Origin of the sequence: Amycolatopsis albispora, from assembly GCF_003312875.1 — a bacterium.
Lineage (GTDB): Bacteria > Actinomycetota > Actinomycetes > Mycobacteriales > Pseudonocardiaceae > Amycolatopsis > Amycolatopsis albispora.
In genome coordinates this window covers 3,846,110-3,901,947 of record NZ_CP015163.1, presented here as the reverse complement: position 1 = coordinate 3,901,947, position 55,838 = coordinate 3,846,110, and the positions used below count along the sequence as shown (strand labels likewise).

Below are 55,838 nucleotides of genomic sequence, written 5' to 3'. Positions count from 1 at the left end.
TTCAGCACCAGCACGATGGCCAGCGCGACCAGCGCCAGCACCCACTGCGGGATCGGCGTGAAGAAGCTCCAGAAGTGGGCGTACAGCGCGATCGCGGTGATGTCCGCGATGCCGGTGGTGGCCCAGTTGAGGAAGTACATCCACCCGGCGACGTAGGCGCCCTTCTCGCCCATGAACTCACGCGCGTAGGAGACGAACGCGCCGGAGGACGGGCGGTGCAGGATCAGCTCGCCGAGCGCGCGCACCACGAAGAAGGCGAAGAGGCCGCAGATGGCGTAGGCGACCGCGAGCGCGGGCCCCGCCGAGGCGAGCCTGCCGCCGGCGCCGAGGAACAGGCCGGTGCCGATGGCGCCGCCGATGGCGATCATGCTGATGTGCCGCGGCTTGAGCGCCTTGCTGTAGCCGGCGTCCCCGGCGTCGACCGGTTCGGCCGTCGCCTTGGCCGGCTGCAGGATCTGGTCCGTCACGGGTGCTCCGAGGGTCGGTGCGCGTCTTTGCGCACGATGGTTTCGAGGGTTCGCTCGACGTTGTCGAGGTGCCGGGTCATCGCTTCGACGGCGGCCGCTTCGGCCCCGTCGGCGATGGCGCGCACGATTTCGGCGTGCTCGGCGTTGGACTCGGCCTGGCGGTCGCCGAGCTGGTTGAGGAAGCTCGACTGGCGGGAGAGCGCGTCGCGGATCTCCTCGATGACCTTGCCGAAGGCCGGGTTGCCCGAGGCCTGGGCGATGGTGATGTGGAACAGGCTGTCCAGCGCCACCCAGCCGGTGTTGTCGGTTTCGGCGCCCATCTTGTCGAGCAGGTGCTCGAGCAGGTCGAGGTCGTCCTGGCCGCGGCGCAGGGCCGCGTACCCGGCGACCGGGATCTCCACGTGCCTGCGGACCTCGAACAGGTCGCGGGCCGAGTAGTCGCCGAAGACCGGGTTCTCCACCGGGCCCGCGGCCGCGACGAAGGTGCCCTTGCCCGGGCGGGATACGGTCAGCCCGAGTGCCTGCAGCGCGCGCAGCGCCTCGCGCACCACCGAGCGGCTGACCTCGAACTCCGCCGACAGCGCGGCCTCCGACGGCAGCTTGCCGCCGACGGCGTAGTCTCCGCGCTCGATGGCGCCGCGGAGCCCGGCGAGCACCGCCTCCATCGCGGTCATCCGCCGGGCGGTATGTCCGACTGTCTGGCTGTCTGACAGGTTCACGAGGGGTGATGGTGCGGTCGCGCGCTCGGCGTTGTCAAGCGGACCGGACGGCGGGTGCATACCGGCGGGTTTGGCTTGCGGGGCCGGGAATTCCGCGTTGAGCTGCGGGGTGGGCGGCGCGGGGTGGATCTTGGTGTGCCGCGCGGGTGAGCTGGGTCACTAGGGAGTTCCAGCGGTCGGCTGCGCCGAGCTGAAGGGGGCTTGAGCCGAGGGGTGCGGCTTACCTGAGGGGTTCGGCTGAGCGGCGTGCCGCTGATGCTGACGATCTTGGGTTGGCATAGGGTGGATCCCCCGGGTGACGGGCGCGGCCGGTTGGTGTTCAGGGGAGGTTTTTGCTGGTGTCCAAGGACTCTTTTGTCCACCTGCATGTGCACACCGAGTACTCGATGCTGGACGGTGCGGCGAAGATCGCGCCGTTGTTCGCGGAGGCGTCGCGGTTGGGGATGCCGGCGGTGGGGATGACCGACCACGGCAACATGTACGGGGCGGACGAGTTCTACCAGCAGGCCCGCAAGGCCGGGATCACGCCGATCATCGGGATCGAGGCGTATGTGGCGCCGGAGTCGCGGTTCCACAAGAAGCCGGTGTTCTGGGGGCAGTCCAACCAGCGTGGCGCGGATGAGTTCGGTGAGGGTGGGGACGTCTCGGGTGGGGGCGCCTACACGCACATGACGATGCTGGCGGAGAACGCGGCGGGGTTGCGGAACCTGTTCCGGTTGTCGTCGCTGGCGAGCCTGGAGGGGTATTACCGGAAGCCGCGGATGGATCGGGAGCTGATCTCGGAGCATCACGAGGGGATCATCGCCACGACGGGGTGCCCGTCGGGTGAGGTGCAGACGCGGTTGCGGCTGGGGCAGAAGGCCGAGGCGATCCAGGCGGCGTCGGACTACAAGGACATTTTCGGGCCGGACAACTTCTTCCTGGAGTTGATGGATCACGGGTTGCCGATCGAGCGGTCGGTGCGGGAGGGGCTGCTGGAGATCGGCAGGCAGCTGGGGATCCGGCCGCTGGCGACGAACGATTCGCATTATGTGACGCGGGATCAGGCGGATACGCACAGTGCGTTGCTGTGTGTGCAGGCGGGTAAGACGCTGAATGACCCGAACCGGTTCAAGTTCGATGGTGATGGTTACTACCTGAAGTCCGCGGCGGAGATGCGGGAGTACTGGGACACCGAGGTCCCGGGCGCGGCGGACTCGACGTTGATGATCGCCGAACGCGTCCAGTCCTACGAAGAGGTCTACGCGCACAAGGACCGCCTCCCGTTCTTCGAGGTGCCCGAGGGCTACGACCAGGGCGCCTGGCTGCGCGAGGAGGTCCAGCGCGGCCTCAAGTGGCGTTTCCCCAACGGCGCGCCCGAGGGCTACCAGGAGCGCCTCGAGGTCGAGCTGGACGTCATCATCGGCAAGGGCTTCCCCGCCTACTTCCTGATCGTCGCCGACCTGATCAACTACGCCCGCCGCGTCGGCATCCGCGTCGGCCCGGGCCGTGGTTCGGCCGCCGGTTCGCTGGTCGCCTACGTGCTCGGTATCACCAACCTGGACCCGATCCCGCAGAAGCTGCTGTTCGAGCGGTTCCTCAACCCCGAGCGCGTCTCGATGCCCGACATCGACATCGACTTCGACGACCGCCGCCGCGGTGAGATGATCCGCTACGCCACCGACAAGTACGGCGTGGACAAGGTTGCCCAGGTGATCACCTTCGGCACCATTAAGACCAAGGCGGCGATCAAGGACGCCGCACGAGTCCACTACGGACAGCCCGGCTACGCGATCGCGGACAAGATCTCCAAGGCCCTGCCGCCGCCGATCATGGCCAAGGACATCCCGCTCTCGGGCATCGTCGACCCCAAGCACGAGCGCTACGGCGAAGCCGCCGAGGTGCGCTCGCTGATCGAGACCGACTCCGAGGTCGCCACCATCTTCGAGACCGCGCGCGGCCTCGAAGGGCTGATCCGCAACGCCGGTGTGCACGCCTGCGCGGTGATCATGTCGAGCGAGCCGCTGACCAACGCGATCCCGTTGTGGCAGCGCGACGACGGCTCCATCATCACCGGCTGGGACTACCCGTCGTGCGAGGCCATCGGCCTGCTGAAGATGGACTTCCTCGGCCTGCGCAACCTGACCGTCATCGGCGACGCGATCGACAACATCAAGGCCAACCGCGGGGTCGACATCGATCTCGACACCCTGGGCGTCGACGATCCGGAGACCTACAAGCTGCTCGCCCGCGGTGACACGCTCGGCGTGTTCCAGCTGGACGGCGGGCCGATGCGTGACCTGCTGCGCCGCATGCAGCCCACGCGGTTCGACGACATCGTCGCGGTCGGCGCGCTGTACCGCCCCGGCCCGATGGGCATGAACGCGCACAACGACTACGCCGACCGCAAGAACGGGCGGCAGAACGTCAAGCCGATCCACCCCGAGCTGGACGAGCCCCTGAAGGAGATCCTGGCCGACACCTACGGCCTGATCGTCTACCAGGAGCAGATCATGCACATCGGCCAGAAGGTGGCCGGTTACTCGATGGGCCGCGCGGACGTGCTCCGCCGCGCGATGGGCAAGAAGAAGCAGGAAGTCCTCGAGAAGGAGTTCGAGGGCTTCGAAGCCGGGATGAAGGCCAGCGACCTGGTGCCCGGCGGCTTCTCCGACGAGGCGATCAAGGCGCTCTGGGACACGATCCTCCCGTTCGCCGGCTACGCGTTCAACAAGAGCCACGCGGCCGCCTACGGCCTGATCTCGTACTGGACCGCGTACCTCAAGGCCAACTACACCGCGGAGTACATGGCCGCGCTGCTGACCTCGGTCGGCGACAACAAGGACAAGTCGGCCATCTACCTGTCCGAGTGCCGCCGCCTCGGGATCAAGGTGCTGCCGCCGGACGTCAACGAGTCGGCCCAGCGGTTCGCGGCCGTCGGGGACGACATCCGCTTCGGCATGGGCGCGGTCCGCAACGTCGGCGCGAACGTGGTCGAGTCGATCATCAAGACCCGCGAGGAGAAGGGCAAGTACACCTCGTTCACCGACTTCCTGGACAAGTCGGAGCTGGTGGCCTGCAACAAGCGGGTGATCGAGTCGCTGATCAAGGCCGGGGCCTTCGACTCCATGGGCAACACGCGGCTGTCCATGGTCCAGGCACACGAGGAGGCCGTGGAAGCGGTCGTGCCGCTCAAGCGCCAGCAGGCGATGGGCCAGTTCGACCTGTTCGGGCCGATGGGTGACGAACCCGATGACGCCGCCGCCGCGGCTGCTTCGTCCCCGCTGGCGCACCTGAAGTTCAGCGACGAGGAGTACCCGCGCAAGCAGCTGCTCTCCTACGAGCGCGAGATGCTGGGCCTCTACGTTTCGGCGCACCCGCTGGATGGGGCCGAGCGGATCCTGCGCAAGCACGCGAAGAAGCCGATCGCGGCGATCCTGGCCGATCCGCCGAAGGAAGGCGAGATCGTGGTGTCCGGGCTGATCACGTCGCTGGAGCGGCGGGTCAACAAGAAGGGCGAGCCCTGGGCGATCTGCACGGTGGAGGACATGGACGCCTCGCTGGAGGTGCTGTTCTTCCCGAAGTCCTACGCGATCTTCGCGGCGGACCTGGTCGAGGACAACGCGGTGCTGGTCAAGGGCCGGGTCAACTGGCGCGAGGAGAAGATGTCGGTGTTCGGCGGCGGGCTGGTGCCGCTGGACCTGTCCGACGCCGCGATCGGGGACGAGGAACCGCCGCTGGTGCTGCTGGTCGCCGCGGAGAAGCTCGACCAGTCGGTGGTCAGCGAGCTGAAGTCGACCCTGCTGGCGCACAAGGGTGACACCCCGGCGCACCTGAAGCTGATGGGCAAGCAGGGGCAGCGGATGTACGCGCTGGACGACTACCCGGTGCGGGTCAGTTCGATGCTGATGGGCGAGTTGAAGAGCATTCAAGGCATCACGGCGAACACGTGATCTCGGTGGCCCCGGTGAGCCGGGGCTGCCGATCCGCGCGACGATGGTCGGGTGAGCACAGCCGAGGCCGGTCAACGCGTCGAACCCGATCCCCGTCGCTGGAAGGCGCTCGCGGTGACCTTGACCGCGGGCTTCATGGTGCTGCTCGACGTCAGCATCGTGAACGTGGCCCTGCCGTCGATGCAGCGCGACCTCGGGGCGTCGGCCGGCGGCATGCAGTGGGTGGTTTCCGGTTACGCGCTGACCTTCGGCCTGGTGCTGGTGGCGGGCGGCAGGCTCGGCGACGCGCTGGGCAGGCGGCGGATGTTCCTGTTCGCGCTCACCGGTTTTGTGCTGACCAGCGCGCTCGCCGGGGCCGCGCCGACCGAGCTGCTGCTGATCCTGGCCCGGCTGCTGCAGGGCGTCGCGGGCGGGCTGCTCACCCCGCAGAACACCGGCCTGATCCAGGAGTTGTTCTCCGGCCCGGAACGCGGGCGCGCGTTCGGCATGTTCGGGGCCACGGTCGGGCTGTCCACCGCGGTCGGCCCGGTGCTGGGCGGGGTGATCCTGGCCGCGTTCGGTGATCCGGACGGCTGGCGGTGGGTGTTCTTCGTGAACATCCCGATCGGTGCGCTGGCGCTGGTGCTCGCGGCCAGGCTGCTGCCGAAGTCACCGCGGCGGCTGCGCGGGCTGGGGTCCGAACTGGACTTCGTCGGCGCGTTGCTGCTCGGGCTGGCGGTGGCCGGGGTGCTGTTCCCGGTGATGGAGGCCGAGCAGGGCGGGCTCACCGGCCTGTGGTGGATGTTCCCGCTCGCCGTGCTGCTGGGTGCGGTTTTTGTCTGGTGGGAACGGCGGCTGGTCCGGCTGGAGCGGGCGCCGCTGCTGGACGTCCGGTTGTTCACCAGCGTGCGCGGGTTCACCAGCGGCGCCACGCTCGGCTCGGTCTACTTCTGCGCGTTCACCGGGATCTGGCTGGTTTTTGCGATGTTCTTCCAGCAGGGCCTGGGATACACGCCGCTGGAGTCGGGGCTGGCGGTGACGCCGTTCGCGGTCGGCTCGGCGGTTTCGTCGGTGGTGGCGGGCAGGCTGGTCGAGCGCTGGGGTCGCCGGCTGACGGTGACCGGGCTGACCATGGTGGTGGTCGGCATGGTCGGCTCGGGCGTGGCGGTGCTGCTGTTCCCGCAGCACGCCGGATTCGCGGTGGCGTTGCCGTTGCTGATCGGCGGGCTCGGCGGCGGCATGGTGATCTCGCCGAACACCACGCTGACCCTGGAGTGCGTGCCGACCGCGATGGCCGGGGTGGCCGGGGGCGCGCTGCAGACCGGGCAGCGCATCGGCACGGCGATCGGCACGGCCTTGCTCGCCTCGGTTTTCCACGCCGTGGTCACCGGATCGGGTGAGGATTACCCGGTGGCGCTGGCGGTGTCGATGGGCTGCGCGGCGGCGCTCACCGCGGTCGCGCTCGGGCTCGGCGTTTTTGAGCTCCGGCGGCGGCGCGTCGCAGTCGGGGAAGCGCCCAGCGTATTCGTTGATAGTCCATCCGGGTGACACGTCGGTCAGCTAATGGCGCTACGCAGAGCAACTGTGACAGGCTTTTGGCACCTTCGTGAGGGGGGAAACCGTTACCCGCTGTGGTAATTCCGGTCAGCTGCTTGTGCCGGATCGGCTCCCGGACGCGCATCCGGGAGGAGCTCTCGGCCCGCCCGTCGCCGACGGCCGCGGGGGATCGCACGGTGACCGCTGAGAGCGTCACCCGAGGACGGGCAGCACGCGCGAAGGACCACTGGGGTGGGCTCGGGAACGGGGAGAACCCGGGCCCACTCCAGTACGATCCCGGGCCGTGACCACCGAGGAACGGCAGCGCCACCACGTCCGCGTCTGGTACCGGCCGATGCGCGCCAGGGACGCCCGCGAACCACACCGCGCCGCGACCCCGCTGGAACTGCTCTTCGACCTCTGCTTCGTGGTGGCTGTCGCGCAGGCCGCCGCCGGGCTGCACCACGCCGTCGCGGAGAACCACACCGGGGAGGGGCTGGTCGGCTTCCTGATGGTGTTCTTCGCCATCTGGTGGGCGTGGATGAACTTCACCTGGTTCGCCTCGGCCTTCGACACCGACGACGGGCCGTATCGGCTGACCACCCTGGTGCAGATCGCGGGCAGCCTGGTGGTCGCGGCGGGCATCGAGCGCGCCTTCGACGGCGACTTCCGCGTGATCATCATCGGGTACGTGGTGATGCGGCTGGCCATGGTCACCCAGTGGCTGCGCGCGGCGCGGTCCGATGTGGACTGCCGTCCGACGTCGCTGCGGTACGCCGCGGGCATCGTGCTCGCGCAGCTCTGCTGGGTGGGCTGGCTGTTCCTGCCCGCGGCGTGGCAGCTTCCGGCGTTCCTGGTGTTCGTGCTGCTCGAGCTGGCCACACCGGTGATCGCGGAACGCGCGCACGGCACGAGCTACCACCGGCACCACATCGCCGAGCGGTACGGGCTGTTCACCATCATCGTGCTCGGCGAAACGATCCTCAGCTCCACCAACGCCTTCCGTGAGGCCATCGCCGAAGGACACGTGGCGGACCTGGTGTCGCTGGCGGTCGCCGCGCTGGTGATCGTGTTCTCCCTGTGGTGGCTGTACTTCGACCAGCCCGGTCACGTTCGGCTGACCACCCTGCGTGCCTCGCTCAACTGGGGTTACGGGCACTACGTGATCTTCGCTTCGCTGGCCGCGCTGGGTGCCGGGATCGAGGTGGCCGTGGACTACGACACGCACACCGCGCACATCGGCGGCGTGGCCACCGCGCTGGCCACCACGATCCCGGTGGCGTTGTTCCTGCTCAGCGTGTGGGTGCTGCACGTGGGCGTGCGCAACGAATGCCGCCCGATCGCGATCGGCTTCCCGGTCGCCGCGGTGCTGGTGCTGTTGTCCACCTTCAGCCCGGCGCCCATCCACTTCACCGCCGGGGTCTGCGCGTTGCTGGTGCTGACGGTGGTGCTGGCCACGCGCGGCCACCCGGTCGAAGAGAATGCTTGACGTGGTTTGCGTGGCGGTGCGGGTGGCGGAGCCGGTTGACGGCCCCACCGCAAGCGGCTCCGCCGCTTCAGGAAATGCCCAGGGCGTTAGTGCAGAGCGCTACCGGCTACCCACTGTTCCCACGGCACGGCCCAGTCGCCGTAGAGGTCCCAGACCGGTAGCTGCGGGCCGCCGGAGTTGGTCACCTCGACCACGTCACCGAGGCCGAGGTTGTCGAAGAACCACTTGGCGTTCTCGGCGTTGAGGTTGATGCAGCCGTGGGAGACGTTCGAGCTGCCCTGCTGGCCGACGCTGTTCGGGTTCTCGTGCACGAACTCGCCGTCGTTCGAGATCCGCAGCGACCACTTCTCCTGCGTCCGGTAGTAACCGGGGGAGCCCTGGCAGACGCCGTAGGTGCACGAGTCCATGGTGTAGCTCTCGTGCTTCTCGGAGATCACGTGCGCGCCGAGATGGGTCGGCGTGGCGTCCTTGCCCATCGAGATCGGCATGGTCTTCACCAGCGCTCCACTGTGGAATATCTGCATCTGCTCGGTGTTGCCGTCGGCCTTGGCCACCCAGGAATCGTGCACCCGGTACGTTTCCTCGCGGTCCTGCGCGCCGTAGACACCGCCGCCGAAATCGACGCCGTACACCTTCGCCGCCACTTTCAGCGTGGTGCCGGGCCGCCAGTACTCCTTGGGTCGGTAGTGCACGTTCTGGTCGTCGATCCAGTACCAGCCGCCCTCCTGCGCCGGTTCGGAGACCACCGACAGCGACTTTTCCACGTTCGCCTTCGCGGCGTCGCCCTTCACCGGCTGGCTGAACTGGAACACGATCGGCTGGCCGACGCCGATCCCGGCCTGCGCGACCGCGCCCGGCGCCGGGATCAGGTTCGGCTCGGCCTGCTGCTTCGGCGTCAGCGTGCTGATCCGCGCCTGCTGTTCGACCGGTTTTCCTTGCTGGTCAACGGCTTTCGCGGTGATCGTGTAGCTGGCGCCGTACCCGAGCGGCTCGGCCGAGGTCCAGCTGGTGCGGTCCGGCGCGAGCGTGCCCTTGACCTGCGTCCCCCGCGCGGTGTTGGCCACGGTCACCTCGGTCAGGCCCGCGTTCTCGGTGTGCACGGTGATCGGCGTGACCGGGCTGAGGTCCTGCCCGCCCGCCGGTTCGATGCGCACCACCGGCTGGCCCGGCTCGGGCGCGGCGGTTTCCCCGGAATCGCCCGCCGAGCACGCGGAAAGCAGTAGCAACGCGGCCAGCGGAAGCAAGAGTAAAGACTTCTTGGGTGCCATGTGATCTCTTTTTTAAGAATTGACGCGGTGGATTTCCCTCGACGTCAAAAGTACCCGAGATCGGGGTCAAGGCGTGGCGAGGCCGGGCACCCCGTAAAGGCCGGGACCGTGCACGGAAAGGTTTTCCAGGTGCTTTTTGGCCGATTTGTACGCGAGTGCGGTGAATTCGCCGGTGTGCCGGAAGTCGAGCGGGCTCACCCGCACGGGTGCCGGCCCGGGCAGGTAGACCACCGGCACCTCGGCCGCGGCGATCGGCGCCTCCAGCACCGCCTGGTTCCGCATGCTGATCATCGCGGTGAACATCAGCACCTCGGCCAGGGTCTGCGGCCGGGACGGCAGCTGGCCGGGAAACGCGCAGTCCAGCACGACCAGCGACTTCGCGCCCATCGCGATCGCCTGGCGCATCGGCACGTTGGCCACCAGCCCGCCGTCGTAGAGCAGCCTGCCCTCGTGCTCGACCGGCGGGTAGATGCCCGGGATGGCGCAGCTGGCCAGCAGCGCGGGCCGCAGCTCGCCCGAGCGGATGAGCCGCGGCTCGGCCGTCTCCACGTCGGTGGTCACCACGCCCAGCGGCAGCGCGAGGTCCTCGAAGGTGACGCCCTCGCCGAGGTACTCGTCGACGATCGCGGCCAGCCCGGTGTTCGGGAACAGGTTGGTGCCGCTGTGCCGCAGCGTGCGGACCTGGCTGAACACCCCGCCGGGAAAGGCTTCGTGCCGGGTCATCCTGGTCCAGATGCGCTGCAGCCGCTCGGCCTGCTCGGCCGGGTCGTCGCTCTTGAGGGCGAGCACGGCGCCGTTGAGCGAGCCGACCGAGGTGCCGGTCACCAGGTCGGGGGTCAGCCCGGCTTCGGTCAGCGCCCGCAGCATGCCGACCTGCATCGCGCCCAGGCTGCCACCGCCGCCGAGCACGAACGCGAGCGGGCGCGGGAGTCCTGCCGTGGTCATCCGCCTTGCCTCCTGATCGGGGTCGAACTCTTCAGTAACGTAGCCCGCCTGCCGGTTTCCCTTTCGCTACTGATGGGTAACACTGGTCACAGTTTCCGGAAGTGACTTGACGGGACTCGTCGATTCGAGGAAGGGGAGGCTGTCGTGGCCGACCAGCCCAAGGTGACGGAGAAGGAAGCCCGTGCGGTGGCCGAGGAGGCGAGGGAGAGCGGCTGGCAGAAGCCCTCCTTCGCCAAGGAGCTGTTCCTCGGCCGGTTCCGGCTCGACCTGGTGCACCCGCACCCACGGCCGTCCGCCGAGGACGAGGCGAAGGCGGAGCGGTTCCTCACGCAGCTCCGCGCCTACTGCGAGACCCTCGACGGCACGGTCATCGAGCGCGAGTCCCGCATCCCGGACGAGTTCGTCAAGGGATTCGCCGAGCTGGGCTGCTTCGGCATCAAGATCCCCGAGGCCTACGGCGGGCTCGGGCTGACCCAGTACGCCTACAACCGCGCGCTGATGATGGCGGCTTCGGTGCACCCGACGATCGGCGCGCTGCTGTCCGCGCACCAGTCCATCGGTGTGCCCGAACCGCTCAAGCTGGCCGGCACCGAGGAGCAGAAGAAGCGGTTCCTGCCGCGATGCGCGAAGGGCGCGGTCACCGCGTTCCTGCTCACCGAGCCCGACGTCGGCTCGGACCCGGCGCGCCTGGCCACCGCCGCGGTGCCGGTCGACGGCGGCGAGGCCTACGAACTCGACGGCGTGAAGCTGTGGACCACCAACGGCGTGGTCGCCGAACTCGTGGTGGTGATGGCCCGCGTGCCCAAGAGCGAGGGGCACCGCGGCGGGGTCACCGCGTTCATCGTCGAGGCCGATTCGCCGGGGATCACCGTCGAGCACCGCAACGCGTTCATGGGCCTGCGTGGTATCGAGAACGGGGTGACCCGGTTCCACCAGGTGCGGGTGCCGAAGGAGAACGTGGTCGGCCGCGAGGGCGACGGGCTCAAGATCGCGCTGACCACGCTGAACACCGGGCGCCTGTCCATTCCGGCGATGTGCGCCGGGGCGGCGAAGTGGTGCCTGAAGATCGCGCGGGAGTGGTCCGGCGAGCGGGTCCAGTGGGGCAAGCCGGTCGGCGAGCACGCCGCGGTGGCGAACAAGATCTCCTACATCGCGGCCACGTCGTACGCGCTGGAGGCCGTGCTCGACCTGTCCGGGCACATGAGCGACGAGGGCCGCAACGACATCCGGATCGAGGCGGCGCTGGCGAAGCTGTGGGCCAGCGAGGTGTCCTGCCTGATCGCCGACGAGCTGATGCAGATCCGCGGTGGCCGCGGCTACGAGACGGCCGAATCGCTGGCCGCGCGCGGGGAACGCGCGGTGCCGGTCGAGCAGCTGGTGCGCGACCTGCGGATCAACCGGATCTTCGAGGGCTCCTCGGAGATCATGCGGTTGCTGATCGCGCGCGAGGCGGTCGACTCGCACCTCACCGCGGCGGGTGATCTCGCCGATCCCGAAGCCGACGTCAAGGCCAAGGCGAAGGCCGCCGCGAAGGCCAGCGGGTTCTACGCGAAGTGGCTGCCGAAGCTGGTCGCGGGCAAGGGGCAGGTGCCGACCTCGTACCCCGAGTTCGGCGCGCTGGCCGGGCACCTGCGCTACGTCGAGCGGACCGCCAGGAAGCTGGCGCGGTCCACGTTCTACGGCATGGCGCGCTGGCAGGCCGGGCTGGAGAAGCGGCAGGGCTTCCTCGGGCGGATCGTGGACATCGGCGCCGAGCTCTTTGCCATGTCGGCGGCCTGCGTGCGCGCGGAGATGCAGCGCGAGGTCAACCGTGAAGAGGGCGAGGCGGCCTACGAACTCGCCGACGCCTTCTGCCGCCAGTCCAGGCTGCGGGTCGAAGCGCTGTTCGACGCCCTGTGGGACAACACCGACGACATCGACCACAAGATCGCGCGCAGCACGCTCAAGGGCCGGTACACCTGGCTCGAAGAGGGCGTGCTCGACCCGAGCGAGGGCACCGGCCCCTGGATCACCGACTGGAAGGCGGGCGCGTCGAGCCGCGAGAACGTGGCTCGCCGCTACCTGCCGTCCACTCAGAACGGGAACTGACCGGCCCGGAGGTCGCGGACCAGCTCGTCGCGCTGCGGACCGGTCGCCACCCTGGCGTCCGGGACCGCGGTCTCCGGGCCGCAGAAGACGTCCTGCTCGGGCAGCGTGCCGTGCACCAGGAAGGCGGTGGCGGCGTTCGACCCGCAGGCGTTCTGCGTGGTCAGGTAGGTGCCGTGGCCGCCCTGGTCGGCCAGCACCAGGCGGGCGCGGTCGCCGAGCGACTTGCGCATGGCCAGCGCGCCGGGCAGCGGGGTGGCCGGGTCACGCAGGTTCTGCAGGAGCAGGACGGTCGGCTGGCCGCGGTCGGTCACCTCGACCGGCGGCTCCGGCTGGTGCGGCCAGAAGGCACACGGCCAGACGTTGGACGGCATGCCCGCGGTGATCGGGTACAGCTTGCGGTCGCGGTCGACCTCGCGCTGGTACACCTTCGGCTCACGCGGCCAGCCGGCCTCGTTGCAGGCGATCGACCACAGCGTCGCGGGGAAGGACTGCGTCTCGTCGGGCAGTTGCCGGGCTTCGGCGGCCTGCACGGCGTCGCCGAGCTTGGCGGCCTGCCACAGCTTCGCCAGTGATGGGAAGCTCTCGTCGCCGTACAGCGCGCCACGGGTCTCTTCGCGGAAGTTGTTGCCGGACAAGGGTTTTGTGCTGGTGTTCAGTGGCGTCGCGTCGAGCTTGGCGGCCAGGGTGAAGTAGGTTTCGCGGACGGCTTCCGGGGTTTCGCCGAGTTCGTAGGTGCCGTGCCGGGCGGCGGTCCAGGCGGCGAAGTCCTCGAAGCGTTCCTCGTTGGCCAGTCCCCAGAGCTGCCAGACGCGGCGCCAGACGTCGGTCGGGTCGACCACGGCGTCGAGCACCACGCGGTCGCTGCGGTCCGGGAAGAGCGTGGTGTAGACGGCGCCGAGGTAGGAGCCGTAGCTGCCGCCGAAGTAGGAGATCTTCTCCTCACCGAGCGCGGCGCGGATGCGGTCCATGTCGCGGGCGGTGTTGGCGGTGGTGACGTGGGGGATTTCGGTGCTCGTCGCGCACTGCTTCGCCACCTGCTCGGCGTACGCGAGGTTCTCGGTGATCGAGCCGTCGGGCGCGGGGTAGGGCATGAGCTTGGTGACGTTCAGCTGCTCGGGCGTGAGTTCGCAGGAGACCGGGGTGCTGGCGCCGGTGCCGCGGGGGTCGAAGCCGATGAGGTCGTACTGGTCGGTCACCCCGCGCGGCGCGAGGCCGCCGACGGCCTGCGGCATGAGCCGCCCGGCCGACCCGGGACCGCCGGGATTGAGCAACAGCACCCCGCGGCGGTTCGCGCCGGTGGCCTTGAGGCGGGAGAGCGCGATCTTGACCTGCGGGCCGTCGGGCACGTCGTAGTCCTGGGGCACGGAGATCTCGGCGCATTCGAGCTTGCCGCCGAACTCCTCGGGACAGGGCGCCCAGGCCGGGCCCTCCTGAGCGGTGGCGGGCATACCCGCCGCGGCGATGGTGGCGAGTGCCAGTACCGCCAGCCCTGTCCTGATTCCGCGCATGCTGCCTCCAGACGGCCTCGGTTGCTGGGGACCACCCAACTACCGCCGTTGCGGCGACGCATCCCTCCGCCGCGGAGCCCACCCGTTCGAGTCCCACACTCAGCCACCCGAGTTGCCTGGCCCAGCACGGAAAGCGGGGCCCGGGTCGCCCGGGGGTGTGAGGATGGGGGCATGGCGACCTGGTTCCGCACGTACCACGCGGCCGAGGATCTGTGGCTGTATTTCGAGACCGATGACGAGGGCTGGGCGACGCGTCAGGTCGAGGTCCGGGGGAAGGACTCACGGCCGGTGACAGCTGCTTCGCTGGACGAGGTGCTGCATCTGCGTGATCACGCCGACCTCCCGGCGATGGGCCGCTACGAACGGCAGTACGGCGTACTGGCCGAGGCGCCGCTCGACGGCTGGCGGGACCAGCCGCGGGCAGCCGAGATCTCCGCGGCCGAGTTCGAGCACCGGTGGATCGAGGCCAGGCGAATTCTCGGTGCTTCGGGCTGAGCTCCCGACTCCGCAACGGAAAACGAAGCGCCCCCGAGTGCGGGACTCGGGGGCGCGCCGGGCTGGGCGGTCAGGGCTGGGCCGGCTCGGTTTCCACGGTGGTGGTGGCCTTGGCGGCCTCCGCGGCTTCCTTCGCCTTGGCGCGCTTCCGCTTCACCAGGACAAAGGCGACGAAGGCTGCGGCGATCAAGCCCAGCACCACCCAGCTGCCCTTGCCGACGGCCGACTCCAGCTGCTCGGCGGCTTCACCGGCCGCCGCGCCGATGCCGATGTGCAGGGCGCACCAGGCCGTCGCGCCGACCACCACCGGTGGCAGGAACTTCCGGAACGGCAGGCCAGAAGCGCCCGCCGCGGCCGGGACCAGGGTGCGCATCACCGGCAGGAAGATCGCGATCAGCACCGCCCAGGAACCCTTGCGGCGCAGGAAGTCACACGCCTTGTCCCACCCGTCGGCACCGTACTTCTTGACCAGCTTCGTCTGCCGCAGCCTGGGCCCGAACTTCTTGCCGATCAGGTACCCGACCGAGTCACCGCCGATCGCGCAGACCGTGGTGACCAGCCACATCAGCAGGAACTTCGGCGTGTTGTCCACGGTGGTGCCGAGAATGAACAACCCGGACTCGCCGGGCGCGATGAAGCCGAGGCCGAGGGTGGTCTCCCCGAAGACCAGCAGGCCGGCCCCGGCGGTCACGCCGGCGGGTGGCAGCGCGCGCAGCCACTCGAGAATGTCGGTCACCAGTGCCACGTGAAAGTCCCCTCGAAGTCGTGTTCCGGGCGAAGCGGGTTCAGGCTAACGCCGACCCTAGCCATCGGTCGTCAACCTTTGGTCAGGGGATTTCACCCACTTTGGTGGGACGCGCGACTCCTACTATCGGTTCAGCAAGCTGGCGGCTTCCTGCGCGGCGGGGCCCTGCGCGGCCAGGTGAGCGAGGTTTTCCGGCAGTTCCTCGCCGCGGTGGGCCTTGGTCTGTGCGTACAGGCGCCCGGCCCGATAAGAGGACCGGACCAGGGGACCGGCCATCACTCCGGCGAAGCCCATGGCCTCGGCGGCCTGCGAGTGTTCGACGAACTCTTCCGGCTTGACCCACCGATCCACCGGGTGATGCCGCGGCGAGGGCCGCAGATACTGGGTGATCGTCAGGATCTCGCAGCCCGCGTCGACCAGGTCCCGCATCGCCGGGGCCACCTCGTCAGGGGTTTCCCCCATGCCGAGGATCAGGTTCGACTTGGTCACCAGACCGGCTTCCCGGGCGGCGGTGATCACCTCCAGCGACCGCGCGTACCGGAAACCCGGGCGGATGCGCTTGAAGATCCGCGGCACCGTCTCCACGTTGTGCGCCAGCACCTCCGGCCGCGACCCGAACACCTCGGCCAGCTGACCGGGGTCGGCGTTGAAATCCGGGATCAGCAACTCCACCCCGGTCCCCGGGTTCAGCGCATGAATCTGCCGCACGGTCTCCGCGTACAGCCACGCGCCACCATCGGGCAGGTCGTCGCGGGCGACACCGGTCACCGTGGAGTAGCGCAGGCCCATCGCCTGCACCGACTCGGCCACCTTCCGCGGCTCGGACCGGTCCAGCTCGGCCGGGCGGCCGGTGTCGATCTGGCAGAAATCACACCGCCGCGTGCACTGGTCCCCGCCGATCAGGAACGTGGCCTCCCGGTCCTCCCAGCACTCGTAGATGTTGGGACAACCCGCCTCTTCACACACGGTGTGCAGACCCTCCCGGCGCACCAAGCCCTTCAGCTCGGTGAACTCCGGACCCATCCGCGCCCGCGTCTTGATCCACGACGGCTTCTTCTCGATCGGCGTCTGACTGTTGCGGACCTCCAGCCGCAACAGCTTCCGACCCTCCGGGGCAGCACTCACGCGGTCCAGCGTACGCCCGGACCAGCGGGCAGCCGATCAAGCCGGGTCGGGGGTGACCCCGGTCATCTCCGCGGTGAGCTGCCACAGCCCGGCGCCGAGCGGCTCGTCGCGCGCGGGGCCGAGCGGGCGCACCCTGGCCGGGAATCCCCGCGTGCCGCCGAAGCCGTCCGGGCCGTAGTACGCACCGCCTTCGACCTCGGGCGCGGTGGCCGCGTACAGCTGCGGCAGCGTGCCCATCCGGGTGTTCTGCGCGAGCAGCCGCTCGCTGAGCCCGGCCCCGGCACCGACGACCGCCCGCAGCACCGCGTTGCGCTGGGCGTTCGCCATGCCCGACGACAGCCCGGAACGGGTGTACCCCGGGTGCGCGGCGACGCTGAGCACCGGCTCTCCCGCCGCGCGCAGCCGCCGGTCCAGCTCCAGTGCGAACACCTGGTTCGCCAGCTTCGACTGCCCGTACGCCGTCCACGGGAAGTAGCGGCGCGTCTCGTAGTTCGGGTCGTCCAGGTCGATGCGGCCGCCGGTCGCGGCCACGCTCGACAGCGTGACCACCCGCGCGACGCCGTCGGACCCGCGCAGCGCGGGCATCAGCAGCCAGGTCAGCGCGGCGTGCCCGAGGTGGTTCGTGCCGAACTGGGTCTCGAAACCGTCGACGGTGTGACCCTTCGGTGGCGCCATCAACCCGGCGTTGTTCAGCAGGACGTCGAGCGAGTCACCGGTGGCCTTGCGGATCTCCCCGGCGGCTTCGCGCACCGACGCCAGCGAAGCCAGGTCCAGCCGGACCAGTTCCGGCGCCGGGCCGGTGGCGACCTCGGCCACCTCGCCGAGCGCGCGCTGCCCCCGTTCCGGCGACCGGCAGGCGAGCAGCACCCGCGCGCCCTTCTCCGCGAGCACCACGGCGCTGCGCAGGCCGAGCCCGGAGTTGGCGCCGGTGATCACCACCGTGCGGCCGTCCTGGGCCGGGATGTCGGCTTCGGTCCACTTGCTCATGGCCCGAGATTAGGCGCTCGGCATGAGCAGGCGCCGCACGGGACAGTTCGCGCGGGCCTTCTCCGGCACGCCGAGCAGCAGGCTTTCCAGTGCCAGCCCGACCTTGGTCACCTGTTCGGCGGAGTCGTCCGACTCGGCCAGCCCGGCTGCCCTGGCGAGCATCCGCAGCTCGGCCTCGCGCACCGGGGCCGCCTCCGGGAACCGGCCGAGGTGGGCGTCGAGCACCGCGCGCAAGGTCGGCTGCGCGGCCGCGGCGGCGCGCCAGGCGCGGGTGACCGCGTCCAGTTGGTCACCGTCGGTCTCGCACAGCTGGACGCGGAGGTGGCCACCGAGGATCAGCGACCACTTGTACTGCAGCGCGAGGATCAGCTCGCGGTCGGAGTCGAAGACGCCGGTGCGCGGCAGCGGTCCGGCCGGGTCGCGTTTCACGTGCCGCAACACGGCTTCGATGGCGTCGCGGCGGCGGTAGTAGTCCTGCCAGCTCATGGTTGGAGCCCCCTTGCCGTGAGCGGGGCCATACCGCGGGTTTGCGGCATACTCCCGGTACGGTCCTGACTGCCGGTACCGTACCACGAGTATGTTCCGTCGAATATGACGTAAGGTTGTGGCCGTGCTGACAAAGTGGTCGAAATGAGGTCCCGGCGGCTCGACTACTCGGAGTCGACCCGATCGGCACTGGTCACCAGCGCGGTGGAGTTGTTCACCAGCGGCGGTTACGCCGGCACCTCCCTCGACGAGGTTGCCCGCCGGGCGCGCGTCACAAAAGGTGCGCTGTACCACCATTTCAGTGGCAAGCAGGCCTTGTTCGAGGCCGCGTTCGACGCGGTGGAAAACGAGGTCATCGACCGCCTGCGCCAGGCCCGCAGCGGCCCCGAACCGGCGTGGGACCGGGCCATCGCCTGCCTGCGCACCTTTCTCCAGTGCTGCCTCGAACCGGCCTACCAGCGGGTGGTGGTGCACGAGGCGCCGGTGGTGATGGGCTGGGAGCGCTGGCGCCAGGCCGAGGAGCACTTCAGCTTCGGCCTGCTCCGCGACTGCATCGAGGAACTCGTCGCCGCCGGTGAACTGGAAGAGGTCCCGGTGGACACCACCTCGCGGCTGCTGTTCGGCGCACTGTCCTCAGCCGCGACGGTGATCGCCGGGTCGGCGGACCCCCAGCAGGTCAGCGCCGAGGTCGAAGCCGTGGTGATCACCTTGCTGAGCCGGATCCGGGTGGCACCCGAGCACGCGTAGATTCGGTACCCGTGGAACTACGGATCTTCACCGAGCCCCAGCAAGGGGCCAGCTACGACGACCAGCTGCGCGTCGCGAAAGCCGCCGAGGACCTCGGCTACGACGCGTTCTTCCGCTCCGACCACTTCCTGAAGATGGGCTCGGCCAGCGGCCTGCCCGGGCCCACCGACGCGTGGGTCACCCTCGGCGGGCTCGCCCGCGAGACCCAGCGCATCCGGCTCGGCACGCTGGTCACCGCCGCCACCTTCCGGCACCCGTCGGTGCTGGCGATCTCGGTGGCGCAGGTGGACCAGATGTCCGGCGGCCGGGTCGAATTCGGCCTGGGCTCCGGCTGGTACGACGCCGAGCACACCGCGTACGGCATCCCGATGCCGGAGATCAAGGAACGCTTCGACATCTACAGCGAGCAGCTCGCCGTGCTCACCGGATTGTGGGAAACCCCGGAGGGGGAGACCTTCACCTTCAGCGGGGAGCACTACCAGCTCGCCGAGGCGCCCGCGCTGCCCAAGCCTGCCCAGCGGCCGCGGCCGCCGGTGATCATCGGCGGGGCGGGCAAGAAGCGCACCCCGGCGCTCGCCGCGCGCTACGCCGACGAGTTCAACCTGCCGTTCACCGACGCCGACACCGCGCTCGCGCAGTTCCGGCGGGTCGAGGCGGCCGCGGCCGAACTGGGCCGCGACCCCAAGGAGATCGTGCGCTCGGTGGCGCAGGTGGTGGCCATCGGCCGCGACGAGGCCGAGTTCACCAGGCGGGCCGCGGCGATCGGCCGGGAGCCGGCCGAGGTCCGGCAGAACGGCATCGCGGGCACCACCGCCGAAGCCGTGGACAAGATCGGCACCTGGGTGGAGAAAACCGGGATCACCCGGCTCTACCTGCAGGTGCTCGACCTGTCCGACCTCGACCACCTCGAGCTGATCGCCGCCGAGGTGGCGCGCCAGCTCGGCTGATCAGGAGTTCTGCAGCACGAAGGTGACACCGTCGGCGCTGGGGGCGGCCGGACGCGGCAGCCAGCGGTCCTCGCGGACCGGGAGGTCGCCCTCCAGCGCCGCCAGCACCGCGTCGCGGGCCGAAGCCAGCGCCTCGGTGACGGTCACCTCGTGGCCCACCTCGAACGACAGCGAGGTGACCCCGGCGTCGCGGATGCCGCACGGCACGATCTTGTCGAACGCGGACAGGTCGGCGTTGCAGTTCAGCTCGAAGCCGTGCATGGTCACCCCGCGCTGCACGCGGATGCCGATCGCGGCGATCTTGCGCTCGGGCCCGCGGTCGTCGGCGGGGATCCACACCCCGCTGCGGCCCTCGACGCGCCCGGCGTGCACGCCGAAGCCCTCGCACACCGCGATCAGGCCCTCTTCGAGGCGCCGCACGTACTGCACCACGTCGATCGGGTCGGCCAGCTTCACGATCGGGTAGCCGACCAGCTGCCCCGGCCCGTGCCAGGTGATCTTCCCGCCGCGGTCGACGTCGATCACCGGGGTGCCGTCGACCGGCCGGTCACCCGGTTCGGTGCGCTTGCCGGCGGTGTACACGGACGGGTGCTCCAGGAGGAACAGCGTGTCCGGGCCCTCGCCGTCGGCGCGGGCCGTCGCGGTGGTGCGTTGCAGGTCCCACGCTTCGAGGTAGTCGATGGTGCCCAGGAGGCGGACGTCGACGGCTTCGCGGGTGGCACGGCAAGAGGAGGTCACCCCGCCACGCTACGCCGCCGGTGGCCGATCCGATAAGACGGGCAGCAGGCGCAATGCCACCGCTGAGACCAGTCCCACACCGCCGACGGCGAGCACCGCGCCGAGCGTGTCGGTGAACCAGTGCACCGAGAGCACCACGCGGCAGGCCGCGGCCACCACGGTCGCGGCCAGCGCCCAGACGGTCATCCGGCGCAGCAGCTGCGGTGCCAGCCAGGCACACAGCAGCACGGCGGCGAAACCGGTGCTGGCGACGGAAACCACGTGCCCGCTCGGATAGCTCAGATCGGGGTACTCGCGTGGCCGGTCGCGCTCGAACAGCGGCTTGAACACGAAGCTGGTCAACCGGCAGAGCACCAGCACCACCGCGATCCGCACCAGCACGCTGCCGGTGGCCCGGTCGCCGCGGCGGTAGTTCAGCACGGCGGCGAACACCAGGCCGAGCCCGAGCGCCACCGGCAGCACCGGGCCGAACACGTTGGTCAGCACCCCGGCGACCAGGCCGGGCGCGTCCAGCCATTCGCCGTGCAGCGCCCACAGCAGCGCCAGGTCCAGGCCCCACGGCCGGTCGCGGACGGCCAGCCCCAGCACGGTGAAGGCGAGGAACAGCAGCCCGCCGAACAGGCCCCATCTGACGCGGAGCGCCCGCTTCAACCCGGCTGTCATCGCGCGACGGCGGCGGCGAGCGCGTCACCGACCGTTTTGTGCTTGAACTCGAACCCGGCGTCCTCCAGCGCCCGCGGCACGGCCCGCTGGCTCGCCAACGCCATTTCCTCGGCGGCCTCGCCGAGCGCCAGTTTCATCGCGGGCGCGGGCACCCACCACGGCGCCGGGCGGTTGAGCACCCGCCCGAACTCGCGGGTGAATTCGGCGTTGGTCACCGGCAGCGGCCCGCACACGTTCACCGGGCCGGAAAGGTTTTCGTCGGTCAGCGCGAACATCAGCGCGGAAATGTGGTCCTCCTCGGCGATCCACGGCATGTACTGCGTGCCGTCGCCGAGTTTTCCGCCCAGTGCCAAGGAGAACAGCGGCTTGAGCGGGCCGAGCAGACCGCCGTCGCCGGAGAGCACCAGACCGGTGCGCAGCCGCACCACGCGTGCGTCGCCCGCCGCTTCCGTGGCGTTTTCCCAAGCGGCGCAAAGGTTCGCGAGGAAACCCGTGCCGTTGGGGGCCGATTCCTCCAGCATGGCCGAGCCCGCGTCGCCGTAGTAACCGACGGCGGAAGCGTTGAGCAGCACCGGAATCCCGTGCTCGGCGACCGCTTCGGCGAGCACCTCGGTCGGCTCGATGCGACTGTCCAGGATGACCTGCTTGCGCGCGGCGCTCCAGCGGGCGGGCAGCAGGGGCGCGCCGCACAGGTTCACCACCGCGTCCGTGCCGTCGAAGGCGCCGTCCCCGACGCGGCCGGCGGGCGGGTCCCAGCTGTACTCGCCGGGCCTGCGGGTCTCGCGGCGGACGAGCCGGACCACCTCGTGGCCGTCGGCGCGCAGCCGCGCGGTCAGTGCGTTGCCGATCAGGCCACTGGAGCCGGCGATGAGAACTCGCATGGTTTCGATCCTGCCACCACTCAGCGGAACCGGCCCGGGCTAGCGCAGCTGGCCCGCGATGTCGGCGGCCGCGGCGAGCAGGACCAGCGCCGGGATCGCCGCGCGGGCGCGGAGGCGGTAGCTGCCGCGCTTGTCCTGCTCGACGATGCCGGCGCCGGTCAGTGCCTTGAGGTGGTGGTAGAACTGCCCGGCCGAACCCAGTTCGGCGGCTTCCTGCAGGGCCGCGCCCGGTTGGGAGCCGTGCTCGGCGAGACGTCGCACGATCGCCACGCGTGCCGGGTGCGCGAGCGCCGAGAGCACCTCGATGCGCGGCGGGTCGTCCAGCGCCAGCACCCGCGAAGACGGGAGCGTGACCTGCCACTCCAGCTCGCCGGGACGGGTCAGCTGCCCGGCGTAGGTGATCACGCCGTCGTCGTCCGGTGGCTCCGGCTCGGTCACCTGCTCCCGGTTCTCCAGCGCGGCGACCCGCCGTTCCAGCTCCGCGACCCGATCGCTCAGCTCGGTGCTCATGGCACCAGCATGCCCCTCACGCGCCGAGCGCTCGCGCCAGCCCGTCGAAGCCGGACGGCGTGCTCAACGCGTCCAGGCCGACCGTGAGGAAACCCTCGTAGGCCGCCTGCTGCTCGTCGCTGATCCCGGTCAGCAGCAGGGCGAGCGAGCCGATCCGGCCGTCCGGCCAGCGCACGGTCAGGCCCATGGTGACCGTTTTCGGCAGGCTGCCGCCCTTGAAGCCGACGGCCACCGCGCCCGGCGGCACCCGCGAAGCCAGCGGGCGCTCCAGGTGGTCGCGCGCGAGTCCGCCGGTGGTGGCCACGTGCCGGTGCAGCGCGGCCAGCTTGGCGGCGGTGCCCCGGCCGTGGCCGCGGGTCCACGGCCACTGCTCGTCGCTGGTGGCGGGCATGGCCGGGATGCGCTCCGCGGTGTGGCGGCGGAACTGCTCGCTGCGGATGAACTTGGTGGCCAGCACGTCCCCGACCGCCCGGCGCGCGGCCGGGGTCCGGCCCGCCAGTTCCGGCATGATCAGCTGGAGCACTTCACCCTGCAGCGACCGGACGTCCGGCCGCCACCAGCCACCGCTCGCGGCCGCCTCGTGCAGTGCGCGGTGCCCGAGGCGGTGACGCAGGTAGTCCGGCGCGGCGTTGTCGCTGAACAGGATCATCGCGCCGGCGAGCTGGTTCAGCGTGACCAGCCGCTCGGGGTCGTGCGCGATGCCGAACTGGTCGCACGGGATGCCCAGCGCGGTCAGCGCCTGGCGGTGCGCGCCGCCGTCGCTGACCCACGGGTGCCGGATGTCCCAGTCGCCGACGCGGATCTGCTCGGCGGGGTCCAGCCTGCCCTCGGCGACGGCCTTGGCGTACGCGGTCAGGTGCACGATCTTGATCGCCGAGGCCAGGACCATCGGCTCGGCCGCGCGGTGGGCGAGCGTGCGACCGGCGCCGTCGTCGACCATCGCGCCCACGTTGCCGCGGTTCGCGGCCATCCAGTCGAGCCAGGCCTTCGCCGGGGACTCGGCGGCTCGCGCCCGCGGCGGCGGGAGCAAGGCCACCGAGCCGGCGGCGGCCACCGACACCAGCAGCTTGCGGCGGTTGAGCATGACACCCTCCTCTAGAATTCCGTAATTCTAGAATATTGGAGGACGTCCACCTGTCAACCGGCTTCGCGGACGGTGCGGGTGAGCAGGTTCGCCCGGCGCATCCGGCCGTGGGGGGTGAACTGCCCGAAGAAGCAGACCTCGATGGCGAGGTCCTTGTTGCGGTTGCGGACGTGCAGGGTGTACCGGGCGGCGATGTGGTCGCCGTCCGCCAGCGCTTCGTGCACCTCGATGCGACTGGACGGCCGGTTCTTGCGGACCGGGCGGGTGTGCGCGATGAGCTTGTCGCGGTCGATGCGGTTCCCGTCGGCGAACTGGACGACGTCCGCGGTGTGGTAGCGGTCGACGATCAGCGCCGCGTCCTCGTTGCCGGCCAGCAGTCTTCGGTGGAGGTGATGAAGCCGGGCGCCGATCCTGGACGCGGCGGTGCGGGTGCTCGATGCCGAGCCCGACGCCGGTGTCGCGGCCGTCGCCGTGGCCGCGGGCGTGACCCGCCAGACGGTCTACGCCCATTTCCCCACGCGAGAACAGCTGCTCGCGGCGGTGCTCGACCACCTCACCGAGCAGGTCGTCGCCGCGATGGATGCCGCCGATCCCGGCACCGGCCCGGCGGCGGACGCGCTGGTCCGCCTGCTCGACGCCGCCCGCCGGGCCTCCGGGCGGTACCCGGCGCTGGTCCGGAAGCTCGGCTCGCTGCCGGTGGGCCAGGACGGCGACCACCGGCGTCACGCGCCGGTCGCCGACCGGCTGAAGGAGGTCATCGAACGCGGCCAGGGCACCGGCGAATTCGACGATCGCCTGTCCAGCGACTGGCTGGTCGCGGTCACCATCAGCCTCGCGCACACCGCGAGCGCGGAGACCGACGCGGGCCGCATGCCGGGGGAGCAGGCGGCCGAAGCGCTCCGCACCAGCCTGCTCCGGGTGCTCGGCGCCAGGCAGTGAAAAACAGAACGGGGCACCACCGCGCAGGTGGTGCCCCGTGCCGAGCCGGAAGGGCTTACAGGCCCAGCTCGTCCTCGAAGTTGCCTTCTTCGAGGCGCTGCTTGATCGTGGTGACGAACCGGCCCGCGTCCGCGCCGTCGATCAGGCGGTGGTCGTAGGTCAGCGGCAGGAACGCCATCGACCGCACGGCGATGGTGTCGTTGCCGTCGGCGTCGGTGATCACCACCGGCCGCTTCACCACCGCGCCGGTGCCGAGCATGCCCGACTGCGGCTGCACGATGATCGGCGTGTCGAACAGCGCGCCGTTGCTGCCGATGTTGGTCACCGTGAAGGTGCCCCCGGTCAGCTCGTCGGGCTTGATCTTGTTGGTCCGCGCGCGGGCCGCCAGGTCGGCGATCTTGTGCGCGAGCCCGGCCAGGTTCAGCTCGCCGGCGTCGTGGATGACCACCGACAGCAGGCCCTTTTCGGTGTCCACGGCGATGCCGAGGTGGACCGCACCGTGGTAGGTGATCTCCTTGGTCTCCTCGTTGTACGACGCGTTCACGTTCGGGTGCTGCTTGAGCGCCTCGACCGTGGCCTTGGCGAAGAACGGCAGGAAGGTGAGGTTGATGCCCTCGCGCTCCTTGAACGCCGCCTTCGCCCGCTGGCGCAGCCGGGCGATCTTGGTCACGTCGACCTCGTGGACCTGGGTCAGCTGCGCGGAGACCTGCAGCGATTCCTTGGTCTTCTGCGCGGTGATCTGCCGGATCCGGTTGGCCTTCTGCACGGTGCCGCGCAGGGCCGACTTGTCCTGACCACCACCGGCCGGGGCCGGAGCGGCCGGGGCCTGCGCCGGAGCGGACGGCGCGGCGGCGGGCGCCGGGGCGGCCGCCTGCTGCTTCTGCTTCTCCTCGACCGCGGCCAGCACGTCCTGCTTGCGGATGCGGCCACCGACGCCGCTGCCGGTCAGCGAGGCGAGGTCGATGCCGTTCTCCGAAGCCAGCTTGCGCACCAGCGGCGTGACGTACGGCGCGGAGCCGCCGCCGTTGCCCTCGGCCGCGGCCGGCGTCTGCGGCTTCGGCTGCTGGGGCGCCTGCTGCTGGGGCTGGGCCTGCTGCGGAGCCTGCTGCTGCGGGGCCTGCTGCTGGACCGGCTCGGTCTTCGGCTCGGGCTCGGGTTCCGGCTTCGGTTCCGGCTTGGGCTCGGGCTTGGCGGCCGGGGCCGACTGCTGCTGCGGCGCGGCACCCGCGTCCCCGACGACGGCCAGCTGGCCGCCGACCTCGACGGTCTCGTCTTCACCGACGCTGATCTCCAGCACGGTGCCCGCCACCGGCGACGGCACCTCGGTGTCCACCTTGTCGGTGGAGATCTCGAGCAGCGGCTCGTCCACCTCGACGGTGTCGCCGACCTGCTTGAGCCAGCGGGTGACGGTGCCTTCGGTGACGCTCTCGCCGAGTTCGGGCAAGGTCACCGGGGTGCCCTGCGCGGATCCGCCGCCCGACGCCTGCGGCTGGGCCGCGGGCTCCGGCTCGGAAGGCTGCGAAGACTCCGAAGACGCTGGAGCCTCGGAAGACGCCGGAGCCTCTTCGGCGGGGGCCTGCTGCTGCTCCTGGGCGGGAGCGGACTGCTCGGCGGGCGCGGATTCGCCGCCGCCGGAGCCGTCGTCGATCACCGCGAGTTCGCCGCCGACCTCGACGGTTTCGTCCTCGGCGGCCACGATGCGCTGCACGGTGCCCGCCACCGGGGACGGCACCTCGGTGTCCACCTTGTCGGTGGAGATCTCGAGCAACGGCTCGTCGACCTCGACCCGGTCACCCTCCTGCTTGAGCCACCGGGTGACGGTGCCCTCCGTGACGCTCTCCCCGAGCTCCGGCAATGTGACGGAGTAGGCCATTTTCTGCTGACTCCCTTGATGAAATGGTTCTGGTGCGGTCTGTGGGCTGGTACGCGGTCGTCAGCTGTGCACGTGCAGTGGCTTGCCTGCCAGGGCCAGGTGTGCTTCGCCGAGTGCCTCGGACTGGGTGGGGTGGGCGTGGATGAGCGGGGCGATGTCCTCCGGGAAGGCCTCCCAGTTGTAGATCAGCTGCGCTTCGCCGATCAGCTCGCCGACGCGGTCGCCGACCAGGTGCAGGCCGACCACCGGCCCGTCCGGCGCCTTGATCAGCTTCACCGCGCCGGAGGTCTTCAGGATCTGGCTCTTGCCGTTGCCGCCGAGGTCGTAGGTGAAGGTGACCACGTCAGCACCGTAGCGCTCCTTGGCCTGCGCTTCGGTGAGGCCGACCGAGGCGACCTCCGGGTGCGAGTAGGTCACCCGCGGGATGCCGGCCTCGTCCACCGGGCGCGGGTCGAGGCCGGCGATCTCCTCGGCCACGAAGATGCCCTGCTGGAAACCGCGGTGCGCGAGCTGCAGGCCCGGCACGATGTCGCCGACCGCGTAGACGTTCGGCAGGTTGGTGCGCAGGCGGTCGTCGGTGAGCACGAAGCCGCGCTCCATCGAGACCCCGGCCTCCTCGTAGCCGTGCCCGGCCGAGTTGGGCCCGCGGCCGACCGCGACCAGCAGCAGGTCGGCGTCGATGGTCTCGCCGGACTCCAGCGACACGCTCACGCCGTTGTCGTCCTGCTTGGCGCCGGTGAACTTGACCCCGGTCTTGAAGGCGATCTTGCGACGGCGGAAGGCGCGCTCGAGCTGCTTGGAGGCGAACTCGTCCTCGTTCGGGACCAGCCGCGGCAGCGCCTCGACGATGGTCACCTCGGTGCCGAAGGAGGCCCACACGCTGGCGAACTCCACCCCGATCACCCCGCCGCCGAGCACCACGGCCTTCTCCGGGATGTAGTCCAGCGACAGCGCCTGCTCGCTGGCGATGATCCGCCCGCCGAGCTCCAGGCCGGGCAGCGTCTTGGAGTACGAGCCGGTGGCCAGGATGACGTTCTTGCCGGTGTACCGGGTGCCATCGACCTCGACGCTGGTGCCGCCGACGAAGGTGCCGCTGCCCTCGACCAGGGTGACCTTGTGGGCCTTGGCCAGGCCCTGCAGGCCCTTGTACAGCCGCGAGATGATCGAGTCCTTGTACTTGTTCACCCCGGCGATGTCGACACCTTCGAGGGTGGCCTTCACGCCGAACTGCTCGCTTTCGCGGGCCGAGTCGGCGACCTCCGCCGCGTGCAGCAGGGCCTTGGTCGGGATGCACCCGCGGTGCAGGCACGTCCCACCCAGCTTGTCCTTCTCGATCAGGATGACGGAAAGGCCGAGCTCGGCCGCGCGGAAGGCCGCGGCGTACCCGCCCGATCCGCCACCGAGGATCACCAGGTCAGCGGAGGTGTCGGTCACGTTGAATACTCCTAGCAAGAGCTCGGCGATGATGCTCGTCCGCCCGCGCGCGAGTACTTCGCGCGCGCGGAACACACCTCATCTTGTCACCTCGTCCGGCACGCTTGCGACCTAGCCGGGTGTGTGCCGACGCACCCGCTGGAACAGGGCGATAATGGGCGTGTCAGCGGCTTCGAGAGAGGGTGGTCGGTGTGGGTCTGTTCGACTCGCTGCGCAGGCGGGGCAAGGGCGGCTCGAAGGGTGGTGGAAAACCGGGCACGCTGCGGAAATCCACTCCGGACGACACCCGCCACCTGGACGAGTGGGCAGCTCAGCGCACCGGCGTCGAGGCCTATGTGGAGCCGCGGACCACGGTCACCGAGACCACGGTGGTGCTGATCGCGCACGACGGCGAGTGGACCAGGCGCCGGATCGGCAGCCTGGAGGCCGCGCAGCAGTTCGGCAAGAAGCGCTCGATCCCGGTCTACGAGGTGTCGAAGGTCGGCTACCCGAAGCGCATGCGCGAGTACACCGAGCGCCAGAAGCGGCGGCCGTCCTAGAAAACCCTAGGACTCCAGCAGCCGGAGGTGCTCTTCCATCAGCTCGCGGAAGGTGCGGTAGGTGCTGGTGCCGAGCAGCGCGTCGGTCTGCACGACCACCCAGCCCGACGCCACCGGTGAGAGAAGGATCATGCTCTCACCGCGCTCGCTGACCGGCACCACGCCGCCGTGCGCGGTCAGCTCGGCCGCGGCGAGCAGGCGCGGGAAGGCCACGTCGGCTGGCAGTCCGTCGGTGGTGCGCAGGAATTCGCGGTAGTCGGGTGGAAGTTCCCGGCCCAGCCGGGTTTCCGCGGCCTCGATGTCCCTTGTGGACGCCGGGGCGCGGCCGCACGCCTCGCGCAGTTCGAGGACGCGGTCGATCAGCGACGGCCAGTCGAGCGAAGCGGACTTCGCCGCGTACCGCGTGCGCAGCGCGGCGATCAGCTCGGCGGCCAGCGCGGTGGCGTGCTCTTCGCCGAGGCCGAGCGGGTCGGCCCCGGCCACCAGCAGTGGCGCGAGATGCCGGCAGGCCAGCGCCGCGGGCATCGACGGCCGCAGCGCGGCCCAGTCCGCCAGCGCGGCGAGGGCGGCGTCGTGCTCGCCTTCGCGGGCGAGGTCCTCGGCCCGCAGCAACGCGGTCTTCGCGGGGTCTTCCGCGCCCTGTTCCAGGTGTTCGGCGAGGCCGGAGACGATCTTGCCCGCGGTGGTGTCACCGAGCAGGCCGGTCGGCAGCGACGGCACCGGACGGCTCAGGTACGCGCGGTGCGCGGCTTCTTCCGCGTCCAGGTCGAGGGGGAGCAGTTCGCCGGCCCAGTCCGGCCGCTCACCGCGGGCTTCGAACAGCATCGCCCACGCGCGGGCGTGCACGGGCCCGGGCACCAGCGCGGCCGCCGGGCGCTCGGTGACCGACCGCCAGGTGCGCACCAGCCGGTCGGCCTCGCCGGGGAACCCGCTGCCCGCCAGCAGCAGCGCGGTGTCCCCGACGGCGCGGTCGACCTGCGGCTCACCGGCCGTGAGCACGTCGCTCACGGCCGGTTCGAGCTGCTCGTGCAAAGGGGCTCAGCCGCGGTCGGCGATGTCCGCCAGCACCGCGGCGATGGTGCGCACCGGGACGCCGGTGCCGCCCTTGGGCGTGTAACCCCACGGGCCGCCGGTGTTGAACGACGGGCCCGCGATGTCGATGTGCGCCCAGGGCAGGTCCTCGGTGACGAACTCACGCAGGAAGATCCCGGCCGCCAGCATGCCGCCCCAGCGGTGGCCGGTGACGTTGGCCAGGTCGGCCAGCCGCGAGTCGAGGTCACCACGCAGTTCCTCGGGCAGCGGCATGGCCCAGCCGCCCTCGCCGGTGGCCCTGGCGATCTCGGCGACGCGGTCGCGGAACTCGTCCGAGCCCATGATCCCGGCGGTCCGGTTGCCCAGCGCCACCACCTGCGCGCCGGTCAGCGTGGAGGTCTCGATCAGGTAGTCCGGGTTCTCCTCGCCCGCGCGCACGATGGCGTCGGCCAGCACCAGGCGGCCTTCGGCGTCGGTGTTGAGCACCTCGACGGTTTTGCCGCCGTACATGGTCAGCACGTCGCCGGGCCGGTAGGAGGTGCCCGACGGCAGGTTCTCCGCCAGCGGGATGTGCGCGACCACCTCGAGCGGGTACTTCAGCTTCGCGGCCAGCACCACGGACGCGAGCACGCCCGCCGCCCCGGACATGTCCGAGGTCATGTGGTCCATGTTGGCCGCGGGCTTGATCGAGATGCCGCCCGAGTCGAAGGTGATGCCCTTGCCGACCAGCGCGATCTTCTTCTTCGCCTTGGCCGGGGTGTAGGCCACGCGCAGCAGGCGCGGCTGGCGCGACGAGCCGCCGCCGACGCCGAGGATGCCGCCGAAGCCCTTGCGCTTGAGCGCCTTCTCGTCGAGCACCTCGATCTCGAGCTTGTTCGCGTCGGCCAGCTTCTTGGCGCGGTCGGCGAACGAGGCCGGGAACAGGTCGTTCGGCGGGGTGTTGATCAGGTCGCGGGCGATGGTCACCGCTTCGGCGATCGCGGTGGCCGCCTTCAGCGTGGCGCGGTGCTCGCGGGCGCTGCCGTCGGCCGGGCTCGCGATGTCCACAGTGGACACCGGGGCGTCGCCGGGCTCGGACTTGTACTCGGTGAAGCTGTAGGCGCCGAGCACGGTGCCCTCGACGGTGGCCTGGAGGTCCACAGCGGACAGTGTGGTGAACGCGCGCGAGGTGCCGGCCAGCGCCCGCGCGGCGGCGCCGGAAGCACGGCGGACCTGCTCGGGGGTGATGCCGTCGGCACCGGCCTTGCCGAGGCCGACGGCCAGCACCACGTCGGCGCCGGTGCGGCCGAGCGTCGGCAGCTTGACGGTCTCCTCGGCCTTGCCCGCGGCACCCAGGGTGGTCAGCACCTCGGCCAGCTTGCCGTCGAAGGCGGCGTCGACGGCTTCGGCGCCGGGGGCGAGGGTGAGCCCGTCCTCGCCCTGCACGGTGCCAACGACGATCACCTCGGCGCGGGTCTTGCCCAGCGCGGCCTCGGTGTTCTCGGACAAGGCAAGCTTCGGCAGGGTCATCTTTGTCCTCATGCGTTCGCGTCGGCGGTACCGGGCGGGTGGCCCGGACTGATCGTGAGCCATGCTAATGACAACTCGGGTCGGTGCGAGAGGTAGGTGGCCGAGGTGCTCGTCGGGGCCGGTTCCCTGGTCGTGCTGGCGGCGGGGGCCGCGGCGGCGGGCTGGTGGCTGCTCGGCGGGATCGCGCTCGCCGGTGCGCTCGCCTGGCTCGCCTCCGGGTTGCCGCACGCGGGCGGGCGGCTGGCCGCCGGTACCCGCGCGGCCGGGTGGCTCGGCCTGCTGCCGTTGTTCGGCTCGGCCTTCGCCGCGTACGTGGTGCCGGGCGCGCCGTCGTGGGTCGCCGGGGTGGTGGTCGCGGTGCTGGTGCTCGCACAGGCGCTCGGGCTGCGGCCGTCGCCGTTCACCGCGCGCTGGATCACCGGGCTGCTGGTGGTCGCCGGGCTCGCGTTGATCGCGCTCTGCCTGGCCATTTCGCCGGTCGACCAGGCACAGCCCGCCGCTCCGGAAGGACCGGCGGGCGTGCTGCTCGCCGCGGTGATGGTGGTGCCGTTGCTCCGGCGGTCCGGCTCGGAGTCCCGCTGGTGGCCCGCGATTCCGGTGGCCGCGCTGCTGGCGCTCGCGGCCGCCGCGCTGTACCAGCTCGGCCCGTTCCGGCTGGGGCTCTCGGCGACCTCACTGCGTGACCTGCTCGCCGCCGCCGACGCGCCCGCGCTGGCCACCATGCTCGCCGCGGTCGCCGCCGTGGCCACCGTTTCGGCCGGTCTCGGTGCGCTCGCGTCGGCGCAGGAGGAGGCCGGTCGCTGGCCGGTGCTCGGTGGCGGGCTGGTCGCCGCGGTGCTGGCGACCGTGCTCGACCCGTTCCAGGCGCTGCGCATCGCGGCCGTGCTCACGCTGGTCGAGCTGTTCGCCGCGGTGGTGCTCGGCCGGTCCGCGTCGAGCGCGCGGGGTGCGGTGGTGGTGCTCGTCTCGGGCATCCTGCTGATCATGCTCGGTACGGTGTGGCCATGATGGGTTTCGCGCCCGGCTCGACCGTGCGGTACCGCTTCCACCGGCCGGACGGCAGCGCCGGTCAGGTGCACCCGCTGCGCGTGCTCGCCGACGACGGTGTCGAGCTGGTCGGCTGGCTGCCCGCCGGAACGACGATCCTCGGTACGCGGCTGGCCGACGGCAGGCGGATGCGGGAAGCGCCGCTGGCCGAGCGGTTCCGGCTGCCGCGCGAGCGTTATCCCACCACCTGGAGCGGCACTTCGAACGTGCGGCGCGTGGTGGACGGCGAGTGGTCCGCGGTGTGGTGGTTCTTCGACGAGAGCCTGCGCTTCACCGGCTGGTACGTGAACCTGGAGATCCCGCTGGGCCGCACCGGCGACGGCGTCGACCGGATCGACGGCGTGCTCGACATCGCGGTGGCCCCGGACCGGACGTGGGAGTGGAAGGACGAGGACGAGGCGGAGGCCGCGGTGACGGCCGGGCGGCTCACCACCGAGCAGTTGGACCGCCTGCGTGCCGAGGGCGAGCGCGTGATCCGGCTGGTCGAAGCGGGCAGCTATCCGTTCGACGGCACGTGGACCGCGTTCGAGCCGGATCCGGCGTGGCCGAAGCCTTCGCTGTAGTTCGCGGTGGCTCAGACCATCAGCACGACGAGCAGCAGGAGCACCGCGGTGGCCACCGAGAGGCCGATCATCGGGCCCTTGGCGATGTCGCGCGGGAAGAACTTCTTGTCGTTGAGGCTGCGCCACCAGACGGCGCCGAAGACCGCGGCGACCACGCCGAGAATGCCGCCGAACACACCGATCAGCAGCGCGCCGACGAGCACCAGCAGCCCGGCGGAGAACGGGAGCAGTGCCGCGGCGACGAAGGTCTTCACGTCCGACGCCCCACCGGCGGACACGCTGTTGTACTTGGCGGGCTGGGCGGGTTGGTAGGTCACGGGACAAGCCTAGCGGGGTGGACAACCGGGCGCGGAATACTCTGACGTCCAACTAAGAGTTATCGTCTTCGCATGACGACCACGATGCCCTTCACCCATACCCCGAACCCGGATGCGGCCAGTCCCCAGCGGGTCGCCGAGGTATTGGCCAACCCGGGCTTCGGGACGCATTTCACCGACCACATGGTCACGCTGCGCCACACCGCGCAGGGCGGCTGGCAGGACGGGGAGGTTGGGCCGTACCGGCCGCTCAGCCTCGACCCGGCGACGTCGGTGCTGCACTACGCGCAGGCGATCTTCGAAGGGCTCAAGGCCTACCGGCAGCCCGACGGATCGATCGCATCGTTCCGACCGGACGCCAATGCCGCCCGGTTCCGCCGGTCCGCGGTGCGGATGGCGATGCCAGAGCTGCCTGACGAACTGTTCCTCGAATCCCTGCGCGAGCTGATCGCGGTGGACGAGCGCTGGGTGCCCACCAAGGCGGGCGAGTCGCTGTACCTGCGCCCGTTCATGATCTCGACCTCGGTCGGCCTCGGCGTGAACGCCCCGGCGACCGAGTACCTGTACAGCGTGATCGCCTCGCCGGCCGGGTCCTACTTCGCCGGTGGCGTGAAGCCGGTGAGCGTGTGGCTGTCCACCGAGTACGTGCGCGCGGCGCCGGGCGGTACCGGGTTCGCCAAGTGCGCCGGCAACTACGCGGCTTCCTTCGTGGCGCAGGCGCAGGCCGTCGAGCAGGGCTGCGACCAGGTGGTCTGGCTGGACGCGGTGGAGCACCGGTGGGTCGAGGAGATGGGCGGGATGAACCTGTTCTTCGTCTTCGGCTCCGGCAAGGACGCGCGGGTGGTGACGCCCGAGCTGTCGGGCGCGCTGCTGCCGGGCGTGACGCGGGCTTCGCTGCTGCAGCTGGCCAGGGACAACGGCCTGGCGGTCGAGGAGCGCCGCATCTCCACTGAGGAGTGGGAGCAGGCGGCCGCCTCCGGTGAGCTGACCGAGGTGTTCGCGTGCGGCACGGCCGCGGTGATCACGCCGGTCGGCCGGGTCAAGTACGACGGCGGCGAGTTCGTCATGGGTGACGGGCAGCCGGGCGAGCTGACCATGGCGCTGCGGGAACAGCTGACCGGCATCCAGGAAGGCACCCGCCCCGACCCGCACAACTGGATGCAGAAGCTGAAGTAGGTCGACTGTCACGAATGTGGCTTTCGAGACGCCAGATGTCTCGAAAGCCACATTCGTGACATCGGCCCGCGCTACTTCGGCGGGGTCACGCCCGCCTGTTCGTAGGTGCGCCAGACGCTATGAAAGTGGCTTTCATAGCGTCTGGCGCAATGAAAGCCACATTCATTGCACGAGGGTGGCCTACTTCGGCGGGGTTACGCCCGCCTGTTCGTAGGTGCTTGTCTCGGCCAGCAGCCGGGCCGCCATGGTGACCAGCGGCAGCGCCGTGGCCGCACCGCTGCCGCCGCCGATGCGCAGGTCCAGGTCCAGGATCGGCGCCAGGTCCAGGTGTTCCAGCACCAGCGCGTGCGCCGGTTCGCTCGACCGGTGCGCGGCCGCCCACCAGTTCCGCGCGCCCGGCGCCAGTTCCTCGGCGACCAGTGCCGCCGCACCGACGACCAGCCCGTCCAGCAGCACCGGCGTGCGGCGTACCGCGGCCTGCGCCAGGAACCCGGTGATCGCGGCGAGGTCCGCGCCCGCGGTGGTGCGCAGCAGCGCGACCGGGTCGGCCAGCACCGCGCGCGCCCGCCGCAGCCCGTCGCGGATGGCGACCGCCTTGCGCATCCACGCGGTGTCGTCGATCCCGGAGCCGCGGCCGACCACGGCGACCGGCTCGGCCCCGGTCAGCGCGGCCACCAGCACCGAAGCCGGCGTGCTGCTGGCGACGCCGATCTCCCCGGCCACGAGCAGATCGGCGCCACTGTCCACTTCGGCGTCCGCGACCGTGCGCCCGGCCTGGAGCGCGGCCCGCACCTCTTCGCCGGTGAGCGCGTCCTCGCGGTCGATCGAGCCCGAGCCGCGGCGCACCTTCAGCTCGGCGGCCTCCGGCGTCGCGGAGCCTTCGCGGTCCACGGCCAGGTCGACCACGCGCACGGTCGCTCCGGCGGCCGAGGCCAGCACGTTCAGCGGCGCGCCGCCGGTGAGCGTGGCCCCGACGAGCTGGCCGGTCACCTCGGCGGGATAGGCCGAGACACCGTTCGCGGCGATGCCGTGGTCACCGGCGAAGACCACCACGCGCGGCCGCGTGAACGGCCGCGGCGGCGACTGGCCCTGGCAGGCGGCGATCCAGGCACCCAGCTCTTCGAGCCTGCCCAGCGAGCCGTTCGGGGTGATCAGGGTTCCGGTCAGGCGCTGCGCTTCCGCGCGGGCGATTTCGTCCGGGAGGGGGAGTTCGGGGAAGTCGGCGGCGTCCACGCCCGTACGCTACCGCCCTTATGCTTCGAGCCGTGACGAGCGCGGCGGGTGTGGTGCTGGCGAGCGGCTCCGGCAGCCGTGTCGGTGCCGAGTTGAACAAGGTGTACCTCCCCCTCGCCGGGCGGAGGCTGGCCCGCTGGTCGCTCGACACCTTCGCGCGGGTCCCCGAGATCGGCGTGCTGCTGCTGGTGATCCGCCCGCAGGACGAGGAACTGGCCCGCGAAGTGGTCGGTGAACTCGACGTCGAACTGGTCCACGGCGGCGCCAGCAGGCAGGAGTCGGAACTCCGGGCGCTGCGCCACCTCGCGGACCGCATCGGCGCCGGTGAGGTGGACACCGTGCTCATCCACGACGGCGCGCGCCCGCTGGCTTCGGCGGGCCTGATCACCGACGTGCTGAAGGCCGCGCGCGAGTTCGGTGGCGCGGTTCCCGGGCTGGCCGCGGACGACGTGGTGGTCGCCACCGAGGACGGCACCGGTTTCGCCGGTGCGCTCGACGGCGCCGTGCGAGTCCAGACACCGCAAGGGTTCCTGGCCGGACCGCTGCTGGCCGCCTACGAGCAGGCGGACCGCGAAGGCTTCGTCGGCACCGACACCGCGTCCTGCATGGAGCGCTTCTCGTCCCTGCCGGTGCACTGGGTGCCGGGGGAGGAGCGGAACCTGAAGGTGACCTACCCGCACGACCTGCGGGTGGTCGAGCACCTGCTCCGGGAGACCGGCCTGCCGTGAGCGGCAGGCCGGTCCGGCCGCACTACGGCGACTTGGTCAGCGACGGGTCGCGCTCGATGACGCCGTCGAGGATCTCGTCGATCTTGGTGAGCAGGTCCGCGTCGAGCTTGACGCCCGCCGCCTTGACGTTCTCGTGCACCTGCTCCGGCCGCGAGGCGCCGATGATGGCCGAGGCCACGTTCGGGTTCTGCAGCACCCACGCCACCGCCAGCTGCGCCAGCGACAGCCCGGCCTCGGCGGCCAGCGGCTCCAGCTTCTGCACGCGGGTCAGCACGTCGTCGTTCAGGTAGCGCTGGACGAAGTTCGCGCCACCCTTCTCGTCGGTGGCACGCGAACCGGCAGGCAGCGGCTGGCCCGGCTTGTACTTGCCGGTCAGCACGCCCTGCGCGATCGGCGACCAGACGATCTGGCTCAGCCCCTCGCGCTCGGAAGCCGGGATGACCTGCGCCTCGATCACCCGCCACAGGGCGTTGTACTGCGGCTGGTTCGAGATGAACGGCACGTGCAGCTCACGCGCGAGCGCGGCACCGCGGGTGATCTCCTCGGCGGTCCACTCGGACACGCCGACGTAGAGCACCTTGCCCTGGCGGACCAGGTCGGCGAAGGCGAGGAAGGTCTCCTCCAGCGGCACCGTGCGGTCGAACCGGTGCGCCTGGTAGAGGTCGATGTAGTCGGTGCCGAGCCGCTTCAGCGACGCGTTCGCCGACTCCATGATGTGCTTGCGGCTCAGGCCCTTGTCGTTGGGCCCCTTGGGACCGGTGGGCCAGAAGACCTTGGTGAAGATCTCCAGGCTTTCCCGGCGCTGACCGGCCAGCCCGCGCCCGAGCACCGCTTCGGCGGCGGTGTTGGCGTAGACGTCGGCGGTGTCGAAGGTGGTGATGCCGGCGTCGAGCGCGGCCTTGATGCAGGCCTGCGCCTGGTCCTCTTCCACCTGCGAGCCGTGGGTGAGCCAGTTGCCGTACGAGATCTCACTGATGTTCAGGCCACTGCGGCCGAGGCGACGAAACTCCATGCCCCGAAGCCTAGCCGCTCATCGTTCGCCTAGCTAACGACCTTGAGGCCGCTCCAGCTCAGACGGTGTCACCGGGGCTGACGCGGGGCTTGGGCACGCGCAGCTTGCGGATCTGGCTGGCGCGGATGAACGCGTACCAGCCGACCGAGCGGCCCTTGATCTCCTCCTTGGGGAACTTCTCCCGCACCGCCTTGGCCACGCGGCGCCCGTTGAAGTAGCCCTCGACCACCATGCCCAGCAGCATCACCGTGCACAGCAGGGTGGCGTAGCGCTGGATCTCCACGTTCGGCACCAGCAGCGCGACGAAGACCAGCAGTGCCAGCGGCATGAACAGGCCGAGCAGGTTCCGCTTGGCGTCGACCAGGTCACGCACGTAGGCCTTGACCGGCCCGCGGTCGCGCGGCAGCAGGTACTTGTCGTCGCCGGCGTTCATCCGGTCGCGCCGCTCCTTGGCGGCCGCGCGGCGCTCCTCCTTGGACACCGGGTTCTGCTTGCGGAGTTCCTTGTTCCGCTTCATCGCCTCGCGCATGGTCTTCGGCGGCGGTGCCACCGGGCCCCGGCGCTTGGCCTCGGCCTCCCGGCGCTTGGGCGTGGCTCGGCCCTTGCTCGGGGTGTACCCCCTGGCCTGGTCGACGGCGTCGGCGACCTCCGATGCGTCCTCGTCGGGCGTATCGGCGTCGGTGGTGCTGTTACGGCGCAGGAACCTCACCTCGTCAGGGTATTGCAGGCCCGGCCGCCGCCGTTCAGCCGGTCGCGAGATGTGTCACCATGGAGGTGCGCCGAGGGCGTGGAACAGAACGGGCAGCGAGCTTGTTGGCCTTGGTAACGGGGTACTCATGCCCACCGCAACACCAAGAGGGAGAGTCATGACGACCGCTGAGCAGACCGGTGGCCAGACGGAGGCCGCCGAGGCCACCCACGGCGTGACCCTGACCGACGCCGCGGCCGCCAAGGCCAAAGCCCTGCTCGAGCAGGAGGGCCGCGACGACATGCACCTGCGCATCGCCGTCCAGCCCGGTGGCTGCGCCGGCCTGCGCTACCAGCTGTTCTTCGACGAGCGCACCCTCGACGGCGACCTCTTCCGCGACTTCGACGGCCTCCGTGTGGCGGTGGACCGGATGAGCGCGCCGTACGTCTCCGAGGCCGTGATCGACTTCGTCGACAGCATCGAGAAGCAGGGCTTCACCATCGACAACCCGCAGGCCACCGGGTCCTGCGCGTGCGGTGACTCGTTCCACTGAGCACTGGGCACTAGTCAGCACGCCGAAAGGCGGGGCCGGATCAGTTCCGGCCCCGCCTTTTGCTGTGTTCGGCCCTGCTGTGTTTCAGCTCACACGTAGGCGTCGAGATCGGCGACCTGGGCGTGGCAGCGCTCGTCGACCGTCCAGCTCGGCGCCGCCTTCGGCGTGGCGGGCGCGCTGGCCTGGGTGTGCAGCTCTGCTGGCAGGTCGGCGCAGTCGGCGATCAGCTCGCCGATGGTTTCGGGCTCGGTAAGTGTGCTCACCCGGCCGAACGTAGGCGTGGTCGGCGGAATCGAACACCGGTACTTGGCGGTAATGTCGGCCGGGTGTGCCCGAAGCACCCGGATGGGGCATGACCGGGCGGTAACTTCGGGCCGCACTGACCGCCTGACCGACCCGACAAGGAGAACCGGTGGCAGCCACGGCGCGGATAGCGGTGTCCGGCAGTATCGCGACGGATCATCTGATGCACTTCCCGGGGAGGTTCGCCGAGCAGCTCGTCGCCGAGCAGCTGCACCGCGTCTCCCTCAGCTTCCTCGCGGACGACCTGATCGTCCGGCGCGGCGGCATCGGCGCGAACATCGCGTTCGGCCTCGGTGTGCTCGGGGTGCGGCCGGTGCTGGTCGGCTCGGTCGGCGCGGACTTCGACGACTACCGGTCGTGGCTGGAGCGCCACGGGGTGGACACGGCCGGCGTGCACGTGTCCGAAGTGGCTCACACGGCCAGGTTCGTCTGCACCACCGACGACGACCTGTGCCAGATCGCCACCTTCTACGCGGGCGCGATGGCCGAATCCCGCAACATCGAGCTGCAGCCGATCGCCGAGCGCGTCGGCGGGTTGTCGCTGACCATGCTCAGCCCGGACGACCCGGAGGCCATGCTGCGGCACGCGCAGGAGTGCCGTCAGCGGGGTTACGCGTTCGCGGTGGACCCGTCGCAGCAGCTGGCGCGGATGGAGGGCGCGCAGGCACGCGACTTCGTCACCGGCGCGAAGTACCTGTTCAGCAACGACTACGAGTGGGAACTGCTGCTGCAGAAGACCGGGTGGACCGAGGCGGACGTGCTCAGCCGGGTCGGCCTGCGGATCACCACGCTGGGCGAGAAGGGCGTCGAGATCGTCGGCGCGGACGGGACGAACCTGCAGGTCCCGGCGGTGCCGGAGCTGACGAAGGCCGACCCGACCGGCGTCGGTGACGGCTTCCGCGCCGGTTTCCTCGCCGGGTTGCACGGCGGGCTCACGCTGGAGCGGTCGGCGCAGCTCGGCTCGCTGATCGCGGTGCTGGTGCTGGAGACCGTCGGCACGCAGGAATGGCGGTTCGAAGCGGAAAGCGCGCTGGCCAGGGTCTCCGACGCGTTCGGCCCGGAGGCCGCCGAGGACATCCGCCGCGTCCTGCCCTGAGCCGGGCGCGCTCAGTTCTGGTCCATTGTGGACCAGCGGGTCCCCGCCGGGTGGGCGTAGGACAGCTTCGGGCCGCAGACGGCGACGGTGTCGGCCGGATCGCAGATCTGGCTCATCCAGTCCCTGCGCTGCACCGCGGAGAACCGCAGCACCACCACGCGGGCGGCGATCTGCCCGGTGACGTCCTGCCCGGCGAGGCCCGCGAGCAGTTCGGCGGTGAACAGCGAGTCGTCCCGGCTGGTCTTCACCACGTTGAAGTGACCGGACAGCAGGCCTTCCACGGCGCTCAGCGCGCCGACGGCCGGCTCGCTGCCGGTCACGATGTGCGTGTGCAGCCGCGGTTGCGGGGTGCGCCCGTGGAAACCGGAGTGGGCCAGCCGCGGCAGCGCGTCGAGCAGGTCGGTGAACACGCGGTCGATCTTGGCGCCGCTGACGTTGCGGGCCCGCAGGCGATCGGTGAGCCGTCCGCGCAGTTCGGCCCGCGGTGAGTTCAGCGCGGTACGCAGCCGCCCGCAGGCCGCGACCACCACGAGCGGGCTGAGCCGCGAAGTACCCAGCACCAGGCGGGCGGTGCGGCCGAGCGTGCCGATGCGTCTGTCCACTTCGTCCTCGTCGAGCCAGGCACCGCGCCAGAAGTGCCGGTTGGCCCCGCAGCCGTGCAGCCGTTGCTGGTGGTCGAGAACGTGCTTCACCGTGCCTCCTGGCGTGTTGTGGACGCGCGCGAACGACCGGCCAGCGCGGTGGCGCGGCCGGTGCTTTCCCGGTGGGGGTGGCGGATCGGACGTTGATCAGCCGCCGGTGACGATACTCGGCCTTGAACAAGCGTTAATGCACCGCGACGGCGGCGAACTGCGCAAAGCGAACTCACCGGTGAGTCGGATCACGCAGAGCTGGCCCCGAATGCAGCAACGTGACGCAGTCAATCCCGTCAATTCGGCCGAGAACGCCCGGAAAACTGGACAAGTTCTCCCGTGATCTGGGAAAGCGGTGTTGTCCAGATCACAGATCGGCTAGGGTCGAACCACATTACGGAACGTCTTCCACGATGTGGTGGCGGGCGTGCGGCAGCTCGGGGAGCGGTGCCAATGGTCGTCGGGGACGCTCGGGCCGGAGTCCGCCAGCCGAGCCAGCCGATCCTGGTGCTGGCGAAGTCGCGGCGGGTGATCGACGTGGTCGCCGCCGATCCGGGCGGGTTGACCTGGCGCCAGGTGCAGCGCGCCACCGGACTGCCGGTGAGCACCACCGTCCGGCTGCTGCAGAACCTGGTGGCCGAAGGCTTTCTCGACGTGATCGCCGGCCGGTACCTGGTCGGCCTCGGGGTGCTGCGCTGGGCGCGCAGCCGCCGCATCGAATCCCGGCTGACCCTGCTCGCGCAGCCCGAACTGGACGCACTGCGCGACGCCACCGGCGAAACCGCCGTGCTCTTCGTGCGCCACGGCGACCAGCGGGTGCTCGTCGGCCTTTCCGAGACCCGCCACGAGGTGGTGCGGCTGGTCGGCATCGGCCAGGTGATGCCGTTGCACGCCGGTTCGGCGGGCAAGGTGTTCCTGGCCTACGAGGACGAGGTCCGTGACCGGGTGCTCGACTTCGGCGAGCTGACCGCGTACACCCCCGGCACCATCGTCGACGCCGACCGCCTGCGCGCCGAGCTGGTCGGCATCCAGGCCTGCGGCTGGGCCGACAGCGTCGCCGAACGCGACCACGGCACGGCTTCGATCAGCGCGCCCGTGCACGACCACACCGGCGAACTCGCCGCGGTGATCGGCATCGGCGTGCCGGAACAGCGCTTCACCGACGCCAACCGCCCGAAGTGGACCGAAGCGGTGGTCACCGCGGCGAGACGCCTCTCGGCGGCGATGGGACATGCGGAGCGCGGTGCGGACGGCTAGCCGGAGGTGAGCAGTGGTGGCGGAGAACGGCAGCGGACCGGCGGTGGCACTGGAAGCGGTGACCATCGCCTACCCGGCGGCGACCGGGAAGTACACCGCGGTGTCCGAAGTGGACCTGACGGTGCCCGGTGGCCGGTTCGTGGCCATCGTCGGCCCGACCGGCTGCGGCAAGTCCACCGTGCTCAACGCGGTGGCCGGGCTGCGTGAGCCGTCGGCGGGCCGGGTGCTGGTGGACGGCGAGGAACTACGCGGGCTGAACCGGCGGGCGGGCTACCTGTTCCAGCAGGATGCCTTGCTGCCGTGGAAAACCGTGCTCGACAACGTCGCGTTCGGACTGGAGCTGCGCGGGATCGGCAAGCGCGAACGGCTGGAGCTGGCCCGCGACTGGGTGCGCCGGGTCGGCCTCGGCGGGTTCGAGCAGTCCTACCCGCACCAGCTCTCCGGCGGCATGCGCAAGCGGACCGCGGTGGCGCAGACCTGGATCGGCGATCCGGCGCTGCTGCTGATGGACGAGCCGTTCGGCGCGCTCGACGTGCAGACCCGCCAGGTGATGGAGAACGAGCTGCTGGGGCTGTGGACCGGCAGCGGCAAGACCGTGCTCTTCGTCACCCACGACCTCGACGAGGCGATCTCGCTCGCCGACGAGGTGGTGCTGCTGTCGGCGGGCCCGGCGAGCCGGGTCGTCGGGCGCTACCCGGTGGACCTGCCGCGGCCGCGGGACCTGCTGGACATCCGGGCCGCGCCCGAGTTCACCGAGATCTACCGGTCGATCTGGGCGGATCTGCGAGACGAGGTGATGGCGACCTATGACCGCGACGTCAACCGCACCAAGGCGTAGGACCCGGCGGCGCACGCCCGCCGTGCGCACCGCGCAGGTCGGGCTCGCCGTGCTGCTCGTGCTGGGCTGGGAACTCGGTTCGCGCAGTGGCTTGGTGGACGAGTTCTTCTTCTCCAAGCCGTCGGACATCGCGGTGCGCGCGGGGGAGTGGTTCGGCACCGGCTACATCTGGGACCACCTCGGCATCACCCTGCTCGAAGCCGCGCTCGCCTTGGTGCTGGGCGGTTTCCTCGGCCTGGTGATCGGTTTTCTGCTGGCGCGCGTGGAGTTCGTCGCGGCGGTCTTCGACCCCTACATCAAGGTCCTCAACTCGCTGCCGCGCGTGGTGCTGGCGCCGATCTTCCTGCTGTGGTTCGGCCTCGGCATCTGGTCCAAAGTGGCCTTCGGCATCACGCTGGTGTTCTTCATCGTGTTCTTCAACACCTACCAGGGGGTGCGCGAGGTCGACCGGGTGCTGATCGACAACGCGCGCATGCTCGGCGCCAGGGAGGGGCAGCTGGTGCGGCACGTGCTGCTGCCGAGCGCGCTCACCTGGATCTTCTCCAGCCTGCACATCAGCGTCGGCTTCGCCATCGTCGGCGCGGTGGTCGGCGAGTACCTCGGCTCGTCGGCCGGGGTGGGCTACCTGATTTCCCAGGCCGAGGGGACCTTCGACACCACCGGGGTGTTCACCGGCATGGTCGTGCTTTCGGTGGTGGTGCTCGTCGTCGATGCGGGAGTCGACCGCGTCGAGCGCCACCTGCTGCGGTGGAAGCCCCGCCGCGGCATCGAGTTGGGAGGACAACGATGAAGCGGGCGAGGGTGGGCGCGCTGCTGCTGGCGGTGGCGCTGGTGATGACCGCTTGTCAGCAGAAACCGGGGGCGCAGGTCGAGGGCGGTGAGCTGACCATCGGGGTGGGCGGGCAGCCGCTGCTGGTGTACCTGCCGACCACGCTGGCGCAGCAGCTCGGCTACTACGAGGAGGAGGGCCTCAAGGTCAAGCTGGAGGACCTGCAGGGCGGGTCGAAGGCGTTGCAGGCCATGCAGGGCGGCAGCGTGGACGTGGTCAGCGGGTACTACGACCACACCATCCAGATGCAGGCGAAGAAGAAGGAGGTGAAGTCGTTCGTCACCATGCTCCGGTACCCGTCGATCGTGCTGGCGGTGTCGCCGAAGGCGAGCAGGCCGATCAACTCGATCGCCGACCTGGCCGGGGCGAACGTCGGCGTGACCGCGCCGGGCTCCTCGACCGACTTCTTCCTCAAGTACCTGCTGGGCAAGCACGGGCTCGACCCCGCGGCGGCGAACGTGCAGGGCATCGGCGGCGACGCGGGCGCGGTGGCCGCGATGGAGCAGGGCCGGGTGGACGCCGCGGTGATGATCGACCCGGCGATTTCGGTGCTGCAGACCAGGGTGGGCGCGGACCAGGTGAAGATCCTCACCGACACGCGCACCGCGCAGGGCGTGCAGGAGGACTTCGGCGTGCCCGCCTACCCGGCGGCGGTGCTGTACTCGTCGGCCGAATGGCTGGCGAACAACGGGGACACCGCGCGGAAACTGGCCAACGCGATCGTCAAGACGCTGCGCTGGATCGAAAAGCACTCACCGGACGAGATCGCCGCGCGGATGCCCGCCGAGTACGCGCAGGGCGACCGGGGTGTCTACGTGCAGGCCATCGGGCGGGCCAAGGAGTCCTTCTCGCGGGACGGCACCATGCCCGCGGACGGCGCGCAGGCCGTGCACCGGGTGCTCTCCCAGTTCGACGCGGAGATCGCGGCCGCCCCGGTGGACCTGACCCGCACCTACTCGAACGACTACCTGCCCCGGTAGCCAGGTGTCACGAATGTGGCTTTCGAGACGTTATTCGTCTCGAAAGCCACATTCGTGACGTCCGTGATGTCTCAGAGCTTGACCGGGTAGGCCGGTTCCGGGATCTCCGGCTTGATCCGGTTCTCCACGAAGATGCCGTGCCAGATCATGAAGACCACCAGCGCCCAGATCCGGCGGCTGTGGTCCAGCGTGCCGGCCTTGTGCTCCTCGAGCATGCGCAGCACGGCCGCCTTGTCGAACAGCTCGTCGGTCTTCGAGTCCGAGACGATGCCGCGCGCCCAGTCGTACATATCGGTGCGCAGCCAGTGCCGGATCGGCACCGGGAAGCCCAGCTTGCGCCGGTTGAGCACGTGCGCCGGCACGATCCCGTCCAGCGCGCGGCGCAGCGCGTGCTTGGTGGTCTCGCGGGTGATCTTCTCCTCGAGCGGGATGCTCGCGGCCACCTTGAACACCTCGGCGTCGAGGAACGGCACCCGCAGCTCCAGCGAGTTCGCCATGGTCACCTTGTCCGCCTTGACCAGGATGTCGCCACGCAGCCAGGTGAACAGGTCCACGTGCTGCATCCGCGCCACCGGGTCCCAGTCCCGCGAGATGCGGTACCACGGCTCGGTGACGTCCTGGTGCCCGACGCCGTCGGTGAAGTTGCGCAGCACCCCGCGCAGCTGGTCCTCGCGGAAGATGCGCGCGTTGCCGTAGTAGCGCTCCTCCAGCGACAGCGAGCCGCGGCGCAGCAGGTCCTTGCCGCGCGTGCCCTCCGGGATCTTGCTGGAGACCTTGCCGAGCAGGCTCTTCACCGCGCCGGGCATCTTTTCGAAGCGCGCCAGCGACAGCGGCTCGCGGTAGATGGTGTACCCGCCGAACAGCTCGTCCGAGCCCTCGCCGGACAGCACCGCCTTGACGTACTTGCGGGCCTCGCGCGCGATGAACCACAGCGGCACCAGTGCCGGGTCGGCCACCGGGTCGTCGAGGTACCAGACGATCAGCGGCAGCGCCTCCATCATCTCGTCGCTGGAGACGGTGCGGATGACGTGCTTGACCCCGATCGCTTCGGCCGATTCGGCCGCCACGTCCACCTCGGAGTAGCCCTCGCGCTCGAAGCCGGTGGTGAACGCGATCAGGTTCGGGTTGTGCCGCTTGGCCAGCGCCGCGGTGGCGGTGGAGTCGATGCCGCCGGAGAGGAACGCGCCCACGGTCACGTCCGGGTCGGCGATCATGTGCTTGGCCACCGAGTCCTGCATGACCTGCGAGATGCGCTCGTACAGCTCCTCGGAGCCCTTCGGCCCGGACACCGGCTTCGCGGTGAACTCGGGGAAGAAGTAGCGCTCGGTCTTGACCTGGCCGCCGGGGGAGACGGTGAACGAGGTGCCCGACTCGATCCGCCGCACCCCGGCGTGCAGCGACTCGGGCTCCGGCACGTACTGCAGGGTCAGGTAGTGCTGCAGCGCGATCTGGTCGAGCTGCTGCTTGACGCCCAGGGTGTCCGACAGCTCCAGCAGGCTCTTCTTCTCGCTGGAGAAGGCGACCCCGCCGGGGCCCTCGGAGTAGTACAGCGGCTTGATGCCGAACGGGTCGCGGGCGCCGTAGACCAGCTTCTCCTGCGAGTCCCAGATCAGGAAGGCGAACATGCCGCGCAGCCGCTTGACCGCGTCCGGGCCGAGGAAGTGGTAGGCGGCCACGATGGCCTCGCCGTCACCCTCGGTGTGGAACTTCGCGTCGTGCTCAGTGGCGAGCATCTCACGCAGCTCGCGGTAGTTGTAGATCTCGCCGTTGAAGTTCAGCGTGTACCGCTCCGGCGCCTCCGGCGGGCCCCAGGTCAGCGGCTGGTGGGAGTGCTCCAGGTCGATGAAGGCGAGCCGGTTGAACCCGTAGACCACCTCGGCGTCCGCCCAGGTGTCGGTCTCGTCGGGGCCGCGGTGCCGCTGGCAGCGCAGGGCGGCGCCCACCGCGTCCCGTGCCTTCGCCGCGTCTTCTTCAGTGGCGCACACCAGTCCGAGCAGGCCGCACACGTGTCTTCACACACCTCTGGTCGTAGCCGTCAGTCGAGTGGCCAAGTATGGACGACACGAACGATTACCCCTTGGTCGGGACCGCCCGGTTGCTCGGCTAGGCTCCGGAACGTCAAATGGATCGCGCTAGGAGGAATCCCGCAGTGGGCGTTGCAGAGCGCACCCCGGCCAGCAGGCGGTCGAAGGTCGGCAAGGTGACCGTGTTGGCCGCGCTCGTCGCTGCCACGGCGACCGGGTGCTCCGGGGATGAGGTCCTGCGCTTCGGCTGGCCGGAGGGGGTCACCCCGCAGGCCGAGAGCATGCGGAACCTGTGGACCTGGTCGGTGATCGCCGCGCTGGTGGTCGGTGTCATCGTGTGGGCACTGATCTTCTGGTCGGTCGCCTTCCACCGGAAGAAGAAGGCCGCGGCCGGCGTGGAGGAGGAGCTGCCGAGGCAGTTCCAGTACAACGTGCCGCTCGAGCTGTTCTGCGTGGTCGTGCCGGTGATCATGGTCTGCGTGCTGTTCTTCTTCACCGCGACCACCGAGTCGAAGGTGCTGGCCAAGAGCGACGACCCGGACGTGACCGTCGACGTGATCGCCTTCCAGTGGAACTGGGAGTTCCGCTACCCGAGCGAGTCGCGTGACGCCGAGGCACAGACGATCAGCACGGTCGGCAGCTCGGCCGAGATCCCGATCCTGGTGCTCCCGACGGACCGCACGATCCGGTACAACCTGCTCTCCACCGACGTGATCCACTCGTTCTGGGTGCCGGAGTTCCACTTCAAGCGCGACGTGATGCCGCACCCGGACAAGAACAACCAGGACTCCTCGTTCGAGAACACCATCGATCGCGAAGGCGCCTTCGTCGGTCGCTGCGCCGAGCTGTGCGGCACCTACCACTCGGTGATGAACTTCGAGGTGCGGGCGCTGTCGCCGGACAAGTACGACCAGTTCATCCGGCTGCGCACCCAGGTCAACCCGGCCACCGGCAAGCCGAACACCACGGCCGAGGCGCTGTCCGCGCTGAACTGTGGTGAGCTGTGCGCGCCGCAGGCGACCACCACGCAGCCGTTCAACACCGACCGCACCGCCCGGACCGCGACCGGCTGATCGCGACCACTCGCAGTCCCGTAGTCCGCAGCTCAGAGTGAGGAAAGCCGCATGAAGGTCGAAGCCAGGATCTTCGACATCGTCACCCTCTTCGCCTTCCTGGTCGCCGTTGTCTACGGCGTGATGACCGGGCAGATGAGCCCGTACGGCGTGGAGCCGGTCGGCCTGGTGGCGCTGATCCTCACCGGTGGCCTCTCGTTGCTGGCGGGCAGCTACCTCCGGTTCGTCGCCCGCCGCATCGAGCCGCGCCCAGAGGACCGCGAGGACGCCGAGATCAGCGACGGTGCCGGTGAGCTGGGCTTCTTCAGCCCGGGCAGCTACTGGCCGGTCGGCCTGGCCGCCTCCGCGGCGACCGCGGGCGTGGCGATGGCGTTCTTCGAGATCTGGCTGCTCATCGTGGCCATCGTGATGCTGCTGATCGCCATCGGCGGCCTGGTGTTCGAGTACCACACCGGCCCGAACCACGACTGACCCTTTTCACCGGAACGGCCCGCCACCCCCTGACCGGGGAGGCGGGCCGTTCCGTTTTACGCGCGGCCGCCCGCCGGTGAGGTGTCACGAATGTGGCTTTCGAGACGTTTGGCGTCTCGAAAGCCACATTCGTGACATCGGGCGACGAGCGAAGGCCGCGCCACTCACGTCGGTGCTTACTTCAGCGCTTACTGCGCTTACTTCAGTGAGGTGGAGAGCGTCGCCCATCGGCCGAGCAGGTCGGCGGCGGCGCCCGAGTCGATCGCCTCGGCGGCCTTCGCCAGCCCGGCGCCGATGTCCGCGGCGAGCGAGCCGGTGAACCCGGCGTGCGCGGCCAGCGCCCCCGCCGCGTTCAGCAGGACGGCATCCCGCACCGGCCCCGGCTTGCCGGAGACGAGCTCACGCACCACTTCCGCGTTGAAGGCAGCATCCCCGCCCCGCAGGTCCTCAGCGGTCGAACGGGGGATGTCCCACGCGGCCGGGTCGATCGACTCCTCGCGCACCTTCCCGCCGGAGACCACCCAGGCCGAAGTCGTCGCTGTGGTGGTGATCTCATCCAGCCCGTCGTCCCCGCGGACCAGCAGCACCGAGTTGCCGCGGCGCGCGAACACCTCGGCCAGCACCGCGGTCTTGTCCGCGTACGCGCAGCCGATCAGCGCCGACGACGGCTGGGCCGGGTTGGTCAGCGGCCCGAGCAGGTTGAACGTGGTGGGCACGCCCAGCTGCTGCCGCGTCGGACCGGCGTGCCGGAACCCGGGGTGGAAGATCGGCGCGAAGCAGAACCCGATGCCCAGCTCGGCCACGCAGCGTTCCACCCCCGCCGGCGGCAGGTCGATGGCCACGCCGAGCGACTCCAGCACGTCCGCCGCGCCGGACTTCGACGAGGCCGCGCGGTTGCCGTGCTTGACCACCGGCGCCCCGGCCGCGGCGACCACCAGGGAGGTCATCGTGGAGATGTTCACCGAACCGGACCGGTCGCCGCCGGTGCCGACGATGTCCACCGCCGCCACGTCCACGTGCACGCGCCGCGCGTGCGCCAGCATCGCCTCGGCGAACCCGGCGATCTCGGACGGCGTCTCGCCCTTGGCTCGCAGCGCCACCGCGAACCCGGCCACCTGCGCGTCCGTGGCCGCGCCGGACATCACCTGGTCCATCGCCCACGCGGTGTCCCGGGCGGACAGGTCCACGCCGTCGATGAGCTGGTTGAGCAGGGCGGGCCAGCTGTGCTCGGGCACGGCCGGCTCAGCCGCGGACGGCCGGGACCGGCGTGGCGCGCAGGACCTCGGCGACGGTCTCGGCGGCGGTCAGCGGGTCGAGCGGGTGCACCAGCACGGCGTCCGCCTGCGACCAGGTGGCCAGCCAGCGGTCGTCCTTGCGCCGGACCGCCACCACGATCGGCGGGCAGTCGGTGATCTCGTTCTTCAGCTGCCTGGTCAGCCCGATGCCGCCGGTCGGCTGCGCCTCGCCGTCGAGAATGGCGAGATCCACCTCACCCGCGTCCATCGCCATCAGCACCTCGGACACGGTGCCCGCCTCGGTGTAGTCGACCCGGCCGAGGTCGGCGGCGGGACGGCGGCCGACCGCGGAGATGATCGACTCGCGCACCTCGGCGCGGTGGCTGAACACCAGGATCTTCTTCGCGGGGCTCGACTGGGTCATGAAAACTGCCTCCGGCCTGGTAGTGGAGCGGGATGGGCCGATGCTATCTGCCCGGTGCCGCCGAGCCCACCACCAGGGCGGGCCGGAGTGTGATCGAGTCGGCCCGCGACGCGCCGGAACCCCGGGGGACGGGCGGCGGTGACGAGAGGACATAATGCGACTCGTGACAACGGCTCCCACCATCAGCCAGCGCGTGCACTCGCTGAACCGGCCCAACATGGTCAGCGTCGGCACCATCGTCTGGCTGTCCAGCGAGCTCATGTTCTTCGCTGGGCTGTTCGCGATGTTCTTCACGGTCAAGGCACAGAACTCGAGCGGCCACTGGCCGCCGATCCTGGAGTCGACCGGCGAACCGATCCACCTCAACCTCCCGTACGCGCTGCCCTTCACCATCATCCTGGTGGCGTCCTCGTTCACCTGCCAGCTCGGCGTGTTCGCGGCGGAGAAGGGTGACGTCTACGGGCTTCGCCGGTGGTACGTGATCACCCTGCTGATGGGGGCGATCTTCGTCGGCGGTCAGGGTTACGAGTACATCCAGCTGATCAACGAGGGCGTGACCATCCCGTCCGGCGCGTTCGGCACGGTCTTCTACCTGACCACCGGCTTCCACGGCCTGCACGTGATCGGCGGGCTCATCGCGTTCGTGTACCTGCTCATCCGCACCCGGCTGAGCAAGTTCACCCCGGCCCAGGCCACCTCGGCGATCGTCGTGTCGTACTACTGGCACTTCGTCGACATCGTGTGGATCGGCCTGTTCGCGGTGATCTACATCGTTCCCTGAGACCAGCCGTCCCGGCCGAACTGACAGCAAGGGTTGCCGCAGAGATGACCACCAGCAAGAAACCCGCCTCGGCGACGAAGCCACGGCGGCGCCGCACCAAGTTCCAGCGGCGGGTAGCCGGCCTTCTGGCGCTTTTTGTCGCGCTGCTGAGCGCGGGCGGGCTGTACGCCCTGTTCGCCCCGGAGCCGCAGACCGCGCAGGCGCAGGTCGACCCGGCGCTGCTGCGCAAGGGTGAGGAGATCTACAACAACACCTGCAGCACGTGCCACGGCGCGAACCTCGAAGGGGTGCAGGACAAGGGCCCGAGCCTGGTCGGCATCGGCGAGGCGGCGGTGTACTTCCAGACCTCGTCCGGCCGCATGCCCGCGGTGCGCCAGGAGGCGCAGGCCGCGCGCAAGCCGCCGAAGCTCACCCCCGAGGAGATCGACGCGCTGGGCGCCTACATCCAGGCGAACGGCGGCGGTCCGCAGCGGCCCGCCGAAAAGGGCGAGGAACTGCGCGGGGAGAGCCCGGCCCGTGGTGGGGAGCTGTTCCGGCTGAACTGCGCGTCGTGCCACAACTTCACCGGTGCCGGTGGGGCGCTGTCGGAGGGCAAGTACGCCCCGCCGCTGGCGCCGGCCACCGAGGAGCAGTTGTACACCGCGATGCTCACCGGCCCGCAGAACATGCCGAAGTTCTCCGACCGGCAGCTCACGCCGGAGGAGAAGAAGGACATCATCGCGTACGTCAAGTCGGTCAACGACGGCAACAACAACCCGGGCGGGAACGGCCTGGGCGGGTTCGGTCCGGCGTCCGAAGGCGTCATCGCGTGGATCGTGGGGATCGCCGCGCTGGTCGGTGTGACCCTCTGGATTGGATCGAGGGCTTAGCGCATGAGTAGCGGCGAAGAGCCGAAGCCGCCCACGGAGGCGGAACTGGCGGACATGGACCGCGACCAGCTGGTCAAGCTGGGCACCAACCTGGACGGCGTCGAGCTCGTCCACTACGAGGACAAGTGGCCGGTCAAGGGCACCAAGGCGGAGAAGCGCGCCGAACGCTCGGTGGCCATGTGGTTCCTGATCTCGGCGCTGGCCGGCCTCGGCTTCGTGGTCTCGCTGATCTGGTGGCCGTGGCAGTACAAGACGCCGGATGACGAGACCGGGCACTTCTGGTACTCGCTGTACACCCCGATGCTGGGCATCACGCTCGGTATCGCGGTGCTGGCGCTGGCCGTGGGCGTGCTGCTCTACACCAAGAAGTTCATCCCGGACGAGATCGCGGTGCAGGAGCGCGGGGACGGCGGGTCCAAGGAGGTCGACAAGGCGACGATCGTCGCCCAGCTGGCCGACGCGGGCAACCGCAGCACCATCGCGCGCCGTTCGGCGATCAAGCGCACCGTCGGCCTCGGCGCCGGCGCGCTGGGCCTGGCAACCGTGGCGCTGCCGCTCGCGTCGTTCATCCGCGACCCGTGGAAGGACACCGAGAACCGCGACTCCCTGTGGCACACCGGCTGGCAGCCGAACTACCCGGGTGAGGTCGTCTACCTGCGGCGGCACACCGCGCACCTCGGGCACGAGCCGGAGGAGCCCTCGCTGGTCCGCCCGGAGGACCTCGAGGCGGGCTCGATGGAGACGGTGTTCCCGTTCCGCGAGTCCGAGCGCGGCAACCACGAGCTGCTGGCCAAGGCGCTGAAGCGGTCCGACAACCCGGTCATGCTGATCCGCCTGCGCCCGGCCGACGCCGCGCGCGTGGTCAAGCGCGAGGGCCAGGAGGACTTCAACTTCGGCGACTTCTACGCCTACACCAAGATCTGCAGCCACGTGGGTTGCCCCACGTCGCTGTACGAGCAGCGGACCAACCGGATCCTCTGCCCGTGTCACCAGTCGCAGTTCGACGCACTGCACTACGCGAAGCCGGTTTTCGGGCCGGCGACTCGCGCACTCGCCCAGTTGCCCATTACCGTGAACGAAGAGGGCTACTTCGTCGCGAGAGGTGACTTCATCGAGGCAGTCGGTCCTGGGTTTTGGGAGCGCAAGTCATGAGTTCACTGACCACCCCGACCAAGGGGTCGAACCCGGCCGAGAAGGCCGCGGCCGCCGGTGCCACCTGGGCCGACGACCGGTACCACCTGGCCAAGGGGATGCGGCACCAGCTGAACAAGGTGTTCCCCACCCACTGGTCCTTCCTGCTCGGCGAGATCGCGCTCTACAGCTTCATCATCCTGATCCTGTCCGGGGTCTACCTGACGCTGTTCTTCGATCCCTCCATGCAGGAGGTCATCTACGACGGCGCCTACCAGAACCTGCAGGGCGTCGAGATGTCCAAGGCGTTCGCGAGCACGCTGGACATCACCTTCGAGGTCCGCGGCGGGCTGTTCGTCCGCCAGCTGCACCACTGGGCCGCGCTGATCTTCGTCGCGGCGATGTTCGTGCACATGATGCGGATCTTCTTCACCGGTGCGTTCCGGCGCCCGCGTGAGGCGAACTGGGTGATCGGCGCGCTGCTGCTGGTGCTGGGCATGTTCGAGGGCTTCTTCGGCTACTCCCTGCCGGACGACCTGCTTTCCGGTACCGGTATCCGCGCCACCCTGTCCGGCATCGTGCTGTCGGTGCCGGTGATGGGCACCTGGATCCACTGGGCGCTGTTCGGCGGCGAGTTCCCCGGCACGGAGATCATCCCGCGCCTGTACACGCTGCACATCCTGCTCATCCCGGGCATCATGCTGGCGCTGGTCGGCGCGCACCTGGCGCTGGTCTGGTACCAGAAGCACACCCAGTTCCCCGGGCCGCGCCGCAAGGAGACCAACGTCGTCGGCGTGCGCATCATGCCGGTGTTCGCGCTCAAGGGCGGCGCGTTCTTCGCGCTGGTCACCGGCGTGATCGCGGCGATGTCGGGCATCTTCCAGATCAACGCGATCTGGAACATCGGGCCGTACAACCCGTCGCAGGTCTCCGCCGGTTCGCAGCCGGACTGGTACATGGCATGGGCGGACGGCATGCTCCGCATCTGGCCCGCCTGGGAGCTCTACCTCGGGAACTACACGATCCCGCCGGTGTTCTTCGTCGGTGCGCTGGGCATGCCGATCCTGATCGGGTTGCTGCTGGCGTATCCGTGGATCGAACGGAAGCTCTCCGGCGACACCGCGCACCACAACCTGCTGCAGCGGCCGCGGGACAACCCGGTCCGCACCAGCATCGGCGTGATGGCGCTGACCTTCTTCATGGTGCTGATGATGTCCGGCTTCAACGACATCATCGCGTTCACGTTCGACATCTCGCTGAACGTGACCACCTGGGCCGGCCGGATCGGCATCCTGCTGGCGCCGCCGGTGGCGTACTACCTCACCTACCGGATCTGCATCGGGCTGCAGCGCGGTGACCGCGAGGTGCTGGAGCACGGCGTCGAGACGGGCATCATCAAGCGGCTGCCGCACGGTGAGTTCATCGAGATCCACCAGCCGCTCGGCCCGGTGGACGACCACGGCCACCCGGTGCCGCTGGAGTACCAGGGCGCGTCGGTGCCGAAGAAGATGAACAAGCTGGGCTCGGCCGGGCGCGCGGTGCCCGGTGGCTGGCTGGTCGCGGACCCGCCGGAGGAGACGGCCGCGCTGGACCGCGCCCGCTCCAACGGCCACGGCGGCGACGGGCACGGCCCCGGTGACGTCGACTCGTCCGCGGTGGGCGAAGGCGCCACCAAGGAGAGCAAGGAAATCACCAGCGGCCACTGACCTCACCGAGGTCGCTGAGGCTGACACGCGAACGGGCCGCATCCCCTCGGGGGTGCGGCCCTTCGGCATTCTCGGGGAGACTCCCGGGAGGTCGCGTTGGCTCCCCAGCGACCTCCGCGCCTCGGCGAAGCCGAGGCTAAAGACTCAGTCTCCGATGGCGAAGGCGGATTCGGTGTCCGCCCGTGAGTAGGAGCGGAAGGCGATGTGCGTGTCGGTGTTGTGCACGCCGGGGATCTTGCCGATCTTCGCCGGGATCAGGTCGGCCAGGTCTTCGTGCGCGCTGACCCGGACGATCGCCACCAGGTCCACCTCACCGGCGCACGAGTACACCTCGGCGACGCCGTCGATGTCCGCGATCGCCTGCGCGGTTTCGGGGATGCTGTCCGCTGCGGCGTGAATCAGCACGATCGCGGTGATCACCGGGATGCCCTCCTGGCTGCTCTGGAACGGTCTCGCCCGCGATCCTAATCTCAGTTCACCTGCTCCAGCGCCGTGGCCGTGCCCACCAGGTCCAGCCACGGCCGCCACGAACCGGCTCCGCGGGCCGGCTCGGCCCACGGCTGGGCCGTGCGCACCAGCCGCACCCCTGGACGGCACAGCCACCGCAGCAGGATGCCGACCTCCTCCCGTGACGCCCCGTGCAGCGGCCCCGGCCCCGGCCGCACGGTCTCCGCCGACGACACCAGCATCTCGACCACCGGCATCGGCGGCACCCCGCGCCGCGCCACCCCCGCCGACGCCAGGCGGCCGTATCGGATCACGGCGAACTCCCAGCCGCCCTCACCGTCGGGGTTCGCGGCGACCAGCTCCGGAATGGTGGCGAGCGAGGCCAGCCGGTGCGCGCGGTCCACCGAGCGGACCAGCAGCGCCAGCTCGTCCCGCCGCCGTGCGGCCTGCTCGAAGTGCTGCGCGTCGGACAGCAGCTCGAGCTGCCGGGCCGCCGAGCGCAGGGGTTCGCTGTCGCGCCCGGCGAACAGGTCGGCGACCGCGATGACCCCCGGCCGGTACTCGTCGGCGCTCTGGTGCCCGGCACACGGTGCCCCGCAGCGCCCCAACTCGGCCAGCACGCACGGCTTCCCGGCCGGGGCCGTCGCCGAGATGCGCTGCGTGCAGGTGCGCAGCCGGGCCGCGCCGGACAGCGTGTCGGCGGCCAGCTTCGCGTCGGCCTGGCTGCGGAACGGGCCGAGCGAGCCGTCCTTCGGCAGCCGGATCACCGACAGCCGCGGGAACGCCTCGTCGGTCAGCGTGATCCACCACGAGTTGTGCGGGTTCTTCGACCGCCGGTTGTACGCGGGCCGGTGCGCGGCGATCAGCCGCAGCTCCCTGACCTCGGCCTCCAGCGCGTGCGCGCACTCGATGCCTTCGACGCCGGTGGCCAGCGCGACCATCTCGCGGATGCGGCCCCGGCTCTCCGACCCGGTGAAGTACTGCCGCACCCGCCGCCGCAGGTTGGACGCCGTGCCCACGTAGAGCACCTCGTCACCGGGGCCGCGGAACAGGTAGACGCCGGGATTGGTGGACAGGTGCGCGGCCATCCCGCGCTTGCGGCGCTGCTGGGGAGTGACCTCCGGCAGGTAGTCGAGCAACTCCTCGAGCGACTGCACGCCGAGCGAGCCGACGCGTTCCAGCAGGCCGTGCAGCACGTCCACGGTGGCGCGGGCGTCCTGCAGCGCCCGGTGGTTCGGCACCGTGCCGGAGTTGAACAACGCGGCCAGCGCGGACAGCCGGTGGCTCGGCGTCTCACCGCGGGTGATCACCCGGCGCGCCAGCCGGACCGTGCAGACCACCGCCGGTTTCGGCACCGGGTACCCGTGGCCCTGGCAGGCGGCCCGCAGGAAGCCGACGTCGAAGGCGGCGTTGTGCGCGACCAGCACCGCGCCCGAGATGAACTCCAGGAACGCGGGCAGCACGCGGTCGATCCGGGGCGCGTCGAAGACCATCGCCTGCGTGATCCCGGTGATCGAGACGACCTGCGGCGGGATGGGCATGCCGGGATCGACCAGGGTGGCGAACTCGCCGAGCACCTCACCACCACGCACCTTGACCGCGCCGATCTCGGTGATCCCGTCCGGGCCCGGCTTGGTGCCGGTGGTTTCCAGGTCGAACACCACGAAGGTGGTGTCCCGCAGCGGGGTGCCGAGTTCGTCGAAGGCGAGCTGGGCCGGTCCTGAGCCGCGTGCCACCGTCATGAGTTGGCACCCTAGGCACCG

The 55,838-nt window shown here is 70.3% G+C and carries 55 protein-coding genes (1 of these 55 cut by a window edge); 25 read left to right on the top strand and 30 right to left on the bottom strand.

What is annotated here, in order from left to right; all coding sequences use genetic code 11:
* Nucleotides 1-467 carry the 5' end (the start) of an amino acid permease gene (locus A4R43_RS18110; RefSeq protein ID WP_113693413.1) on the bottom strand. It extends 973 nt beyond the left edge of the window, so the window shows 467 of its 1,440 coding nt (coding positions 1-467); the start codon lies at nt 465-467; its stop codon lies beyond the left edge, outside the window.
* A complete protein-coding gene (locus A4R43_RS18105) occupies nt 464-1,132 on the bottom strand; it encodes a FadR/GntR family transcriptional regulator (protein WP_113693412.1) in 669 nt (222 codons plus the stop codon). Before A4R43_RS18105 ends, A4R43_RS18110 begins: the two co-directional genes overlap by 4 nt.
* Before the next feature lie 392 nt (nt 1,133-1,524).
* Between A4R43_RS18105 and dnaE the strand changes: the two genes are divergently transcribed.
* The 3 genes from dnaE (at nt 1,525) to A4R43_RS18090 (ending at nt 8,119) form a co-directional block, all read left to right on the top strand.
* Nucleotides 1,525-5,115 (top strand): DNA polymerase III subunit alpha, encoded by a 3,591-nt coding sequence (dnaE, locus tag A4R43_RS18100; protein WP_113697697.1) that lies wholly within the window; start codon nt 1,525-1,527, stop codon nt 5,113-5,115.
* Between the two features lie 51 nt (nt 5,116-5,166).
* A complete protein-coding gene (locus tag A4R43_RS18095; RefSeq protein ID WP_236809102.1) occupies nt 5,167-6,642 on the top strand; it encodes an MFS transporter in 1,476 nt (491 codons plus the stop codon).
* 343 nt (nt 6,643-6,985) lie between these two features.
* On the top strand, nt 6,986-8,119 hold the full coding sequence (locus A4R43_RS18090) for a low temperature requirement protein A (RefSeq protein ID WP_113697695.1): 1,134 nt from the start codon (nt 6,986-6,988) through the stop codon (nt 8,117-8,119).
* A gap of 86 nt (nt 8,120-8,205) precedes the next feature.
* Here A4R43_RS18090 and A4R43_RS18085 read toward each other — a convergent pair whose 3' ends face one another.
* Nucleotides 8,206-9,387 (bottom strand): L,D-transpeptidase, encoded by a 1,182-nt coding sequence (locus tag A4R43_RS18085; protein ID WP_113693411.1) that lies wholly within the window; start codon nt 9,385-9,387, stop codon nt 8,206-8,208.
* 66 nt (nt 9,388-9,453) lie between these two features.
* Nucleotides 9,454-10,332 (bottom strand): patatin-like phospholipase family protein, encoded by an 879-nt coding sequence (locus A4R43_RS18080; RefSeq protein WP_113693410.1) that lies wholly within the window; start codon nt 10,330-10,332, stop codon nt 9,454-9,456.
* A gap of 144 nt (nt 10,333-10,476) precedes the next feature.
* Here A4R43_RS18080 and A4R43_RS18075 point away from each other — a divergent pair, with 144 nt between their 5' ends.
* Nucleotides 10,477-12,420: an acyl-CoA dehydrogenase family protein gene (locus tag A4R43_RS18075; protein ID WP_113693409.1), complete on the top strand. Its 1,944-nt coding sequence runs from the start codon at nt 10,477-10,479 to the stop codon at nt 12,418-12,420.
* On the opposite strand, the gene A4R43_RS18070 is transcribed toward A4R43_RS18075, so the two are convergent.
* Nucleotides 12,405-13,928, bottom strand: a complete 1,524-nt coding sequence (locus A4R43_RS18070) for an alpha/beta hydrolase (RefSeq protein WP_113693408.1) — start codon at nt 13,926-13,928, stop codon at nt 12,405-12,407. The genes A4R43_RS18075 and A4R43_RS18070 overlap by 16 nt on opposite strands.
* Nucleotides 13,929-14,099: 171 nt before the next feature.
* Here A4R43_RS18070 and A4R43_RS18065 point away from each other — a divergent pair, with 171 nt between their 5' ends.
* Nucleotides 14,100-14,423 carry a hypothetical protein gene (locus A4R43_RS18065; protein WP_113693407.1) on the top strand — a complete coding sequence of 108 codons (324 nt, stop codon included), beginning with the start codon at nt 14,100-14,102 and terminating at the stop codon, nt 14,421-14,423.
* Nucleotides 14,424-14,493: 70 nt separating this feature from the next.
* Here A4R43_RS18065 and A4R43_RS18060 read toward each other — a convergent pair whose 3' ends face one another.
* The 4 genes from A4R43_RS18060 to A4R43_RS18045 all read right to left on the bottom strand — a co-directional run bounded on the left by A4R43_RS18060 (nt 14,494) and on the right by A4R43_RS18045 (nt 17,766).
* On the bottom strand, nt 14,494-15,168 hold the full coding sequence (locus A4R43_RS18060; RefSeq protein ID WP_113693406.1) for a DedA family protein: 675 nt from the start codon (nt 15,166-15,168) through the stop codon (nt 14,494-14,496).
* 123 nt (nt 15,169-15,291) lie between these two features.
* On the bottom strand, nt 15,292-16,293 hold the full coding sequence (gene lipA, locus A4R43_RS18055; protein WP_113693405.1) for a lipoyl synthase: 1,002 nt from the start codon (nt 16,291-16,293) through the stop codon (nt 15,292-15,294).
* A gap of 36 nt (nt 16,294-16,329) precedes the next feature.
* Complete coding sequence (locus A4R43_RS18050) at nt 16,330-17,280, bottom strand: oxidoreductase (RefSeq protein WP_113693404.1); 951 nt, start codon at nt 17,278-17,280, stop codon at nt 16,330-16,332.
* A gap of 9 nt (nt 17,281-17,289) precedes the next feature.
* Nucleotides 17,290-17,766, bottom strand: a complete 477-nt coding sequence (locus A4R43_RS18045; RefSeq protein WP_113693403.1) for a hypothetical protein — start codon at nt 17,764-17,766, stop codon at nt 17,290-17,292.
* Nucleotides 17,767-17,910: 144 nt separating this feature from the next.
* Between A4R43_RS18045 and A4R43_RS18040 the strand changes: the two genes are divergently transcribed.
* Nucleotides 17,911-18,513, top strand: a complete 603-nt coding sequence (locus A4R43_RS18040) for a TetR/AcrR family transcriptional regulator (RefSeq protein WP_113693402.1) — start codon at nt 17,911-17,913, stop codon at nt 18,511-18,513.
* 11 nt (nt 18,514-18,524) lie between these two features.
* The gene (locus tag A4R43_RS18035) at nt 18,525-19,460 is read left to right on the top strand and encodes an LLM class F420-dependent oxidoreductase (protein ID WP_113693401.1); all 936 of its coding nucleotides are present in this window, start codon (nt 18,525-18,527) and stop codon (nt 19,458-19,460) included.
* Here the strand turns inward: A4R43_RS18035 and lipB are convergent, their stop codons facing one another.
* Genes lipB through A4R43_RS18005 form a run of 6 tightly spaced genes read right to left on the bottom strand, consistent with a single transcriptional unit; the run spans nt 19,461 to nt 23,629 of the window.
* The gene (lipB, locus tag A4R43_RS18030) at nt 19,461-20,198 is read right to left on the bottom strand and encodes a lipoyl(octanoyl) transferase LipB (RefSeq protein WP_113693400.1); all 738 of its coding nucleotides are present in this window, start codon (nt 20,196-20,198) and stop codon (nt 19,461-19,463) included. It abuts the gene before it with no gap.
* A gap of 9 nt (nt 20,199-20,207) precedes the next feature.
* Entirely contained in the window at nt 20,208-20,861 is a 654-nt protein-coding gene (locus A4R43_RS18025; protein ID WP_113693399.1) for a phosphatase PAP2 family protein, read from the bottom strand.
* On the bottom strand, nt 20,858-21,742 hold the full coding sequence (locus A4R43_RS18020; protein ID WP_113693398.1) for a TIGR01777 family oxidoreductase: 885 nt from the start codon (nt 21,740-21,742) through the stop codon (nt 20,858-20,860). The genes A4R43_RS18025 and A4R43_RS18020 overlap by 4 nt, the downstream gene beginning before the upstream one ends.
* Before the next feature lie 39 nt (nt 21,743-21,781).
* Nucleotides 21,782-22,252, bottom strand: coding sequence for an ArsR/SmtB family transcription factor (locus A4R43_RS18015; RefSeq protein WP_113693397.1), 471 nt, complete (start codon nt 22,250-22,252; stop codon nt 21,782-21,784).
* 16 nt (nt 22,253-22,268) lie between these two features.
* Entirely contained in the window at nt 22,269-23,336 is a 1,068-nt protein-coding gene (locus A4R43_RS18010; protein WP_113693396.1) for a serine hydrolase, read from the bottom strand.
* A 53-nt stretch (nt 23,337-23,389) separates the two neighbouring features.
* Entirely contained in the window at nt 23,390-23,629 is a 240-nt protein-coding gene (locus A4R43_RS18005; protein ID WP_335645167.1) for a nuclear transport factor 2 family protein, read from the bottom strand.
* 130 nt (nt 23,630-23,759) lie between these two features.
* On the opposite strand from A4R43_RS18005, the gene A4R43_RS18000 reads away from it, so the two are divergent.
* The gene (locus A4R43_RS18000; RefSeq protein WP_236809101.1) at nt 23,760-24,275 is read left to right on the top strand and encodes a TetR/AcrR family transcriptional regulator; all 516 of its coding nucleotides are present in this window, start codon (nt 23,760-23,762) and stop codon (nt 24,273-24,275) included.
* 55 nt (nt 24,276-24,330) lie between these two features.
* Here the strand turns inward: A4R43_RS18000 and sucB are convergent, their stop codons facing one another.
* Nucleotides 24,331-26,148, bottom strand: coding sequence for a 2-oxoglutarate dehydrogenase, E2 component, dihydrolipoamide succinyltransferase (gene sucB, locus A4R43_RS17995; protein ID WP_113693394.1), 1,818 nt, complete (start codon nt 26,146-26,148; stop codon nt 24,331-24,333).
* A gap of 60 nt (nt 26,149-26,208) precedes the next feature.
* Complete coding sequence (gene lpdA, locus A4R43_RS17990; protein WP_113693393.1) at nt 26,209-27,582, bottom strand: dihydrolipoyl dehydrogenase; 1,374 nt, start codon at nt 27,580-27,582, stop codon at nt 26,209-26,211.
* Nucleotides 27,583-27,764: 182 nt separating this feature from the next.
* Between lpdA and A4R43_RS17985 the strand changes: the two genes are divergently transcribed.
* Entirely contained in the window at nt 27,765-28,121 is a 357-nt protein-coding gene (locus A4R43_RS17985; RefSeq protein ID WP_113693392.1) for an oxidoreductase, read from the top strand.
* Between the two features lie 6 nt (nt 28,122-28,127).
* Here the strand turns inward: A4R43_RS17985 and A4R43_RS17980 are convergent, their stop codons facing one another.
* Together A4R43_RS17980 and A4R43_RS17975 are read right to left on the bottom strand one after the other, a co-directional pair.
* Nucleotides 28,128-29,129 (bottom strand): SMI1/KNR4 family protein, encoded by a 1,002-nt coding sequence (locus A4R43_RS17980; protein WP_236809100.1) that lies wholly within the window; start codon nt 29,127-29,129, stop codon nt 28,128-28,130.
* Between the two features lie 30 nt (nt 29,130-29,159).
* Complete coding sequence (locus A4R43_RS17975) at nt 29,160-30,662, bottom strand: leucyl aminopeptidase (RefSeq protein WP_113693390.1); 1,503 nt, start codon at nt 30,660-30,662, stop codon at nt 29,160-29,162.
* A gap of 96 nt (nt 30,663-30,758) precedes the next feature.
* On the opposite strand from A4R43_RS17975, the gene A4R43_RS17970 reads away from it, so the two are divergent.
* Nucleotides 30,759-31,670 (top strand): hypothetical protein, encoded by a 912-nt coding sequence (locus A4R43_RS17970; RefSeq protein ID WP_113693389.1) that lies wholly within the window; start codon nt 30,759-30,761, stop codon nt 31,668-31,670.
* Nucleotides 31,667-32,272 carry a ribonuclease FAU-1 family protein gene (locus A4R43_RS17965; RefSeq protein ID WP_205215366.1) on the top strand — a complete coding sequence of 202 codons (606 nt, stop codon included), beginning with the start codon at nt 31,667-31,669 and terminating at the stop codon, nt 32,270-32,272. The genes A4R43_RS17970 and A4R43_RS17965 overlap by 4 nt, the downstream gene beginning before the upstream one ends.
* An 11-nt stretch (nt 32,273-32,283) precedes the next feature.
* Here A4R43_RS17965 and A4R43_RS17960 read toward each other — a convergent pair whose 3' ends face one another.
* The gene (locus A4R43_RS17960) at nt 32,284-32,589 is read right to left on the bottom strand and encodes a hypothetical protein (protein WP_113693387.1); all 306 of its coding nucleotides are present in this window, start codon (nt 32,587-32,589) and stop codon (nt 32,284-32,286) included.
* Nucleotides 32,590-32,661: 72 nt separating this feature from the next.
* On the opposite strand from A4R43_RS17960, the gene A4R43_RS17955 reads away from it, so the two are divergent.
* Nucleotides 32,662-33,765, top strand: coding sequence for a branched-chain amino acid aminotransferase (locus A4R43_RS17955; protein ID WP_113693386.1), 1,104 nt, complete (start codon nt 32,662-32,664; stop codon nt 33,763-33,765).
* A gap of 180 nt (nt 33,766-33,945) precedes the next feature.
* On the opposite strand, the gene cobT is transcribed toward A4R43_RS17955, so the two are convergent.
* Nucleotides 33,946-34,998 (bottom strand): nicotinate-nucleotide--dimethylbenzimidazole phosphoribosyltransferase, encoded by a 1,053-nt coding sequence (gene cobT, locus A4R43_RS17950; protein ID WP_113693385.1) that lies wholly within the window; start codon nt 34,996-34,998, stop codon nt 33,946-33,948.
* Nucleotides 34,999-35,018: 20 nt separating this feature from the next.
* Here cobT and A4R43_RS17945 point away from each other — a divergent pair, with 20 nt between their 5' ends.
* Nucleotides 35,019-35,726, top strand: coding sequence for an IspD/TarI family cytidylyltransferase (locus A4R43_RS17945; protein WP_113693384.1), 708 nt, complete (start codon nt 35,019-35,021; stop codon nt 35,724-35,726).
* A 22-nt stretch (nt 35,727-35,748) separates the two neighbouring features.
* On the opposite strand, the gene A4R43_RS17940 is transcribed toward A4R43_RS17945, so the two are convergent.
* Nucleotides 35,749-36,738 (bottom strand): aldo/keto reductase family protein, encoded by a 990-nt coding sequence (locus tag A4R43_RS17940; protein WP_113693383.1) that lies wholly within the window; start codon nt 36,736-36,738, stop codon nt 35,749-35,751.
* Nucleotides 36,739-36,796: 58 nt separating this feature from the next.
* A complete protein-coding gene (locus A4R43_RS17935) occupies nt 36,797-37,447 on the bottom strand; it encodes a DUF3043 domain-containing protein (RefSeq protein ID WP_113693382.1) in 651 nt (216 codons plus the stop codon).
* 157 nt (nt 37,448-37,604) lie between these two features.
* Here A4R43_RS17935 and A4R43_RS17930 point away from each other — a divergent pair, with 157 nt between their 5' ends.
* Entirely contained in the window at nt 37,605-37,979 is a 375-nt protein-coding gene (locus A4R43_RS17930; protein WP_113693381.1) for a HesB/IscA family protein, read from the top strand.
* Between the two features lie 89 nt (nt 37,980-38,068).
* Here A4R43_RS17930 and A4R43_RS43355 read toward each other — a convergent pair whose 3' ends face one another.
* Nucleotides 38,069-38,242, bottom strand: coding sequence for a hypothetical protein (locus A4R43_RS43355; RefSeq protein WP_205215365.1), 174 nt, complete (start codon nt 38,240-38,242; stop codon nt 38,069-38,071).
* A 149-nt stretch (nt 38,243-38,391) separates the two neighbouring features.
* Here A4R43_RS43355 and A4R43_RS17925 point away from each other — a divergent pair, with 149 nt between their 5' ends.
* Nucleotides 38,392-39,378 (top strand): carbohydrate kinase family protein, encoded by a 987-nt coding sequence (locus tag A4R43_RS17925; protein WP_113693380.1) that lies wholly within the window; start codon nt 38,392-38,394, stop codon nt 39,376-39,378.
* A gap of 11 nt (nt 39,379-39,389) precedes the next feature.
* On the opposite strand, the gene A4R43_RS17920 is transcribed toward A4R43_RS17925, so the two are convergent.
* Nucleotides 39,390-40,070: an acyl-CoA reductase gene (locus A4R43_RS17920; RefSeq protein WP_113693379.1), complete on the bottom strand. Its 681-nt coding sequence runs from the start codon at nt 40,068-40,070 to the stop codon at nt 39,390-39,392.
* Between the two features lie 393 nt (nt 40,071-40,463).
* On the opposite strand from A4R43_RS17920, the gene A4R43_RS17915 reads away from it, so the two are divergent.
* The 4 genes from A4R43_RS17915 to A4R43_RS17900 are packed head-to-tail and all read left to right on the top strand — an operon-like array spanning nt 40,464 to nt 43,914.
* Nucleotides 40,464-41,267: an IclR family transcriptional regulator gene (locus A4R43_RS17915; protein ID WP_113693378.1), complete on the top strand. Its 804-nt coding sequence runs from the start codon at nt 40,464-40,466 to the stop codon at nt 41,265-41,267.
* A gap of 16 nt (nt 41,268-41,283) precedes the next feature.
* Nucleotides 41,284-42,105 (top strand): ABC transporter ATP-binding protein, encoded by an 822-nt coding sequence (locus tag A4R43_RS17910; protein WP_236809099.1) that lies wholly within the window; start codon nt 41,284-41,286, stop codon nt 42,103-42,105.
* Nucleotides 42,074-42,895, top strand: coding sequence for an ABC transporter permease (locus A4R43_RS17905; protein ID WP_113693377.1), 822 nt, complete (start codon nt 42,074-42,076; stop codon nt 42,893-42,895). The genes A4R43_RS17910 and A4R43_RS17905 overlap by 32 nt, the downstream gene beginning before the upstream one ends.
* Entirely contained in the window at nt 42,892-43,914 is a 1,023-nt protein-coding gene (locus A4R43_RS17900) for an ABC transporter substrate-binding protein (RefSeq protein ID WP_113693376.1), read from the top strand. The genes A4R43_RS17905 and A4R43_RS17900 overlap by 4 nt, the downstream gene beginning before the upstream one ends.
* Before the next feature lie 71 nt (nt 43,915-43,985).
* Here the strand turns inward: A4R43_RS17900 and asnB are convergent, their stop codons facing one another.
* Complete coding sequence (gene asnB, locus A4R43_RS17895; protein ID WP_113693375.1) at nt 43,986-45,920, bottom strand: asparagine synthase (glutamine-hydrolyzing); 1,935 nt, start codon at nt 45,918-45,920, stop codon at nt 43,986-43,988.
* Nucleotides 45,921-46,063: 143 nt separating this feature from the next.
* On the opposite strand from asnB, the gene ctaC reads away from it, so the two are divergent.
* Both ctaC and A4R43_RS17885 read left to right on the top strand, forming a co-directional pair.
* Nucleotides 46,064-47,011 (top strand): aa3-type cytochrome oxidase subunit II, encoded by a 948-nt coding sequence (ctaC, locus tag A4R43_RS17890; RefSeq protein ID WP_113693374.1) that lies wholly within the window; start codon nt 46,064-46,066, stop codon nt 47,009-47,011.
* A 51-nt stretch (nt 47,012-47,062) separates the two neighbouring features.
* A complete protein-coding gene (locus tag A4R43_RS17885) occupies nt 47,063-47,482 on the top strand; it encodes a cytochrome c oxidase subunit 4 (protein WP_113693373.1) in 420 nt (139 codons plus the stop codon).
* Nucleotides 47,483-47,679: 197 nt separating this feature from the next.
* Here the strand turns inward: A4R43_RS17885 and trpD are convergent, their stop codons facing one another.
* Together trpD and A4R43_RS17875 are read right to left on the bottom strand one after the other, a co-directional pair.
* Nucleotides 47,680-48,717 (bottom strand): anthranilate phosphoribosyltransferase, encoded by a 1,038-nt coding sequence (gene trpD / locus A4R43_RS17880; RefSeq protein WP_113693372.1) that lies wholly within the window; start codon nt 48,715-48,717, stop codon nt 47,680-47,682.
* A gap of 7 nt (nt 48,718-48,724) precedes the next feature.
* A complete protein-coding gene (locus tag A4R43_RS17875) occupies nt 48,725-49,141 on the bottom strand; it encodes a hypothetical protein (protein WP_113693371.1) in 417 nt (138 codons plus the stop codon).
* A 154-nt stretch (nt 49,142-49,295) separates the two neighbouring features.
* Between A4R43_RS17875 and ctaE the strand changes: the two genes are divergently transcribed.
* The 4 genes from ctaE to qcrB are packed head-to-tail and all read left to right on the top strand — an operon-like array spanning nt 49,296 to nt 53,628.
* Nucleotides 49,296-49,922 carry an aa3-type cytochrome oxidase subunit III gene (gene ctaE / locus A4R43_RS17870; protein ID WP_113693370.1) on the top strand — a complete coding sequence of 209 codons (627 nt, stop codon included), beginning with the start codon at nt 49,296-49,298 and terminating at the stop codon, nt 49,920-49,922.
* A gap of 44 nt (nt 49,923-49,966) precedes the next feature.
* Nucleotides 49,967-50,791, top strand: coding sequence for a cytochrome bc1 complex diheme cytochrome c subunit (gene qcrC, locus A4R43_RS17865; RefSeq protein WP_113693369.1), 825 nt, complete (start codon nt 49,967-49,969; stop codon nt 50,789-50,791).
* A 3-nt stretch (nt 50,792-50,794) separates the two neighbouring features.
* The gene (gene qcrA, locus A4R43_RS17860; protein WP_113693368.1) at nt 50,795-51,943 is read left to right on the top strand and encodes a cytochrome bc1 complex Rieske iron-sulfur subunit; all 1,149 of its coding nucleotides are present in this window, start codon (nt 50,795-50,797) and stop codon (nt 51,941-51,943) included.
* Nucleotides 51,940-53,628, top strand: coding sequence for a cytochrome bc1 complex cytochrome b subunit (qcrB, locus tag A4R43_RS17855; RefSeq protein WP_113693367.1), 1,689 nt, complete (start codon nt 51,940-51,942; stop codon nt 53,626-53,628). Before qcrA ends, qcrB begins: the two co-directional genes overlap by 4 nt.
* A gap of 144 nt (nt 53,629-53,772) precedes the next feature.
* On the opposite strand, the gene A4R43_RS17850 is transcribed toward qcrB, so the two are convergent.
* Together A4R43_RS17850 and A4R43_RS17845 are read right to left on the bottom strand one after the other, a co-directional pair.
* Nucleotides 53,773-54,048, bottom strand: a complete 276-nt coding sequence (locus tag A4R43_RS17850; protein WP_113693366.1) for an Lrp/AsnC family transcriptional regulator — start codon at nt 54,046-54,048, stop codon at nt 53,773-53,775.
* A gap of 50 nt (nt 54,049-54,098) precedes the next feature.
* Nucleotides 54,099-55,817 (bottom strand): DEDD exonuclease domain-containing protein, encoded by a 1,719-nt coding sequence (locus A4R43_RS17845; protein ID WP_113693365.1) that lies wholly within the window; start codon nt 55,815-55,817, stop codon nt 54,099-54,101.
* Nucleotides 55,818-55,838: the final 21 nt, after the last annotated feature.

Bases quoted from the DNA above. Each gene is read 5' to 3' on its own strand.
- A4R43_RS18105 (WP_113693412.1), bottom strand. From the start codon at position 1,132: ATGGAGGCGGTGCTCGCCGGGCTCCGCGGCGCCATCGAGCGCGGAGAC.
- A4R43_RS18090 (WP_113697695.1), top strand. From the start codon at position 6,986: ATGCGCGCCAGGGACGCCCGCGAACCACACCGCGCCGCGACCCCGCTG.
- A4R43_RS18085 (WP_113693411.1), bottom strand. From the start codon at position 9,387: ATGGCACCCAAGAAGTCTTTACTCTTGCTTCCGCTGGCCGCGTTGCTA.
- A4R43_RS18080 (WP_113693410.1), bottom strand. From the start codon at position 10,332: ATGACCACGGCAGGACTCCCGCGCCCGCTCGCGTTCGTGCTCGGCGGC.
- A4R43_RS18070 (WP_113693408.1), bottom strand. From the start codon at position 13,928: ATGCGCGGAATCAGGACAGGGCTGGCGGTACTGGCACTCGCCACCATC.
- A4R43_RS18065 (WP_113693407.1), top strand. From the start codon at position 14,100: ATGGCGACCTGGTTCCGCACGTACCACGCGGCCGAGGATCTGTGGCTG.
- A4R43_RS18050 (WP_113693404.1), bottom strand. From the start codon at position 17,280: ATGAGCAAGTGGACCGAAGCCGACATCCCGGCCCAGGACGGCCGCACG.
- A4R43_RS18045 (WP_113693403.1), bottom strand. From the start codon at position 17,766: ATGAGCTGGCAGGACTACTACCGCCGCCGCGACGCCATCGAAGCCGTG.
- A4R43_RS18040 (WP_113693402.1), top strand. From the start codon at position 17,911: ATGAGGTCCCGGCGGCTCGACTACTCGGAGTCGACCCGATCGGCACTG.
- A4R43_RS18025 (WP_113693399.1), bottom strand. From the start codon at position 20,861: ATGACAGCCGGGTTGAAGCGGGCGCTCCGCGTCAGATGGGGCCTGTTC.
- A4R43_RS18020 (WP_113693398.1), bottom strand. From the start codon at position 21,742: ATGCGAGTTCTCATCGCCGGCTCCAGTGGCCTGATCGGCAACGCACTG.
- A4R43_RS18015 (WP_113693397.1), bottom strand. From the start codon at position 22,252: ATGAGCACCGAGCTGAGCGATCGGGTCGCGGAGCTGGAACGGCGGGTC.
- A4R43_RS18010 (WP_113693396.1), bottom strand. From the start codon at position 23,336: ATGCTCAACCGCCGCAAGCTGCTGGTGTCGGTGGCCGCCGCCGGCTCG.
- sucB (WP_113693394.1), bottom strand. From the start codon at position 26,148: ATGGCCTACTCCGTCACATTGCCGGAGCTCGGGGAGAGCGTCACGGAG.
- A4R43_RS17975 (WP_113693390.1), bottom strand. From the start codon at position 30,662: ATGACCCTGCCGAAGCTTGCCTTGTCCGAGAACACCGAGGCCGCGCTG.
- A4R43_RS17965 (WP_205215366.1), top strand. From the start codon at position 31,667: ATGATGGGTTTCGCGCCCGGCTCGACCGTGCGGTACCGCTTCCACCGG.
- A4R43_RS17955 (WP_113693386.1), top strand. From the start codon at position 32,662: ATGACGACCACGATGCCCTTCACCCATACCCCGAACCCGGATGCGGCC.
- A4R43_RS17945 (WP_113693384.1), top strand. From the start codon at position 35,019: ATGCTTCGAGCCGTGACGAGCGCGGCGGGTGTGGTGCTGGCGAGCGGC.
- A4R43_RS17940 (WP_113693383.1), bottom strand. From the start codon at position 36,738: ATGGAGTTTCGTCGCCTCGGCCGCAGTGGCCTGAACATCAGTGAGATC.
- A4R43_RS17930 (WP_113693381.1), top strand. From the start codon at position 37,605: ATGACGACCGCTGAGCAGACCGGTGGCCAGACGGAGGCCGCCGAGGCC.
- A4R43_RS17915 (WP_113693378.1), top strand. From the start codon at position 40,464: ATGGTCGTCGGGGACGCTCGGGCCGGAGTCCGCCAGCCGAGCCAGCCG.
- A4R43_RS17905 (WP_113693377.1), top strand. From the start codon at position 42,074: ATGACCGCGACGTCAACCGCACCAAGGCGTAGGACCCGGCGGCGCACG.
- A4R43_RS17900 (WP_113693376.1), top strand. From the start codon at position 42,892: ATGAAGCGGGCGAGGGTGGGCGCGCTGCTGCTGGCGGTGGCGCTGGTG.
- A4R43_RS17885 (WP_113693373.1), top strand. From the start codon at position 47,063: ATGAAGGTCGAAGCCAGGATCTTCGACATCGTCACCCTCTTCGCCTTC.
- A4R43_RS17875 (WP_113693371.1), bottom strand. From the start codon at position 49,141: ATGACCCAGTCGAGCCCCGCGAAGAAGATCCTGGTGTTCAGCCACCGC.
- ctaE (WP_113693370.1), top strand. From the start codon at position 49,296: ATGCGACTCGTGACAACGGCTCCCACCATCAGCCAGCGCGTGCACTCG.
- qcrC (WP_113693369.1), top strand. From the start codon at position 49,967: ATGACCACCAGCAAGAAACCCGCCTCGGCGACGAAGCCACGGCGGCGC.
- qcrA (WP_113693368.1), top strand. From the start codon at position 50,795: ATGAGTAGCGGCGAAGAGCCGAAGCCGCCCACGGAGGCGGAACTGGCG.
- qcrB (WP_113693367.1), top strand. From the start codon at position 51,940: ATGAGTTCACTGACCACCCCGACCAAGGGGTCGAACCCGGCCGAGAAG.
- A4R43_RS17845 (WP_113693365.1), bottom strand. From the start codon at position 55,817: ATGACGGTGGCACGCGGCTCAGGACCGGCCCAGCTCGCCTTCGACGAA.